At 42.7% G+C, this 57671-nt stretch carries 53 protein-coding genes (2 of these 53 cut by a window edge); 19 read left to right on the top strand and 34 right to left on the bottom strand.

Annotated features, from left to right (window positions below; all coding sequences use genetic code 11):
• Together K8O68_RS10915 and K8O68_RS10910 are read right to left on the bottom strand one after the other, a co-directional pair.
• Positions 1-1449 carry the 5' portion of a molybdopterin-dependent oxidoreductase gene (locus tag K8O68_RS10915; RefSeq protein ID WP_230896917.1) on the bottom strand. Its footprint begins 573 nt before the window's first position, so the window shows 1449 of its 2022 coding nt (coding positions 1-1449); the start codon lies at positions 1447-1449; its stop codon lies beyond the left edge, outside the window.
• Between the two features lie 6 nt (positions 1450-1455).
• On the bottom strand, positions 1456-2718 hold the full coding sequence (locus tag K8O68_RS10910; protein ID WP_230896916.1) for a PucR family transcriptional regulator: 1263 nt from the start codon (positions 2716-2718) through the stop codon (positions 1456-1458).
• 627 nt (positions 2719-3345) lie between these two features.
• Between K8O68_RS10910 and K8O68_RS10905 the strand changes: the two genes are divergently transcribed.
• From K8O68_RS10905 to K8O68_RS10870, 8 genes are all read left to right on the top strand, one after another.
• Positions 3346-4287 carry a sugar-binding transcriptional regulator gene (locus tag K8O68_RS10905; RefSeq protein ID WP_230896915.1) on the top strand — a complete coding sequence of 314 codons (942 nt, stop codon included), beginning with the start codon at positions 3346-3348 and terminating at the stop codon, positions 4285-4287.
• Between the two features lie 36 nt (positions 4288-4323).
• On the top strand, positions 4324-4767 hold the full coding sequence (locus K8O68_RS10900; RefSeq protein WP_230896914.1) for a transcriptional regulator GutM: 444 nt from the start codon (positions 4324-4326) through the stop codon (positions 4765-4767).
• 7 nt (positions 4768-4774) lie between these two features.
• Positions 4775-5320 (top strand): PTS glucitol/sorbitol transporter subunit IIC, encoded by a 546-nt coding sequence (srlA, locus tag K8O68_RS10895; RefSeq protein ID WP_304619264.1) that lies wholly within the window; start codon positions 4775-4777, stop codon positions 5318-5320.
• Between the two features lie 12 nt (positions 5321-5332).
• Entirely contained in the window at positions 5333-6346 is a 1014-nt protein-coding gene (gene srlE / locus K8O68_RS10890; RefSeq protein WP_230896912.1) for a PTS glucitol/sorbitol transporter subunit IIB, read from the top strand.
• Between the two features lie 24 nt (positions 6347-6370).
• Entirely contained in the window at positions 6371-6739 is a 369-nt protein-coding gene (locus K8O68_RS10885; RefSeq protein WP_230896911.1) for a PTS glucitol/sorbitol transporter subunit IIA, read from the top strand.
• 20 nt (positions 6740-6759) lie between these two features.
• Positions 6760-7536, top strand: coding sequence for a sorbitol-6-phosphate dehydrogenase (srlD, locus tag K8O68_RS10880; protein WP_230896910.1), 777 nt, complete (start codon positions 6760-6762; stop codon positions 7534-7536).
• A gap of 78 nt (positions 7537-7614) precedes the next feature.
• On the top strand, positions 7615-8286 hold the full coding sequence (locus K8O68_RS10875; protein ID WP_230896909.1) for a transaldolase family protein: 672 nt from the start codon (positions 7615-7617) through the stop codon (positions 8284-8286).
• 132 nt (positions 8287-8418) lie between these two features.
• On the top strand, positions 8419-9072 hold the full coding sequence (locus K8O68_RS10870; protein ID WP_230896908.1) for a hypothetical protein: 654 nt from the start codon (positions 8419-8421) through the stop codon (positions 9070-9072).
• Between the two features lie 59 nt (positions 9073-9131).
• On the opposite strand, the gene K8O68_RS10865 is transcribed toward K8O68_RS10870, so the two are convergent.
• The 6 genes from K8O68_RS10865 to K8O68_RS10840 form a co-directional block, all read right to left on the bottom strand.
• Positions 9132-9989: an alpha/beta hydrolase family protein gene (locus K8O68_RS10865; protein ID WP_230896907.1), complete on the bottom strand. Its 858-nt coding sequence runs from the start codon at positions 9987-9989 to the stop codon at positions 9132-9134.
• Between the two features lie 172 nt (positions 9990-10161).
• The gene (locus K8O68_RS10860) at positions 10162-10431 is read right to left on the bottom strand and encodes a DUF3006 domain-containing protein (RefSeq protein ID WP_230896906.1); all 270 of its coding nucleotides are present in this window, start codon (positions 10429-10431) and stop codon (positions 10162-10164) included.
• A gap of 5 nt (positions 10432-10436) precedes the next feature.
• Positions 10437-11927, bottom strand: a complete 1491-nt coding sequence (locus K8O68_RS10855) for an MBL fold metallo-hydrolase (RefSeq protein WP_230896905.1) — start codon at positions 11925-11927, stop codon at positions 10437-10439.
• A 392-nt stretch (positions 11928-12319) separates the two neighbouring features.
• Complete coding sequence (locus K8O68_RS10850) at positions 12320-12559, bottom strand: hypothetical protein (RefSeq protein WP_230896904.1); 240 nt, start codon at positions 12557-12559, stop codon at positions 12320-12322.
• 212 nt (positions 12560-12771) lie between these two features.
• On the bottom strand, positions 12772-13410 hold the full coding sequence (locus K8O68_RS10845) for a cell wall hydrolase (protein ID WP_230896903.1): 639 nt from the start codon (positions 13408-13410) through the stop codon (positions 12772-12774).
• 30 nt (positions 13411-13440) lie between these two features.
• Complete coding sequence (locus K8O68_RS10840; protein WP_230896902.1) at positions 13441-14085, bottom strand: CAP domain-containing protein; 645 nt, start codon at positions 14083-14085, stop codon at positions 13441-13443.
• A gap of 451 nt (positions 14086-14536) precedes the next feature.
• Here K8O68_RS10840 and K8O68_RS10835 point away from each other — a divergent pair, with 451 nt between their 5' ends.
• From K8O68_RS10835 to K8O68_RS10815, 5 genes are read left to right on the top strand one after another with little or no spacing between them, the layout of a single operon-like run.
• Positions 14537-15232, top strand: a complete 696-nt coding sequence (locus K8O68_RS10835; RefSeq protein WP_230896901.1) for a GntR family transcriptional regulator — start codon at positions 14537-14539, stop codon at positions 15230-15232.
• A gap of 2 nt (positions 15233-15234) precedes the next feature.
• The gene (locus K8O68_RS10830) at positions 15235-16281 is read left to right on the top strand and encodes a DctP family TRAP transporter solute-binding subunit (protein WP_230896900.1); all 1047 of its coding nucleotides are present in this window, start codon (positions 15235-15237) and stop codon (positions 16279-16281) included.
• Between the two features lie 27 nt (positions 16282-16308).
• A complete protein-coding gene (locus K8O68_RS10825; RefSeq protein WP_230896899.1) occupies positions 16309-16827 on the top strand; it encodes a TRAP transporter small permease in 519 nt (172 codons plus the stop codon).
• Entirely contained in the window at positions 16827-18107 is a 1281-nt protein-coding gene (locus K8O68_RS10820; protein ID WP_230896898.1) for a TRAP transporter large permease, read from the top strand. Before K8O68_RS10825 ends, K8O68_RS10820 begins: the two co-directional genes overlap by 1 nt.
• A gap of 30 nt (positions 18108-18137) precedes the next feature.
• On the top strand, positions 18138-19145 hold the full coding sequence (locus K8O68_RS10815; RefSeq protein WP_230896897.1) for a proline racemase family protein: 1008 nt from the start codon (positions 18138-18140) through the stop codon (positions 19143-19145).
• Positions 19146-19318: 173 nt separating this feature from the next.
• Here the strand turns inward: K8O68_RS10815 and K8O68_RS10810 are convergent, their stop codons facing one another.
• The 10 genes from K8O68_RS10810 to K8O68_RS10765 form a co-directional block, all read right to left on the bottom strand.
• A complete protein-coding gene (locus K8O68_RS10810) occupies positions 19319-20314 on the bottom strand; it encodes a LacI family DNA-binding transcriptional regulator (RefSeq protein WP_230896896.1) in 996 nt (331 codons plus the stop codon).
• A 153-nt stretch (positions 20315-20467) separates the two neighbouring features.
• Positions 20468-23806 (bottom strand): GH36-type glycosyl hydrolase domain-containing protein, encoded by a 3339-nt coding sequence (locus K8O68_RS10805; protein WP_230896895.1) that lies wholly within the window; start codon positions 23804-23806, stop codon positions 20468-20470.
• 47 nt (positions 23807-23853) lie between these two features.
• Positions 23854-26013: a beta-glucosidase BglX gene (bglX, locus tag K8O68_RS10800; RefSeq protein WP_230896894.1), complete on the bottom strand. Its 2160-nt coding sequence runs from the start codon at positions 26011-26013 to the stop codon at positions 23854-23856.
• Positions 26014-26049: 36 nt separating this feature from the next.
• Entirely contained in the window at positions 26050-26865 is an 816-nt protein-coding gene (locus K8O68_RS10795) for a carbohydrate ABC transporter permease (protein WP_230896893.1), read from the bottom strand.
• An 11-nt stretch (positions 26866-26876) separates the two neighbouring features.
• Positions 26877-27758, bottom strand: coding sequence for a carbohydrate ABC transporter permease (locus K8O68_RS10790; protein ID WP_230896892.1), 882 nt, complete (start codon positions 27756-27758; stop codon positions 26877-26879).
• Between the two features lie 89 nt (positions 27759-27847).
• Entirely contained in the window at positions 27848-29119 is a 1272-nt protein-coding gene (locus K8O68_RS10785; RefSeq protein WP_230896891.1) for a sugar ABC transporter substrate-binding protein, read from the bottom strand.
• Between the two features lie 447 nt (positions 29120-29566).
• The gene (locus K8O68_RS10780) at positions 29567-29947 is read right to left on the bottom strand and encodes a VOC family protein (RefSeq protein ID WP_230896890.1); all 381 of its coding nucleotides are present in this window, start codon (positions 29945-29947) and stop codon (positions 29567-29569) included.
• Positions 29948-30390: 443 nt separating this feature from the next.
• Positions 30391-31200 carry an ion transporter gene (locus tag K8O68_RS10775; RefSeq protein WP_230896889.1) on the bottom strand — a complete coding sequence of 270 codons (810 nt, stop codon included), beginning with the start codon at positions 31198-31200 and terminating at the stop codon, positions 30391-30393.
• A 382-nt stretch (positions 31201-31582) separates the two neighbouring features.
• Positions 31583-31939, bottom strand: coding sequence for a SpoIIAA family protein (locus K8O68_RS10770; protein WP_230896888.1), 357 nt, complete (start codon positions 31937-31939; stop codon positions 31583-31585).
• Positions 31940-32143: 204 nt separating this feature from the next.
• Complete coding sequence (locus K8O68_RS10765; RefSeq protein ID WP_230896887.1) at positions 32144-33142, bottom strand: ring-cleaving dioxygenase; 999 nt, start codon at positions 33140-33142, stop codon at positions 32144-32146.
• A gap of 432 nt (positions 33143-33574) precedes the next feature.
• Here K8O68_RS10765 and K8O68_RS10760 point away from each other — a divergent pair, with 432 nt between their 5' ends.
• Positions 33575-36628 carry an efflux RND transporter permease subunit gene (locus tag K8O68_RS10760; protein ID WP_230896886.1) on the top strand — a complete coding sequence of 1018 codons (3054 nt, stop codon included), beginning with the start codon at positions 33575-33577 and terminating at the stop codon, positions 36626-36628.
• Positions 36629-37041: 413 nt separating this feature from the next.
• On the opposite strand, the gene K8O68_RS10755 is transcribed toward K8O68_RS10760, so the two are convergent.
• Both K8O68_RS10755 and K8O68_RS10750 read right to left on the bottom strand, forming a co-directional pair.
• The gene (locus K8O68_RS10755) at positions 37042-37518 is read right to left on the bottom strand and encodes a CarD family transcriptional regulator (protein WP_230896885.1); all 477 of its coding nucleotides are present in this window, start codon (positions 37516-37518) and stop codon (positions 37042-37044) included.
• Between the two features lie 691 nt (positions 37519-38209).
• Positions 38210-39487 (bottom strand): flavin monoamine oxidase family protein, encoded by a 1278-nt coding sequence (locus tag K8O68_RS10750; RefSeq protein WP_230896884.1) that lies wholly within the window; start codon positions 39485-39487, stop codon positions 38210-38212.
• A 507-nt stretch (positions 39488-39994) separates the two neighbouring features.
• On the opposite strand from K8O68_RS10750, the gene K8O68_RS10745 reads away from it, so the two are divergent.
• The gene (locus K8O68_RS10745) at positions 39995-40717 is read left to right on the top strand and encodes an alpha/beta hydrolase (RefSeq protein WP_230896883.1); all 723 of its coding nucleotides are present in this window, start codon (positions 39995-39997) and stop codon (positions 40715-40717) included.
• Positions 40718-40840: 123 nt separating this feature from the next.
• Here K8O68_RS10745 and K8O68_RS10740 read toward each other — a convergent pair whose 3' ends face one another.
• Positions 40841-41044, bottom strand: coding sequence for a hypothetical protein (locus tag K8O68_RS10740; RefSeq protein ID WP_230896882.1), 204 nt, complete (start codon positions 41042-41044; stop codon positions 40841-40843).
• Positions 41045-41067: 23 nt separating this feature from the next.
• Positions 41068-41238, bottom strand: a complete 171-nt coding sequence (locus K8O68_RS10735) for a hypothetical protein (protein ID WP_230896881.1) — start codon at positions 41236-41238, stop codon at positions 41068-41070.
• A 110-nt stretch (positions 41239-41348) separates the two neighbouring features.
• On the opposite strand from K8O68_RS10735, the gene K8O68_RS10730 reads away from it, so the two are divergent.
• A complete protein-coding gene (locus K8O68_RS10730; protein ID WP_230896880.1) occupies positions 41349-41702 on the top strand; it encodes a hypothetical protein in 354 nt (117 codons plus the stop codon).
• Between the two features lie 169 nt (positions 41703-41871).
• On the opposite strand, the gene K8O68_RS10725 is transcribed toward K8O68_RS10730, so the two are convergent.
• The 5 genes from K8O68_RS10725 to K8O68_RS21700 all read right to left on the bottom strand — a co-directional run bounded on the left by K8O68_RS10725 (position 41872) and on the right by K8O68_RS21700 (position 46979).
• Entirely contained in the window at positions 41872-42468 is a 597-nt protein-coding gene (locus tag K8O68_RS10725; RefSeq protein WP_230896879.1) for a VanZ family protein, read from the bottom strand.
• A gap of 156 nt (positions 42469-42624) precedes the next feature.
• A complete protein-coding gene (rlmD, locus tag K8O68_RS10720; RefSeq protein WP_230896981.1) occupies positions 42625-43995 on the bottom strand; it encodes a 23S rRNA (uracil(1939)-C(5))-methyltransferase RlmD in 1371 nt (456 codons plus the stop codon).
• 409 nt (positions 43996-44404) lie between these two features.
• Positions 44405-44866, bottom strand: a complete 462-nt coding sequence (locus tag K8O68_RS10715; RefSeq protein WP_230896878.1) for a DIP1984 family protein — start codon at positions 44864-44866, stop codon at positions 44405-44407.
• A gap of 158 nt (positions 44867-45024) precedes the next feature.
• Complete coding sequence (locus tag K8O68_RS10710; RefSeq protein ID WP_370640517.1) at positions 45025-46542, bottom strand: alpha-amylase; 1518 nt, start codon at positions 46540-46542, stop codon at positions 45025-45027.
• Positions 46543-46838: 296 nt separating this feature from the next.
• Positions 46839-46979: a hypothetical protein gene (locus tag K8O68_RS21700; protein ID WP_483314040.1), complete on the bottom strand. Its 141-nt coding sequence runs from the start codon at positions 46977-46979 to the stop codon at positions 46839-46841.
• 467 nt (positions 46980-47446) lie between these two features.
• Between K8O68_RS21700 and K8O68_RS10700 the strand changes: the two genes are divergently transcribed.
• The gene (locus K8O68_RS10700) at positions 47447-48691 is read left to right on the top strand and encodes a YeeE/YedE family protein (protein WP_230896877.1); all 1245 of its coding nucleotides are present in this window, start codon (positions 47447-47449) and stop codon (positions 48689-48691) included.
• Between the two features lie 87 nt (positions 48692-48778).
• On the opposite strand, the gene K8O68_RS10695 is transcribed toward K8O68_RS10700, so the two are convergent.
• The 5 genes from K8O68_RS10695 to K8O68_RS10675 all read right to left on the bottom strand — a co-directional run bounded on the left by K8O68_RS10695 (position 48779) and on the right by K8O68_RS10675 (position 53204).
• Positions 48779-49501 (bottom strand): amino acid ABC transporter ATP-binding protein, encoded by a 723-nt coding sequence (locus K8O68_RS10695; RefSeq protein ID WP_230896876.1) that lies wholly within the window; start codon positions 49499-49501, stop codon positions 48779-48781.
• The gene (locus tag K8O68_RS10690) at positions 49498-50196 is read right to left on the bottom strand and encodes an amino acid ABC transporter permease (RefSeq protein WP_230896875.1); all 699 of its coding nucleotides are present in this window, start codon (positions 50194-50196) and stop codon (positions 49498-49500) included. Before K8O68_RS10690 ends, K8O68_RS10695 begins: the two co-directional genes overlap by 4 nt.
• Positions 50197-50268: 72 nt before the next feature.
• Positions 50269-51018: a transporter substrate-binding domain-containing protein gene (locus K8O68_RS10685; RefSeq protein WP_230896874.1), complete on the bottom strand. Its 750-nt coding sequence runs from the start codon at positions 51016-51018 to the stop codon at positions 50269-50271.
• Positions 51019-51414: 396 nt separating this feature from the next.
• The gene (locus K8O68_RS10680) at positions 51415-51885 is read right to left on the bottom strand and encodes a YflT domain-containing protein (protein ID WP_230896873.1); all 471 of its coding nucleotides are present in this window, start codon (positions 51883-51885) and stop codon (positions 51415-51417) included.
• A 305-nt stretch (positions 51886-52190) separates the two neighbouring features.
• The gene (locus K8O68_RS10675) at positions 52191-53204 is read right to left on the bottom strand and encodes a YsnF/AvaK domain-containing protein (RefSeq protein WP_230896872.1); all 1014 of its coding nucleotides are present in this window, start codon (positions 53202-53204) and stop codon (positions 52191-52193) included.
• Between the two features lie 475 nt (positions 53205-53679).
• Here K8O68_RS10675 and katG point away from each other — a divergent pair, with 475 nt between their 5' ends.
• Entirely contained in the window at positions 53680-55899 is a 2220-nt protein-coding gene (gene katG / locus K8O68_RS10670) for a catalase/peroxidase HPI (RefSeq protein ID WP_255717156.1), read from the top strand.
• Positions 55900-55995: 96 nt separating this feature from the next.
• On the opposite strand, the gene K8O68_RS10665 is transcribed toward katG, so the two are convergent.
• The gene (locus K8O68_RS10665) at positions 55996-56415 is read right to left on the bottom strand and encodes a DUF2500 domain-containing protein (RefSeq protein WP_230896871.1); all 420 of its coding nucleotides are present in this window, start codon (positions 56413-56415) and stop codon (positions 55996-55998) included.
• 246 nt (positions 56416-56661) lie between these two features.
• On the opposite strand from K8O68_RS10665, the gene K8O68_RS10660 reads away from it, so the two are divergent.
• Entirely contained in the window at positions 56662-57276 is a 615-nt protein-coding gene (locus K8O68_RS10660; RefSeq protein WP_230896870.1) for a LysM peptidoglycan-binding domain-containing protein, read from the top strand.
• Between the two features lie 213 nt (positions 57277-57489).
• Here the strand turns inward: K8O68_RS10660 and K8O68_RS10655 are convergent, their stop codons facing one another.
• Positions 57490-57671: the 3' portion of a hypothetical protein gene (locus K8O68_RS10655; RefSeq protein ID WP_230896869.1), read on the bottom strand. It continues 907 nt past the right edge of the window; the window shows 182 of its 1089 coding nt (coding positions 908-1089); the start codon falls outside the window, past its right edge; it ends in the stop codon at positions 57490-57492.

Here is a 57671-nt window from a genome sequence, read left to right as displayed (position 1 = left end):
GTCCCGGTCGGACAATTCGGTACGGAAAGATGACATACCGGGACGTTTGCTGTTAATGACCATTGCAAGTTCCCTCGCAATCTGTAAATCACTTTTTACATTCCCTGCCGGTTTAATAGCTGGTTCATTAAGAGACAGCCAGTGATTCCAGTAGCTTACGTGTAAGTCCCAATGCTCAAAGTGAGTTGTGACTGGAAGAACCAGGTCAGCAAGTTCCGCGGTTTTAGTTAAAAATAAATCACTTACCACTACCAGGTCCATTTCTTTCATTAAATGCATCCATTCTTTAACATTTTCATCCTGACTTAAAGGATTCCTGGAAAACAGCCAGAGAAACTCTACAGGCGGATCTTGCAGGGTGGGCAGCTGATTTGAGAAATTACGGAAATCTATATTTCGGCAGTTTTCTGCATCGGTAATATGATCATTTACGAGCCTGTTTGGCATTCGGAACAATTCAGGATGGAAATAATAAACGTCCCTTTTGCACTTAAACATATCTTCTGTAATTAGAGAGATAGCGTCTATCATCCTGACACTGGCCGAACTGCCATAATGGCGCTGAGCCCCATAACCAATCCAGGCAGCAGCGTTTTTACTGTACTCATAAATGTTTGCGAGCTCTTTAACAGCTTCATAAGATACTCCGCATTTATTAAGCAGAAAATCCATTTCACAATCGATCAGTTCTTTTTTTAGCATCTTCCAGCCTGGGATTTTAAAGGCCCCTGTGCTGTTCCGGCTGAGCAATAGTTTTAAAACAGCCGCGGCAAGCCAAAGATCCTGGCCAGGCCGTACTTGGATATAGATATCCGCCGTTTTAGCCGTTTCGGTAAAAAGAGGGTCTATAACTACTAGAGGCGCCCCCTGATCCCTTGCTGTATGAATAAATTTCATCTGGTGGATATTTGTGACTGCCGGATTGGAGCCCCAAATGATAATGGCATCGGCCATAGCCATATTTTCCGGGCGGGGCGAAAATTCCGTCCCTCTCTGAAAACGGAGGGACTGCCTCCCTGTGCCTAAACACGGATTACCTTCAGCTTTCGTATGAGCCCCAAGGCTGTGAAAGAAACCCTCCATCGCATTATGGAGCAGACCAAGGTTTCCTGAAAATTTATTGTAAGCAAGCGCCAGGTGAGTTTGGTGTTTATCATACAGCGTAATAATTTTGTCAGAGATGATGTTATATGCTTCTTCCCAGGAAATTTCATGCCAGTTCCCTGAACCGCGCTTTTTCTGGAAGAGAGGATTAAGTAACCGTTTTGAACTGTAAACGTATTCAGGATACGAATACCCTTTAGCACACAGCTTCCCCTTGGAAAAACCGTGTAAAGGGTCTCCTGCCACTTTAATCACCCTTCCGTTTACTACTTTGGTCACCATACTGCACGTAGAGAAGCAGTTTCGAGGGCACACATTCCGAACAAATTGTGTTTTTTCTTTCATTCGCCTCTACCTCCGCCCTGTCCGCAGACGATCTCTCATCTTCGCTAAGGATTCTATCTGGAATGCCATAGAGAATTTAATAATTACAGGTAAATCACTCAGGTCTATATCAAGCAGTTCTTCTATTTTCGTCAGCCGGTAACGAACAGAATTACGGTGCATATGCATCGCTTCTGATGTCTTTTTTAAATCAAGATCATTTTTAATATAAGCACGCAAAGCTTCAATCAAATCAGCTTCAGTCTTTTCATCATGCATAATCAATTCATCAAGCGTATCGTGATAATATTCATAAAGCTCCTGTGGATCATGGGAGTACAGCAGTTTCAGCAAACCAATGTCCTGGAAAAAAATAACCGGCTCCCCTATTTTGCTGATGCCAATTTCCCTTGCGACTCTTGCTTCCTGATACGACCGGAAGTAATCTTTTCCATAAGCGTATGGGCGGCCGATTCCAACATGAAATTCCCGGTCACCAAGAATTTTTTCAATGCTCTTTATTAGTAACGAAATAGAATCACGTATTTTCTTTTCGTTTTCTTTTATTTTGCTGATATGTCCAACTGGATAAAATAATATAATTTCGTTCCTTTTTTTTAGCATCATTGGGTTTATCAGCTGTTTTATTAAGGTGGTTTCCCACTTCCGCATGCATCGTTCCAAAAGAACCTCGTCACCCGTGAGAGAATCAAACTTTTGCAACTCAAAAGCAATAACTGTATGCGGTGCAGTTAAGCCCCAATTCCATGTTTCGGCCTGGGCGCGTATGTTTCCCTCTTCTTTTAAGTTTCCGTATAACAGATCATAAAGAAAAGCTTCTTTAAAGCGCAGCCCTTGCTGTAATACTTCTTTTCTTTTGCGGTTTTCAGCCTGAATAGCGCTCGAGAAAAATTCCAGCGTTTGTTTAAAACCTTCTATATTGAATGAAGAGCGCTCAAAGATTTCATCGTTAACATAAAGAAAGCCTGCTTTTTCCAGATTATCAGATATAAGCTGAAACCTGCGGGCAGTCCACTCTTTATTTCTTATGCGGTCAAAAACAATGGACGGGTCCCCATCCAGCACATCAATATATTCTAGCCCTTTGTAACACTTATTACCATCAGCAAAGGCGAGTGTCTGGAAAATATCATCGGTTAACACAGCCTGCATTCTGTACGACCTGCATATCGTTTGCAGCATCCCTGAATAACTTCTGCCAGCAGCCAAGTCATTCATAAGTTTAACTGGAAGTGTGCTGTTTAAATTAAATTTCTGAGTACGATCCATACTAATCACCCCCATACAGTCTAATACTATTTTCTCATAATTTATAACTTTCAAGTTCGGGCTAATTCGACAAATAAATGAAATTTCATAATTTACATCCCTCAGTGTGATTGATCCATCTCTTGAATGCTCACTTATTCGCAAAGTTTCCTGCCCCTTCGTAAGGCGTCAACGGCGGAATGGAATGAATGAGGAAAGTGCATGTAGCATGAGGAAGTGCTCAACTAAAGGAGTTATATGAAACTCCATTTTTAACCATCTACTATATTAAAATGATTAAATAATCCTATTTAGAATTCCACAACCTATATATGGACGTCTGAAATTAAGTTTTTAGTCATGAGAAAACCCTTCCAACTTTTTATTCAAACAGTCAATTAAAATTATTAAATTTAGCTATAAGATTAAACTGACAACTACTGGCATCTAAACCTTCTCTCTTTCTCCTCTCGGAGAATACTTCTAACCCGCAATAAAACTAGACTGTGCTAAATTTTTTATACAGCAGAAAATTAAACTTCTTGAATTACCTTGACAATATTCAACGTATTTTTTATACTAAAAACAACAACTTGCACAAATGATTATTTATATGCACATATGTGCAAAGATTAGAGGTGAATCAGAATGTCTAAATGGCAAGAGCACCGATTATTAGTTAAAATTTCCAAAATGTATTACGAACAGGAAATGACTCAAAATCAAATTTCAAAAGAGTTAGGTATTTACCGTACGACAATAAGCCGAATGCTGAAGAAAGCTAAAAAAGAAGGAATAGTTACTATTACCATCAACTCTGATTTTAAAGAAGTTTATGAATTAGAAGAAAACCTTGAATCAAAATATGGATTGAAAGAAGTGATTGTCGTCCCTTCACTTGATGAGGGTGAAAAAGCGATTAAGCAGAAGCTGGGGTTAGCAACAGCTGAATTTTTAAAACGTATTGTTAAAGACAGCCATACACTAGGATTTGCCTGGGGAACCACCTTAGCGAATGTCGCTAATGAATTAACAGAGTGTGATAAAAAAGACATTCACGTCGTTCCTTTAGTAGGTGGTCCAGGGGCCGTCGATGCTGATTATCACGTCAATTCAATAGTTTATAAAACAGCGCAGGCATTTCAAGGAAAAGCGCACTTTATAGATGCGTCAGCAATAGTCAAAAAAAAAGACACTAAGCTGGAAACAGAGAACTCTCCCCACTTTGAAAAAATATTAAACCATTGGAATAATTTAGATATAGCTGTGTTAGGTATTGGTGCGCAGTTAAAATCTTCTAACCTGATTTGGACAGGATTTTTTGGTAACGAGGAAATTGAAGAATTGGATAAAGAGAATGCTATAGGAGATATTTGTTCCCGTTTCTTTGACTCTAAGGGTCATGTTATTCATTCAGATTTAGCTGAAAGAACCATCGCTATCAAACTTGAACAGTTGAAAACTCTGCCCTATTCCATTGGTGTAGCCGAATCACCAGAAAAGGTCCCCTCAATAATAGGTGCGCTTAAAGGCCAATTTATTAACGTTCTAGTGACAGATGAAACAACTGCCAACCTGCTAATAGACTAGGGGATTTTTTGAAAACGCTTAAAGGAGCTGGGTGCTTTGCTAATTTATTTAATTATTTTAATAGGGCTGGCTTGGCTGGTTCAAAGTTTCTTCGGTTTTCTTCAAATTCGCCATTTTAACCGGCACTTCGTAGAGATGAGGCGGGAGGGCAAGGTTGCTGTCGGCAGAAGACGCGGTTTTCTCCGGGCCGGCACCGTTGTTATGTTAGGCGTTAACACGCGCAAAGAAATTATTGATGCAAGAAAAATGCAAGGGGTCACAGTCCTTTCAAAAGTGAGACCTATGAAAGGTATTGTGGGTAAAAATATTACGAAACTTAAAGAAACTGATATAAAACAATATGACGTATTGACAGCTGCTTCCATTCAAGATGCAGTTGCCCAATATAAAACTGTAGTATTACAAGGAGGTGAAGTACACGAAAAGCCTAGTTTATTCAAAAGGATTTCGAATAAACTATTTACTTTAAAAGAGGGGTGAAAAAATGTTGGATTATATTTCAGCTTTTGCTGATGGGTTTATCGGTCTGTTCGAGGCTGGCGGGGAGGTATTTGTAGATTTTGTAACAGGCATTATACCTTTACTAATCTGTTTATTAGTCGCTATGAACGCATTGGTCAAATTTATTGGAGAGGACAAAGTGGAAAGGTTTGCTGCCAGAGCAGGAAATAATATCTTCTCAAGATATTTTATCTTGCCTATATTAGGTGCCTTCTTCCTCGCAAATCCAATGACATTGTCACTTGGAAGGTTTTTACCAGAGAAACACAAACCAAGCTATTATGCGGCTGCATCCTATTCTGTACATTCCCATAACGGTTTGTTCCCGCACGTTAACCCTGCAGAATTGTTTGTATTTCTTGGAATTGCACAAGGAATTCAAACGTTAGGATTGCCTATAGGCGAACTCGCCGTTTTCTACTTTCTTGTAGGAATTGTGACAAACTTCTTCAGAGGGTGGATAACTGATTTTACTACGGCTTATGTTGAAAGACAGCAAGGCATAAAACTCAAAGAGAAAATTGACTTATAAAGGGGTGTAAACATGAGTCAGAATAACTATCGATCAATTGAAGTAAAAGCAGGTCCAGGTGGATTTGGAGGGCCACTTCATATCCACGTAGACGAAAAGAAAAACAAAATAGTATACGTCACTGGCGGAGACAGACCCGAAGTAGCAGTTCGGATTGCTGAACTCACCAATGGCGAATTAGTTGACGGTTTTAAAACAAGCGTTCCCGACGAAGAGACAGCTTGTGTCATCATTAATTGCGGCGGTACTTTAAGATGCGGCATCTACCCGCAAAAACGTATTCCTACTATTAATATAATGTCTACTGGTCAAAGTGGCCCTTTAGCTAAGTATATCACAGAGGATATTTATGTGTCAGGTGTACGGGATACAGATATTGAGTTAATTACAGATTCACAAAGTGCAGCAACAGCTGAAACCACCACTCAGGAAGCAGACGAACCTGAAAGAAAATATACAGCTGATAAGAAAATCAGTGAACAGCGAAAGCCTAAAGGCCTGATGACTAGAATCGGTATGTTTATGGGCGAGATCGTTAACAAGCTTTTCCAGGCTGGAAGAGAAACGATAGATACCGTCTTGAAAACCATCTTACCTTTCATGGCCTTTGTTGCAATGCTTATAGGAGTGATTCTGGAAAGTGGTATTGGTGATTTGTTCGCCCAGTTCTTATCACCTTACGCAGGGTCTTTACCGGGCCTCATTGTTATATCTTTAGTGGTATCTTTCCCTCTATTGTCTCCGTTCCTTGGGCCTGGTGCAGTAATTGCACAAGTTATAGGTGTTTTAATCGGGACAGAGATCGGAAGAGGCAATATACCTCCCCATCTCGCATTGCCTGCATTATTTGCTATTAACTCTCAGGCAGCAGCGGACTTCGTTCCAGTTGGTTTGGGGCTGGCAGAAGCAGAGCCTGAAACAGTTGAAGTCGGGGTACCATCTGTTTTATATTCACGATTTTTAACCGGGGCCCCCACCGTGTTTGTAGCTTGGCTGGCAAGCTTCGGTTTATATACGAATTACTAATATCAATTATTAAAGGGGTTGTACATGATGGCAGTCATCTATGAAACAAATGTCGTTGAACTTGGAAGTATGGTTGAAGGTTTTTATGAAGATCAAATGATTATTCTCTTCAAAACCGGAGCACCGGAAGAAATGAAAGATTATTGCGTATTACACGAGAAGAATAAACTTCATAAAGATGTACAGGTTGGCGACACCCTTTATATTGATGAAGTATCTTATGAAGTTACAGCGGTAGGAAGCGCTGTCAATGAAAACTTGAATCAGCTGGGTCATATTACTCTCAGCTTTTACGGAAAAACAGAACCGGACCTCCCAGGCTACCTTTGCTTGGAAAACAAAAAAATTAAGCCTGTGGAGGTTGGGTCTACTTTAAAAATCACACGCAATTAATATATTTGGAGGGGTTCCCCATGAGTACTAAAACAGCAATTGTAGTAGGAGGCGGCCAAAGTCTCGGTGAAGCACTGTGCCACCGTCTTGCTGAAGATTATTATAACATTGTAGTAGTTGATATAGATAAAGCGAAAGCAGACCAAGTGGCTGCTGAGGTAGCAGATAACTATGAAATAAAGACAACGGCCTTTAAATGTGATGCTACGAAAGAAGATGAGGTTGAAGATCTTATTACGCATACGAAAGAAAATTTTGCTTCAATTGACTTGCTTGTCTATAATGCGGGCATAGCAGTCAGTCAAAAAATAACAAATTTCGAACTTCCTGACTGGGACAAAACGGTAGGTGTTAATTTAAAGGGATATTTCCTATGCGCACGGGAAGTTTCAAAAGTTATGATTGAACAAGGTTATGGGAACATTATTCAAATAAACTCCAAGTCTGGGAAAGTAGGCAGCAAGCACAATTCTGCCTATTCGGCTTCAAAGTTTGGCGGCGTCGGCTTGACACAAAGTCTCGCATTAGATTTAGCTGAGCACAATATCCGTGTTAATTCTATTATGCCGGGTAATCTTTTAGACTCCCCAATGTTCCAAAGCTTAATCCCGCAATATGCTAAAAAACTGAATATTAATGAAGATGAAGTGATTGATGTCTATAAAGAGAAAGTCCCGTTGAAAAGGGGCTGCACTTACGACGACATCGCCAATGCCGTCATTTTTTACGCCTCAGATAAAGCCTCTTACATGACTGGCCAATCTATTAATGTCACTGGCGGCCAGGTTATGCATTAAACAGAATAAAAACGGGCACGCATTTCTAATGCATGCCCGTTTTTCATTATATAGTTTAGTAGATAAGGAGAGAAAAAAATGAACTTATTCATTGATTCTGCAAGTGTGACTGACATTAAAGAGATTATTAGCATTTTTCCAGTTGACGGAGTCACTACAAACCCCTCACTAATTAGTAAAGAAAACCCGGCAAGTTCCTTAAAATTACTAGGAGATATTCGGGAGATCCTTTCTGATCAACAGCTCCTTTTTGCGCAGGTCATTCATGATGATTATGACAAACTCATTGAGCAAGCTTATCAACTGGTTAATTCTTTGGGAGATAACACAGTGATTAAGATCCCCGTCACCCCTAATGGACTCAAAGCTATTCAACACCTTTATAATGAAAACTATAAAACATTAGCAACGGCTGTGTTCACCGCCCAGCAAACTCATTGGGCAGCTAAAGCAGGTGCAACATATGTGGCACCGTATGTAAACAGGATTGACCACCATGGCGGTGATGGGGTACAGGTTGTTAAGAATAGCCTCGCTATATTAGGGAATTACGGGTACAATTGTCAAGTGCTCGCAGCGAGCTTTAAAAATTCAAAACAAATATTCGACTGTACGTTGGCAGGAAGCCACGCCCTCACTGCAAGCCCTGATTTACTTAAACATTCCTATGCTCATTTAAGTTCCGGTACCAGTGCTGTTCAGTTTCAAAGAGACTGGGAAGATACTTTTGGGGATATGGAATTAAAATAAAGTTATGCCTAATAAAATGGCGCTCCTAAATAAATTACTTACGCTTATTTAGGCCTATAGTATATTTCTTCGAAACCACGCCTCTATTTTACCGTCTAAATAAGTAACTGCCGAAAACTTTAGGAGGGGCCTATGTTTAAAAAGCTTGCTGTTGCGGGAACCGTGCTGATTTTAACCATCTCTTCTCTCCCAACCGAAGCTGCTGCTGAGCAGGATAACTTGGATAAACAATTGCAGGAATGGGAAGACGATGGGATCGATCCGAACCATACAGAAGTGATGGAAGATGTGACAGCCTACATTAAAGAGAATGCCGATGAGCATTTTGCCGGTCGATTTATAGACCGCAAAGAACGTGAATTGGGTGTCCTTGTCTTTCTGTTTACAGAGCCGCTCGCTGAAGAGCATGAAGAGAACATTTATGACCTTGTGGAAGATCCTGCTGAAATTGAAATCCGCATAGTTGACTACACTGAAGAAGACTTGCTGGATAAGCAAGCCGAAATTGACGCTGGGGGCTTCAATTACAATGATTTCTCTATCGAGCATACTGCTGTAAGCGTCACAGATACCCACGTGGAAGTTGGCATTAATCCGTATACTGAAGAAAATGCTGCCGTCATTTATGAAGAGTTTGGAGAGGAACTTGTCCATGTCGTAGAAGGCGCTGCCGCCTATACTATGAATGACGTGAATGAGACTGGTATGAGTACAGCTTCTGAAGTTGAGAATGGAGAATTAAACTTTTTCCAGCGCATTGCCGCGTGGTTTAGGGGGCTGTTTTAGAGGTGCCCCTCGGTCCCCCGCGCTGCCGCGTTCTCTAGAGGGAATTTTCCCTCTAAAGCTTATTTATACTTATAAAACCACTCATCAATTTCCATGGTGTACTCATCGAAATAGTCAGAAAGGCCATGGTCGCCTTCCTCATAGGTAACGAGCTCTGTCTCAAAACCAAGCTCATGTAGAGCTTCGTATAACCTGACCGATTGGTCTAAGGGCACTTGTTCATCTGCTTCACCGTGTAGAAGCATGAGCGGCACTGTAATGTCTTCCGGCCACTCGAGAGCTGAGCGTTTGGCGTAGGCTTCAGGAACTTCTGCAGGATGGCCTACCAGATCGACGAGCACCCTTTTCATCCTTGGCCCCCGAAACTCATAAGTATCCATCATGTCCGAGACTCCACCAACCGCCGCAGCTGCTGTAACATCCATTCCTTCAGCTATGGCTCGGTACGCCATTATTCCTCCTCGGGAGTATCCGAGCATAAAGATGGTTTCCTCATCCGCAAAGGTGAGTTCTTTGGCCACTTGTTCCAGCTGCATCACATCCGTCACGTCTTCTCCGCCGAACTCATCCTCACCTTCACTGTCGCCGCCTTCCCTGTACTGGCTTGCGATCACGGTATAGCCTTTATCAGCCCAGTACGCATGCAATCCGGCAAGCTGCTGTTCGGTAATCTCCCCGAAATCACGGTTTCCTCCTCTATTAATAATAAGCGTGGGATACTCGTCTTCCGGTCCGTTAGGACGAACGACATACCCATCGATCAGATAGTCGTCACTTTTATAAACAATTTCCCAAGCAGATACATCGAAATCACTCGTAAAATGACTAAGCTCGTTTTTTTCCACGAGCGCGTCCTCTTCTCCAGAGCACGCCCCCAGGAGTAAAACGAGCCCTGCCACACTGCCTCTTTTGAGCATAGTATCATCCTTCCTTCTAAAATACTGTACGAGTGATCTTTGGAAAAAGTTTCAATTACTATTTAGTATACCGAACTATTCGCCGCAGGAATGATTAAACAGCAACGGTTCTAAAATTAAAACAGCTGTCCCCAAATATTGGGACAGCTGTTCTCTTAAAGATGATATTTATCTATTTCCTCTTAAACTTACTTCCTTTTTTCTTCTTCCGAATCCGCTCCATCTGAGAGTCAATTTTCTGCTGCAAGCCGACCGTTTTCGTGCGGTTAATCTCTATACTTTTAACTTCTTCCTCTTGTATGTTCACGGTTAGCCACATGCCTTCCCTGGCGCCGTCAGGAAGGTTATTCTTAGGGACAATATATTCTTTTCCAATATCCTCAACGAGGATAACGCCGAATTTCCCGTCTTCTATTCGATCCAGAAAGCCGTCAACTCTCAATTTTATCACCTCGCGCAAGCTTTGCCTTCATCTTTGATATCTGTCAGTCTGCCCTCAGCAATTCCGCTGACCCTGGTCAGATCGTCTAATGACCCGAACGGACGCAGGTCAATTAATTCTTCGGCCCGCGCAGGCCCGATATGGATGATCTCCTCAAGTTCTGACTGGCTCGCGCTGTTAATATCAATACAGGCCCCGTCAGTTGGTTCAGAGCTTTCTTCTTCCGTTTCAGTGGTCTCGTTTTCAGCATTGGTTTCTGAGTCGTTAGCAGAATCAGAAGGAGCCGTTTGACCGGTAGACGGCGGCGTCACCGTGCCGTCTTCTTTTGTCAGGACGTTAAGAGACTCGCCATCTGATTCGACGATAATGGTTCCGTGAACATAGGTCCCATACAGGTCTACGTCAGCTGTCAATATCCGCTCGACCACTTCATCATGCGGATGGCCGTACTGGTTATTTTCCCCCGCTGAAATGATAGCAATATCGGGAGCAACCGCGTCAAGAAACGGCTGAATGGTGGACGTGGATGACCCGTGGTGCCCGACTTGCAGCACATCCGAATCCAAATCGAAGCCACGGTCGACCATGGCCTGTTCGGTTTGTTCCTCCGCATCACCTGTTAATATGAACGAAGTCTCTCCATACTTGAATACTGCTGAAATAGACCCTTCATGAACGTCACCTGTCAGACTGTCAGGATTAATGATCGTAATTTCCAAAGGCCCTACGTCAAAAATATCGCCTGTCCGTGGTTCATAATAGTCCGCATCACTCTCTTCAATCGCATCCATGACACGCTGGAATGTTTGTGAAGTTGTCGTATCCCCTGACATCCAAACTTCAGAGACATCAAACTCATTAATAATCGTATCCATCTGTCCTATATGATCCGCGTGGGGATGCGATCCAATCATAATATCAATACTGGAAATCCCCTGGTCATTAAGATAGTTTGCGACGTCATTTCTGTTCCAGTTTCCGGTATCAAACAGAACTTTATACCGTTCCCCTTCGTAGGAATACTTAAATAAAGTCGCGTCAGCTTGTCCCACATCTATAAAATGAACGGCTAACTCCTCAAGTTCTGTGAATTCTTCTGATTCTTCGGTATTGTTGTTGTCATTTTCAGAAGGATTGTTGTTTCCACTTTCACTGTCGTTCTCTGCTGAATTCGTCTCGTTCGTCTCTTCGTTAGTTTCTTCGTTCTCATCAGCTGCCTCGTTAGTTTCAGATGCGGATTCTTCCGCCTCCTCTTCATTCTCTTCCGCTTCATTTACCGCATTATTTTCAGCTTCGTTGTTATTTGCAGCCTCATTTCCGGTGGTGTTTTCTTCGTTAAGTGCCTCCTCCGGCTCATTATTATTTTCTGCCTCAAAGTTACTTTCATTCTGCTCGTCAGGCACGTCCTGGTTTGCCTGTTCCTCATTCTCCGCGCAGGCTGTGAAGGTTACCAGAGTGATCACACTCAGCACCATCATCATTAGTCTGTTTCTCATTTAAAAAACCCCTTTTTATCTCTCATCATCTTAGTAAACTGCCGCTACCTCATGACCTCACAGCCTATTTAATTGCTTAAAAAAAGTATATCAAATGGTGGAATAGAGTTATACTTCGAGGTTCCTATTACAGAGTCCTTTCAGGATTTTATAATAAGGATGGTTTTTTTGTGTTATCGGGGGGGATGGAGTTTTGCAGGCCGAGCGATGAAGTTTTTGTCGAAATTTGTTATATGGTAGAGTGTCGTTTTTATACGGTAGAGTTAAGCAGTTATACGGTAGAGTCACACGATTATACGGTAGAGTTAAGCGGTTATACGGTAGAGCCACACCGTTATACGGCAAAGTTTCGTTTTTAACCTATCAAAAAAGCTTGCTGTGCAAGCAAGCTTTCAGTTTCTCATCTTCAGTATGAACATAAAAAGGGCTGTTAGGTTTATCACTCCAAAGATGATGACCAGCAACGCGAAAGAATTGACTATTAGGTTAGCCGCTCCCCCTACGGCTAAAGCAATTCCACTGTACAGCAGGATCGTGGCTAATTTAGGTTCTTTCTTTTGAATGGTTTTATTAAGACCTGCAGCTATCCATACGACTGCGACGACGATATAGAGTACATTCATCCAACTCACTGACTTCGGCCTCCCTGTAGCTTTAAAATGTATTTGTAAATTATCAGCTACTCTATCTTACACTAGATCGGCATACTTGAAAAAACTTTCGCTTTCTTAACGAGGCCCTCCCCTAAATAAACACATTCATTAAATGAATTCACTCGATGAAACCGTTATCTTGCAACTAAAAAAGCAAGGGACGGTTCATCCCTTGCTTCCCATAACTCTATTTATTTCAAAAATTCATGATCATCAATCGTTCTTACGACTGTCATGCTTTCCAGCCAACGGGAAGTCGCAATGTCCGGGTTCCAGAAGAACAACGCATCGTCTACGAGATTTGTTCCTTCCACAGCATCCTGCACGGCTTCCTTCGTTTTTGAACTAGGATTGTTGTTAATGGCTCCATTAGCCACTGGTGAAAACTGACGATTCTGCATAATGACGTCACGGACAGTGTCCGGGAAGTCGTCGCTGTCAACACGGTTAAAGACTACTTCCGCAACAGCTACCTTGCCTTCGTAATCCTGGCCGCGTGTTTCAGCGTGGACAAGACGTTCCAGCAAGTCACGTTCACTGGCGCTTAATTCTATTCTGTCCGCGCTCCCATTATCGGTGTTATCGGGGTTTCCGACAAGGTTAATAGATTCACCAGTCACAATTAAATCCCCTTCGATATCCGGGTTAAAGCTGTAAAGGTCGTCCAATTCCACCCCGTAACGTTTGCCAATATAGCTTAATGTATCCCCTTCGCTGACTTTGTAAGTGTCAAACGGAGGTGAATCAAAGTACTCGTAATTTGCCTGTGCGGCGTTTCCCGCTGTAAAAACAAAGATTCCTGCTAATAATCCACTTGCTAACTTTTTCAAAATCATTCAAACCTTTCTTTCTTTAAAATATTAATCTGTGAATAACTGTGTCCACGTATTTTCATAGTGTCCAACGCCAATTTTTGAGAAATTGGCATTAAGGATATTCTCACGGTGTCCCTGGGAATTCATCCAAGCATTTACGACCGCTTCTGGGGAACGCTGTCCTCGGGCAATATTCTCCCCTGCAGTCCGGTACTGAACACCGTATGTATTCAGCATGTCGAACGGTGAACCGTAAGTCGGGCTCGTATGGCTAAAGTAGTTGTTGTCCACCATATCTTTTGACTTAGCCTGTGCAACGTTCCGAACTTCGGGACTGTGCTCCAATGGATCCAATCCGCGGCTCGTACGCTCCTCATTCACAAGCCGGACCACTTCTGCCTCATAACTGTCTTCAGCCGGCTCCGCCGGTTCAGTCTGGTTGCTGTCGCTTTCTATCAGTTGGATTCTTGACCCCACTTGCATGTTATACGGGTCAACATCCGAATTAATTCGTTGAAGCTCACGGAAGTCCAAGCCGTAACGCTGGGCAATATAGAAAAAGCTGTCACCCTGGCTGACCTTGTAAGTTTCAAACGGCGGCTCATCAAAATACTCGTAGGCACCTGCCGGCCCTGCAAAAATACCAAGCGCTACCGTAACGGATAAAAGCGCTCCAAGAAATTTTTTCATAAAAAAAGACCTTCCTTTCTTCCATAAGAATAAAATCTTTTTACAGTTACATACGGTAACGCAGGCAAAAACGGAAATAAACCTGTAATTTATTCCAATGAAGCGGGCGGGATGGGTGAAAACACAATAAGTATGCTCTCTGTCTCAGTTCCATATCAAATATGTAATAATCTATTAATTACTCCCCTTAACCAAAAAATGTTATTCGGCTTCACTACTCCCTTTAGTCTTTCCATAACTTACCTGTGTCGAATGCTGGAGGTCGTGTTTTCCTGACTAAAGCCTGTGGCTATTGGCTTTCCTGTCGACTTTAATTTTTATAATAATCTTAATATTCTAAAAAAATGTTGAATTGGGATACAATGTTTCATAAAATGAGACCTACATTCACTCAACTGGGATACAATGTGTCTCTGTTGCTAAAAGACAAATCCTTGAAAGGAGGACACAAATGAAAAAAGTTGAGACTTTGTCCATTCGTGAAACTGTATTTAAACAATTGCGAGCTATGATTCTAAATAATGAACTAAACCCAGGTGATAAACTTAGCGAAGCTGAATTAGCCGAACAGCTTGGGGTGAGCCGTACTCCTGTGCGGGAAGCATTGCACAAATTAGAGTTGGAAGATCTGATTGTCATTAAACCGAGGAAATACTGCCTTGTTAAAGGGATCACGTCCGAATCAATTAATGAGATTAATTTAATTCGCTCGCAATTAGAACCCGTCGCAGCGAGGTGCTCTGTCGATTATTTAACTGATGAGGATCTCAAATATATTGGTGAGTTGCTTGATGAGGCAATTAATCATTTTGAGTCAAATGATGTCGACAGTTTAAGTAAAGCCCATGATGAGTTTCATTCGTTGATTATTAAGGCTTCAAATTTAAAACGTACAATAAAAATATTAGAAAATCTCCACGATTATATTTATTCTTTCAGATATTCTTTTATGGCTCGTCCGGATTTAGTTCAAAGGTCGATTTACGAGCACCACGATATTTATGAAGCACTTAAAGAACGCGATAAGGACAAAGTGGAAAGGTTATTCAGAAATCACCTTGAAGGCGTCTTAGAATATGAAAATGTTGTGCTGGAAGATATGAAGGCTACTCGTTTCAGTTCCAAGAATAGAAAGGAGTTATCATAATCATGACATTCCACAAAAAATTAGTAATGTCTATTTTCCTCCCGTCACTTGCTGTGTTAGCTATTGGGTGTAATTCTGAGCAGGAAGGTTCCGCAAATAATCCAGACGAGAACAATTCAGGCAATCAACCTGATCCGGTATCATTAAGTTTTGCTTATGAGCTGCCCACTGACCACCCATGGGGCATCGGAGCGGAAGAATTTAAAGTAATCGTTGAGGAACAAACAAACGGTGAGGTGGAAATAGAAATTCATGGCGGAGGTGCCCTAGGCGGTTCTGGCGGTGAAATTCAGGAAGGCGTGGAAGTAGGGACGATTGATATCGGAATTTCCTCTACCCCGTTAGCTCAAATCAATCCTTATGTTGAGATTTTTTCACTGCCGTATATTTTTACTGACAGAGAAAATGCCTGGGAAGTTTTAGACGGAGAAATAGGCGAAAACGTTGGAGAACATTTACTCGATAATAATCTCATGCATCTCGCATATTGGGAAGACGGGTTCAGACAGGTTACAAATAATAGTCACCAGATTACGTCACCTGAAGATTTCGAAGGATTAAGTATCCGAGTCCCTGAAAGTACAGTTAGAATCCAGACATTTGAGGCATTAGGGGCGAACCCTTTACCTATGTCCTTCTCAGAAGTATTTACAGCATTGCAGCAAGGAGCGATTGACGGCCAGGAAAACCCGCTTTCAGTAGTAGAAAGTTCTTCTTTCTATGATGTACAGGATTACCTGACGATCACTAATCACGTTTACTCCCCTGCCTCTTTATTTATTAATAATGACAAATGGGAGGGTTTAACAGAGGAACAACAAACCATTATTCTGGAAGCGGCAGAAGCGGGTCGTGATATAAACAGGGAGCTCAACGCGGAACAAGATAATGCTCTTATTTCAGAATTCGAAGAAAAAGGTATGGATGTGTTTGAAATTGAAGATATCGTTCCATTCCAGGAAGCTACAAAATCTGTATGGGAGACCGTTACAGAAGAGCTAGGTGAAGAAGGCCAGCAAATTATTGATGATATCCTTGCTACCCAGTAACTCAGCCATTTTATAAGGGTGATTTGAATGAAAATGATTCACCGCTCACTATTTCTAATTATTAAATATTCCAATAATGCCGTTCTATTCAGTATGTTCACCATTCTTTTAATACAGGTCATTTTCAGGAGGGTTCTCAGCAACCCTCTTCCCTGGCCTGAAGAGATGGCTATCTTAAGTATGATTTGGATTACTTTTCTGGGCGCTTACCAATGTACTGCTGAAAACAGCCATTTAAAAATGTCTTTTTTAGAAGATAAAATACCTTCTATGTGGAAGCCTTTGTTGCTAATATTCTCTAAAAGTATTGTGATATGGTTCCTTTTCATGACCAATATATGGGCATATCCTTTCATTCAATCGGCCGGCAAAACGACGATGCCAATTACCGGCTTGCCCATGTGGGTTCCATACGGCATGATATGGCTTGCCTTTATTCTCATGTTTGTTGAAGTAATTTTGCAACTTATCACAGAGATTAACAAGGCTATTCAGAATTTTAAAGAAAGAAAAGCAGGACATAAGTTCGGGAAGGAGGGAGAATAATGACTGCAGCGTTGATGCTGGCTGTTATTTTACTGATGCTTGCCTTGGGTGTTCCTATTGCGTTCGCTCTTGGTGTCACAGCATTAGCCTTCTTATTAATCCTGACTGATTTACCGATGAGCCTCCTTGTCCAGCAGCTTTATCAGGGGACCAACAGCTTTCCTTTGTTGGCCATACCTCTTTTTATATTAGCTGGCTCTTTAATGAACTGTAGCGGTATGTCCCACCGTTTAATTAATTTTGCTTTATCTATTGTTGGGATGTTTAAAGGGGGATTAGCCTTTGTAAACGTTCTTGCTTCTGTCTTTTTTGGAGCAATAACGGGTACCGCAGCAGCTGCCAGTGCGGCAGTTGGCCAAATTATGATACCGGCTATGAATAAAAAAGGTTATGCGCCCGGATTTTCAGCAGCTACGACGTCCGCAGGGTCTTCTCTAGGTATTTTAATTCCCCCAAGTGTTCCTATGATCCTGTATGGTTCAATTTCAGGCATTTCAGTAGCCAGTCTTTTTTTAACAGGTATTCCTATAGGGTTAATGATTGCATTTGGGTATCTGATGGTCGCCTATCTCGTTTCATTAAAAAATGATTATGGATTTGAGGAGAAGGCGTTCAGCTGGCATTATCTTTACAAGACTTTTATTGATGCCATACCCGCTCTTCTCGTTCCCGGAGTGATCCTGGGAGGAATTATGACAGGGGTGGTGACGCCTACAGAATCAGCTGCTTTAGCGGTATTATGCGGTTTATTTGCCGGAGCCATTTACAAAGAACTGTCATGGAAAAACTTAATTAAGGCTCTTGAAGACAGTGTACGTAATACGGCGCTCGTCATGTTTATTGTAGCTACCGCGACCATCTTAGGATTTTCTTTTTCTTCCTTAGGAATTGGCCGGCAAATGATGGAGCCGTTCATGGCTTATTCGGACAATCCTATTATGATCATGCTTATGGCCAGTCTGATTTTGTTTATTGGTGGATTAATTTTTGATGGTACAGTCATGGTTGTTGTATTAGTACCATTATTTCTTCCTTTAGTCCAGATGACCAATATAGATCCATTACAGTTCGCTATGGTCGTTATTATAGTCTGGGGAATTGGCCAGCAGACTCCTCCGGTAGCGAGTGGCTTATACATTACTACAGCTATTGCGAAAGTAAGCATGTTTGAAGCAAGCAAATATAACATCTGGTATATCACTGTATTAATTATTGCACTTTTTGGGATGATTTTTTATCCGGATATTATGCTTTACTTCCCTCGACTCTTAATCCAATAACTGTGTTTAAAAACAAAAGGAGAGATTTTTATGATTTTTAATCAAATGATCCAGACAATTGAAACGCACACTTACGGTGAACCTACCCGAATTATTAATGGCGGGTTGTTAAAACTCAAGGGCGAGACTGTCGCTGAACAACGCGACTATATGGCAGAGAATTACGATTGGCTGCGAAGGTCTTTAATACAGGAACCAAGAGGTCACCGGGACATGTTTGGTGCGCTGTTACTGCCTCCCACACGAGAAGGAATCGACTTTGGTGTCATATTTATGGATAATACTAACTTTCTTAATATGTGCGGGCATGCCACGATCGGAGTCGCAACAGCCATTGTAGAAATGGGGTTTGTAGAGGCAGTCGAACCGGAAACAAAGCTGGTTCTTGAAACACCTGCGGGCCTTGTTTATCCGGTTTGTAAGATTGAAAATAACCGTGTCAGTTCAGTCAGGTTTGAAAATGTGCCAGGTTTTCTTGAGCAAAGAGACGTAAAGCTTAATGTGGACGGTATTGGAGAAATCACTACAGATATCAGCTTTGGAGGAAACTATTTTGCCTGGGTGGATGTGGAACAATTAGATGTAGAAATTGATGTTGCAAATGGAACGAAGCTCAAAAAATATGCCGCCCTTATTAAAGAGGAAGTTAATAAGCAGCTGACTGTCCAGCACCCGACGAAACCGTATATTAACAAAGTGGATATTGTCACCTTCTACGGGAAACCCACTCTTCTTGAAGCGACTTATAAAAACGTCCACGTTTTCAGTGACAGACAGGCAGACCGATCCCCTGGCGGCACCGGTACGACAGCTATGGTTTCCAGAATGGTCGGAAGAGGAGAGTTAGATATAGGAGAAGAAGTCGTTTGTGAAGGCTTCGTAGGAGGCACATTTACCGGAAAAGCGCTTAACAGAGTAAAACTTGGAGACGTCGATGCTGTGGCAACCGAGGTGACGGGAACAGCATTCGTTACCGGCTTCCAAAATATTTTAATTGATCCAAACGATCCATTCAAGCATGGATTTAAGGTTGATTAATTAAAGTTTTAAAGTCCTTTTAGGGACAAGGTAAGTTTTCCAGAAACATCCTTTAACTACAGGGATGTTTCTGTTTTTGTTCGATTAAGAAAAAGATGTCAAAATCCTTTCCAAACCATCAAAAGAAGCGGAAATATGACTCTCCGCTTCCTTCGATTACTGTATACCCTCTTTTACTGGTCTATCCTCACTGATTCCCGCTTGATCAGTTCCGTATCAAAGGTGTAATGCTCATTGACCTGGTCGCCTTCAAGCACTCGGAATATAACATGTGCGGCGAGCTTTCCTATTTCATATTTCGGCTGCCGCATTGTTGTGAGAGGCGGCGTCAAATACGGTGTGAGCTGGATATCGTCAAACCCTATAATAGATATATCCTCAGGCACACGGATATTGTGTTCTTTTAAAGCTTCAAGGCCGCCGATCGCCATTTCATCATTAGCATAGAACACGGCTTCCGGAATGTCGCCCTGGTGAACCAGCATTTTTGTCGCCTGGTAACCGCCCTCCTGGGTAAACTTCCCGTTAATAATCCATTTCGATAGAGGGGTTATTCCATGGGCCTCAAGGGCTTCCTTATAGCCTGCCACCCGATCCTGGCTGTCCGCAGAATTTGATGGTCCGCTAATCAGTCCAACCGACTTTTTGCCGCTCTGGATCAGATAATCAGTGGCATGATAACCGCCTTTACGGTTATTTACGTTAATACTGATAATATTCGGATCACCGGACAAATGCCGGTCAAGTACGATGATCGGGAAACCTTCGCGAGCTGATTCACGTATAAACTCGCTATTAATATTGTGCGCAAGTAAAATTACGCCGTCTGTCCGTGTTTCCCTTAAGAATTTAGCAGCAGTGGAACTTTCATCTCCGTGAGAACCGCATACGATCAAGTCATACTCTTTCTCAAGCGCCAGCTCCTGCACACCCCGGATTAACTCTGAATAGAAAGGACCTGACAGGTCGCTTAAAATCAAGGCGATCGTTTTTGTTTTACTCTTTTTTAAATCCATCGCCAGTCCGTTTTTCCGGTAATTCAGCTCTTTAGCTGCTAGTAATACTTTTTCCCTAGTTGTGCCTTTAATTTTACTGCTTCCGCTTAAAGCGTAAGAGGCGGTGGATACCGCTACCCCGGCTCTTTTAGCAACATCTTTAATAGTAGGCATGGATTCACCCCCTCTTTTTCAAGCTGTGTATTTTAGTATTTCCCAAATGATTGTTATTAGAAAAAAAGTAAATGAAAATCTGCGGACCGGTGGGGATTTAAATTCTGACCCGCCAACTGATAACTTCCGCATTCTGCTCTTACTCCTAATTTACTACATATAAAGATCGATTTCATTTATTTCAGTTGAATCAATCCATCTTTTATTAATCTTCAATCCAGCTGGCCGGTAGCGGTTAAATGTGTGTTCGGAAGGAACGTCTGTCCCATTCACTTTCACACGCGGCGCTGGTTCACCTGAAAAGTGATAAATGACTGTTACAGGATGTCCGTCAACCGAAAAGTTGAAATTCAGTCCATCCAAGTGTTCAGGCAGTGATGGATCAAGAATCAGTTTATCCCCTTCATCTCGGATACCAAGCACATGTGAGATAAGCTGGTTCATATAAATTCCCGGGCCGCTTGAATAAATGCGCCAGCCGCCTTTCACCTTAACTTTGCCTTCTTTCAGCAAATGAAAATTCTCTGCTGCATCATACCGCGTATTGAACTTCCCGTCTGAACTGCTGAAATAGGCATTGCTCTGGCGTAAGTCAGCGTTCGGCACCGATTCGTAAATCCCTACCGGGTTGATAGCTTTCAGACCGGCCCAGGCATCGTTGGCTTTCCCTATTTTAGCCATGGCTTCGATAAAGCGGATATGGGCGTGGACGTACTGAAGGCCTATCTCCCGGCCAAAATTTGCTGCTTGCTCAGCCCGTTTGAAGTGTTTGCTGACCCCGCCTTCATATTGGGCAGGCTGATTCATAAGACGCACACCATCCGGGAAAAACAGGTAATCTTTAATCAGCTTATAATGGTCTTTTACTTCCCCTTCATTAAACAACTCGCTGATCATGCTGCGGATCATTGGAAGAAGACGGTAATCAATCCCCGTTTTGCTGTCCGTTGGATGAAGCATTTTCTCAGGCTGGGCCTTATCTTCCAAGTATAAAAATCCCGGGATGACCTGATGATCCCTTATATAGGCCTGATAATCTTTTTCTATTCCCGCGGCAAGTTCAGCCAATTCGTCCGCTTTCTCAGGTGCGGGCGCCTTAATATTCCCTGCAAGCTGGGTCAGCACCTGGAACGTTAACGCAACCGTCCAGCTGCTCACCATGTACTGCTTCAGTTCCTGATTTGCCGGCTGCAGCGTATCATCCCAGTCTCCGTCACCGTAAGAAGACAAAAAGGTATCATGCAGAAAATGCCCTTTAATATAGTCAATCTGTTTGGTCATATGGCCTAGAAGAGTGTCCTTCCCATCGGTAAACTCCTTGCTTTCCCTGTTCGTGTAGGGCAATTCTTCATTTAAAAATTCCTTGTCTCCCGTTTTTTCCAAGTAATCAGCAAGCAGTTTAAGAGGCCAGACAACAATATCCCCGTGGCTTTCTTCCTGCTGGATGCGGGAATACTCGTCGAACATAAACCATTGGGGCCAGTTGCCTGTATCTTTATACTGATGAGAGTAAACGACCCTTAAGATATCTTTCACCTGGTCATATTTCTGCATGGCGAGGAAATATTCGGCAGGTCCCTGGCACACATCCCGTGTTCCCCAGGCTGCTGCGCCGTACTGCTCGAGTCCGTGCGGAACGGAATAATGGACGAGCATGTTATGCGTATACCACCAGGCAAGTGTATTCAGCCTTTCAAGTTCATGGGATGTAGAGCCGTTCATTTCAAGCTTAAATCCATTCATCAGATTTTTGATAAACTGCCGGTAGGCCTCTTTTTCATGAGAGAAATCCTTAAATGTATCAGGTGGAAACTCACCGCTCAAACTGCCGCTTATCACCATTTTCCAGGACGCTGTTTTGTCCGTTTCATGCACAATTAATGAAGCTGTTTCATGATCCGAATTTTCAGTTAATGCCGTTTCATCTTTCATCTGCGTGTCCGTACCGTCAAAGGTGAGTTTGAAAGCAAGTTCCGGGAAGACGCTGCTGCTCACAGCATTTTCATCTGCTGAGAAAATGTATGAGCCTTCTTTTTCTTGCACGAAGAAAGGTTGTTCGTATTCATGGTTTTCCATTGACACCTGATTTGTTACAAGAAAACGGTAAGCCTGCTTATTCTCTGATTCCACTTCCAGTTGGATAACCGGGTCGTCTGTCACCGTATAATTTGTCACGATGATCAGGTCATCTTCTGTTTTGTAATACCAGCGGACATAATTAAAGCCCATTTCAAATAACGACGGGACGGCAAGAAGCTGATACTTCCCCTCTTTTTCAATATAAATCCGCTGCCCGGAAGTTTTGGGGATATTTAACGGGTTCCGGGCGTTCGTTGTCATCTTGTTAAAGGACGTATTGTCCAGTGCCACCTGGGAATTGAAGATGCCATACATATAAGAGGTGGTAGTCATGACCTGCTGGTCCAGCCGGTCATTGTTCCCGGTCATTAAAATATGGCCGTGCGGACGTTCCATTCTCAGCTCTTTTTCGGGCAGCACTACGTGTTCGTAAGTGTCTGTGAAAAATGAGGCCAGTTTCCCGTCAGCTTTTTCCTCAAATATTTTTTGTGGAAAAAGGCTGTCCAGATCTTCTTCAGTGAGAGGAACCGTCTCTAACAGCCCTCCAGTAAATGATTTAAAAGGTCCTTTCTCGTTAGTGACAGGGGAAAGAGCTTGGTTTTTCACACGGTTCCATGCCTCTTCTGCCTCATCCTGGAATTCCAGCTCCTTAACAGGCCCAGGGTGGTTTTCTTTAAAAAGCCCGTAAAAAACGATTTCCTTGCTGCCGTTAAGTTGGAAAGAATAGGACTGGAGCGCAGTATAGGCAAATTCATACTGATAATTCATATTCGGGAAGGACGACCGGTTTAACAACTCCGGCTTATTGGTCTGCTTATATGAGAGCCCGAAGAATTGAAAACCGTCCGTACTATAACCCTTGGCACCTCCAAGGCATCCCTGCTGTATATAAGGGTTGCTGCCTGACTGTGGAAGATTCTGCCTACTTGTTACTACAAAGCCTTTTTCCTCACTTAGAAAAGGTTTGTGATCGATGTACTGGGAAGCGTAGGCTTCATTATTTCGGACCATTCCAGGCTCTCCAAGCCCAAGATCTTGGCCGTACACAATATCCACTTCAGTTCTTTCACCCTCTAATTCCACTTTCCAGAACCAGATGCCGGAAGGATCGGGGGAAAATGTCACGCGATAGGCGACATTTTCAAAGGTCCCTTTCCACTGCACAGAATCAGCAGCAAAATGGACAGTGCCGGCGGATTTCACTCCTACCAAAGGGCACCACTTAATTGTGCCTTCATTGTGAATACGCAAGAAAATATTATTTAAGGAACCGTCAATAACATTGCCATTCCATTGATTGATCATGCATCTCTGCGAACGGATCTCAAAAATATCACCGGTATTTAAAAAGGTAAATGTCAAATCCCCAGAAAGGATATCATGTTTATAAATAGGATGTGTCTCTTTTTTCACCTGTATCTCTCCTCGCCGTTTGTTTCAGACAGATCTAATAATTTCATCTATTCGTAAGTAAACCGGAGTTGTTCCGTATTGCGGCTATCAGGTCCGACACTTACTGTAAAATCGCCGGGATCGGCCCGGTAAGACAAGTCGCTGTGATGGTACTTTAAATCCTCCTCATTAATCTTAAAGACCACTTTCCGGGTTTCTCCAGGCTCAAGGTAAATTTTCCTGAAATCTTTCAATTCTTTCACGGGACGAATCACTTCGCCCACAAGATCCCGAAGGTACAGCTGAACTGTTTCTTCACCGGCTGTTGCTCCGCTGTTAGTCACTTCTACTGATACGTCAATAGACTCCCCGGCCGGTAATCTGTCTGATGACTGATGAAGCTCTGAATAGTCAAATGACGTGTAGCTCAGTCCAAACCCGAACGGGAACATGGCCTCGTTTGGAGCATCCAGATATTTTGATGCGTAACGGTCTGATGGGTCGAGCTCATCTTTCGGCCTGCCTGTGTTAAATGAATTATAGTAAACAGGCACCTGTCCTACGTTATGAGGAAAGGACATCGTTAGTTTTCCTGACGGGTTTTTATCACCGAACAGCAGGTCAGCAACCGCATTGCCTCCTTCAGAGCCCGGATACCACACTTCCAGCAAAGCATCGGATTCCTCGATGACACCGTGCAGGTCAAGCGGCCGTCCGTTAAATAAGAGGGTCACTACCGGTTTACCTGTCTTCCGTAATTCCTTCACCAGTTTCAACTGCGCGTGAGGCAATTGAATATTCGTCCGGCTGCCTGCTTCCCCGCTCATATCTGAATGCTCCCCAAGCGCCAATACGATCACATCGGATTGTTCAACTGCCTTAACAGCTTTCTCAATTTGCTTCGTTGTCACCGATTCAATGTGGCTGCCTGTTTCAACGGTAAGCCTCACACCCTTTTTCGATGCGATGCCTGTTTTCACTGACACGACGTCATTTTCAGGCCCAAAAATTGACCACGGTCCCATTAGGTCTCTGCTTTCGGCAAAAGGACCGATTAAAGCCACCTTCTGTTCGGTACTGAGAGGAAGAACATCTTCATTTTTCAGCAGGACGCATGACTTTGCCGCAGTCTCGCGGGCTGCCACCCGGTGCTCCTCTGACAAGATCACTTTTTGTTCGAGCTCTCTATTTGCGCCCCGATAAGGATTTTCAAAGAGTCCTAATTTATTTTTCAACTTAAGGATTCGCAAAACAGCTTCATCCAACAATTTCTCAGACACTTTATTTTCTTCAACCAGGTTTTTCAGATGCTGAATATAACAAGGGGTCATCATCTCAATGTCGACACCTGCTTTCAGAGATTTCAAAGCTGCTTCCCGGTTATCAGCCGCCACCCCATGGGGGATCGCTTCCATAACAGCCCCCCAGTCAGAAATTAGTACACCATCAAATCCCAGCTCACCTCTTAGCAGGTCTCTCATAAGCCGCCTATTGCTTGTGGCCGGAATCCCGTCTACCGTATTAAACGCCGTCATCACCATTTCGACCCCTTCATCTAAAGCTGCTTCATAAGCCGGCAAATAGTATTCTCTAAGCTGACGTTCCGACATATCAACGGTGTTATAATCCCTGCCTCCTTCAGGTGCGCCATAGGCCGCAAAATGCTTCACACATGCTGCGATTTTTGACGTGTTACCCGCCAGATCCTCTCCCTGGTAGCCACGGACAAATGCCCGGGCAAACTTCCCGTTTAAATATGGATCTTCGCCAGTTGTTTCAACCACTCTTCCCCAGCGAGGATCGCGGACAAGATCAACCATCGGTGAAAAAGTGACATGAAGCCCCGCTGCTGCAGCCTCTTTTGCCGCTATGTGAGCACTTTCCTCTGCAGCCTCAAGATCCCATGAGCAGCCCAACGCAAGAGGGACCGGGAAGACTGTTTTATAGCCGTGAATCACATCGGCCATAAATAAAAGCGGGATGCCCAGGCGGTTCCGTTCCAGGTAGTCTTTCTGGATTGAGCGGAGATCGTCCGCTCCTGCTGCCCCAAGAACGGACCCGCTGCCGCTCATATCTTCATCAGCCACTTCAAAGCTGGAAAATGGTCCGGTGATTTTATCCTGTCCGCTGTCTTTATGAATAAAAGAAGAAACGACCTGAGACATCTGGTCAGCTTTCTCTTCGATTGTCATTTTCTGGACTAATTCTTTTAACTCTGTATCGTACATACATTTTGCCTCCTGATTATGCGAACTGACATTTCCTTACTTAATTCCGGTCGTATTAAACCCTTCTACAATATATCTCTGTACGAATATGAAAAGGATTAGTACAGGAATAACCATCACTGTAGCCCCGGCCATTTGAAGGGCGAAGCTGCTTGAATGCTGCCCCTGTAATAGAGCAAGTCCTACGGATAGTGTATACAAGGCCTGGTCATTGGCCACAATTAACGGCCAAAGGAAACTGTTCCAGGCACCTACAAATGTAAGAATCGCCTGTACCGCCAGGACAGGTTTGGACAGTGGAATGATAATCTGGAAAAAAATACGAAACTCCTTCGCCCCGTCAATCCGGGCTGATTCAATTAAATCGTTAGGAATAGTAGTCATAAACTGACGGATCAGAAAAATGTTAAAAGCGGCAATTAAGCCCGGCAAAATAATACCTGACATTGTGTTCGTAAGACCCATCTGATTCAGAAGCAGATAAACAGGAATCATTGAGACCTGGGCCGGAATCATCATGGTCGCGAGCACAGCGATGAACACCGCTTCTTTCCCTTTAAACTGGAACTTAGCGAATCCATAACCTGCCATCGTATTAAAGAGAAGACCGAGCATCGCAAACAGAACAATTATGAGTGTGTTTGTAAAATAGGTGCCGAAGTTCAAATTCTGAAAGAGATTGATATAGTGCTCAAAAGTGAACTCCTGCGGCCAAAATGTCGGAGGCATGGTCCGTGCTTCCCTCTCTGATTTAAAAGAACTCAAGATCATCCAGATAAACGGGATAGACACAATAAATCCGCCTATTAGTAAAGCTGATGTTATTAACAGTTTTTCAAATCTGTTTTTCACAAGTGTTCACCTCAATTCTCTTTCGATTTGTTAAATGTAAACTGAATTAGTGTAGCTACGATAATAAATATAAATAATATGAGCGAAGCTGCGGCTGCATAGCCAAACTCGTTGTACTGGAAACCTCTTTCATAGATAAAGAGGGCCATAGACATAGTCCCATCGAGTGGTCCCCCTCCTGTCATGACAAACGGCTCCTCGAAGAATTGCAGCCAGCCGATCAACGTGGTCACAGTGACGAAAAAAGTGGCGTAACTTAAAGACGGAATGGTGATATACCTTAGTTTCTGTAATTTATTGGCCCCGTCTATATCAGCTGCTTCATAGAAAGACCGCGGAATGGACTGCAGGGCAGCAAGGTAGATCAGCATATTAATTCCGATTCCTTTCCAGACTGCAAGAATAATAAGCGAGATTTTTGCCATGAACGGGTGTTCGAGCCACGGGACATTCTGTAAACCGAGTGAATTTAAAATGAAATTAAACAGTCCTACATCCATGTTGTACAAAAATCCCCATACGACAGCAATTGCGACAATGTTTGTAATGGAAGGCACGTAAAACAGGACTCTGAAAAATGAGAAAAGTTTGTTTGACATATAATTTAGCATGAGAGCAACGCTAAGCGAGCAGACAATGACTAAAGGAACGCCTATAGAAACGTAAACGAGTGTATTAAAGATTGACCGGTGAAACAGCGGGTCCTGGAAAAGAGCGATAAAATTCTCGAAAGCGACGAATTCGATCATATCCCAGTTGCCAAGGCCTATGAGGTCAATATCAGTAAAACTGATCAAAAGGCTTACCAGAATAGGAAGCAATGAAAACATGATCAGCAGCAAGACTGCAGGACCGATAAACAGCCACGGTGTGAGGGCGTTTTTATGATTCACGTACCTTTCCTCCTTACATAAAGAGATCTGAGATAAGAGAGAGAGAAAGGCTGCTTATGAACCTTTCTCTCTAAACTTAACGTTATTTATTAGTCGAGGCGGTTGGCAGCCTGCTGCTGGAAGTTATCCAGTTCTTCATCTAGGTCCGCTCCGCCGCGGTTAATACGTTCAAGGGAAGACAGCAGATCCTGAGCGATATTTTCCCACTGGCTCAGTACCGGCGGTGCTACCGCTTCTTCAAGCTGGTCACCGAATACTGCAAGTTTTTCATCCTCCTGCAGTTCTTCATCGTCCCAAGCGGATTGTCGCGCAGGGAGCGTATTCGTCTCCTTGAACCATTCAATTTGGGTCTCCGGCTCTGACATATATGAAATAAATTCCAGCGCTTCTTCTGGATTTTCTGTTTCAGCAAATACGCTGAGGTGAGATCCGCCAATGGCTGACGCATTTTTTTCACTGCCAGGGAACATAGCTACATCCCAGTCGCCGTCAATGTCAGGAGCCTCGTTTCGGATAATGTTGATCATCCAAGGACCGCTCGTAAACATCGGCTTGGAGCCTTCTTCAAATCCCTGTTCAATCGGCACCCCTTCTGTTTCCTGGACCAATCCTTCAGCAAAATATGTGTGGTAATAATCCATCGCTTCCCTGAATGCCGGATCAGCGAAGTTTTCTTCAGCTTCCTCTTCATTAAACTCCCAGCCGTTTTGCCATGCAAAAATAGGAGGCACAAGCTGATCGTTCTGGTCAATATCAAAACCGTACATCCCATCGCCGCGGTCAGCTAACTCGCGGGATACTTCAAGCATCTCTTCCCAATTTTGGGGCGGCTCTTCGTAACCGTGTTCTTCAAGAATATCGGTGCGGTAAAATAAGACACGCGTATCAACATACCAAGGCACACCGTATATGGCATCATTATAGTAGGTAGTATCTAAAGCACCTTCAAAGAAATCGTCATTATTAATCATGTCATAGTCATCTTTATAGTCGGATAAGTCAAGAAACGCTCCTGCTCCTGCAAATTCAGCAACCCACGTCGTTCCAAGCTGGAGAACATCCGGCCCGTCACCTGATGCAACCGCTGTAAGCAAACTGTCATGCGCATTATCCCATGGGATCGCCTGGACATTTACTTCAATATTCTCATGTTCATTCTCGAAGCTTTCTACAAATGAACCGAGCGCATTACCTTCTTCACCCATCGCCCACACACTTAATGTGGTGGTCTCTCCGTTATTCCCGCCGTTGCTTTCTTCCCCATTGCCTCCATCAGCAGCATTGTTGTCATTTCCGCAGCCTGCGGCAACAATAAGCGATACACCGGCAGCCATCGACAAACCTTTTTTAAATTTCATCATTATCCTCCTCATTGGTGAAACGTTTCAATTTGATGCTAAAAATTTTTAATTAAAATTATAAATCCATTGAGTGAAACGTTTCTATTTCTGTCTACTATGATAAGTGAATACGCTTTCAAAAGTCAATGGCATTTTTAATAGTTTTTAAATAGTTCACTTTTTTATGGGAGATACTCCTTATCTTCGAACTGCACCTTACTTTTTAAAATGACTATTTGTTGTCATTTACTGCTCCCTTCCCTTATGTCCTGTCGTTCAGGTTATCATAATCCATCAGGAGGGTAGAATGATGAATATGATGGTTCTGGGATGAGAGAGGAACGACAAAGAAACACCTACGACATTTTGCTGAAAGTACCCAGTCGCAGGTGTTATTTGTTAGAAAAACACCCCCATTATTTTAAGAAAAAGTTCTCTTAATCACACGGTGATTCGTCATTTTAAAAGTTATTTTTTCTCCATGACAGCAAAATAGTTGTCTTCATTATCAGCAAAGTTAAAAACTCTGCCTGAAGGCATATTTACCATCTCTCCGACTTTGATATTTCTATTCAAAAAGTCGCTGCGTAGCTCGTCGAGGTTTTCAGAAAAAAACATTAAAGAAGGGGTATCAAGATTTAAGTCAGGTGACATTTTTGCAACTAACTCCTTATTATGCAAAATAATACGTGTTTCGGCGTCCTTTGTTGGAGCAATTTCAATCCATCTCATGCCTTGGCCGTTATTGTCTTCAGCAATCACACTAAATCCTGCTTTGTCTGTCCAAAAATTCAATGCCTCATCCTGGTTATTCACATACAGCATAATTTGACCAACTTTACTAATCATAGGTTTAGCCACTCCCTTAATTAAGTAACTATCAAATCCAATGCTCCTGCCTTCCCATCGCCAAGATCTTTCATATCCAAATGCCAACTTAACCGATTGGCAGCCGGTCAGTCACTCGCTCCTTAATTGTAGCATGGTAGGTTAAGTATAGTTTATTAAAATTTCGAATTTTACAAAATTAATTTAACTACCGCGTTTTAAGCGGAGGTTGAAGATAACTTATCAGGACTTCTTCTTTCACCTTTTTTAACAGGCTGCGAAGCAACCGTAAGCAGTTTTTATATTTATAACTCTGCTACTGTTTAATCACTATTGATTGTAAGTCCAAGACACAAAAAAAGACAAAGCTTTTATACTTTGTCCTTCCTCTTCCCGACCGGGGCTGCCAAGCCGCCTGACGGCTCTCCCATTCATCATTATAAAAGTTTTTCTTCATTAACTACTCACTTCACACGTTCTTGTAACAAAATTTGCTTAATTTCCTGAACGTCTTTTCTAAGCTCCTCGTTTTCCTTGTACAGCCGTTCCATCTGTTCCTGATGAGCTATTTCATCGTCGTGCCCAAGGTAATCCAAAATAACTGCAACGACCAGATTAAGGATGACCAACGCTGCGATGACGATAAAAGATACAAAGTATACCCATGCCCAAGGTATTTCTGCAATGACCGGTCTGGCCACCTGGCTCGCCCACGACTCAAACGTAACGACCTGCATAAGTGTAAAAAGAGAGGTGTGGAAGCTGCCGAAAAACTCATAAGGCAGGACATCTCTGAAAAAAGTGGTTCCTATAATGGCATAAATAGAAAAGATTAAGATCGATAATCCTAAAATTCCTGCCAGCGCCGGTACGGATCTCATGAGTGAATCAATAATTTTCCGCAGTGCCGGAATAGCCGGAATCATTCGTATGAGACGCAGCACCCTGATTAGTCTCAGTACGCTCACTAACGGCGTATTGTAAAAGATTAAACTGAGGGCCACAATAGAAAAATCAAAGATATTCCATTTTTCCGAGAAGTACCCTCTGGCTCCAAGGCCAATAATTTTCAATCCCAATTCAACGACAAAAATCCAGACGATAATCGTATCCAAAACTAGTAAAAAATCATTGCCCGGCAAATACGATTCCGCCACAATGACGACACCGTTTAAAAGAATAATCGCAATGATGAGTGGCTGAAAAAGCTTATGCTCGACGAGTTGTCTTATTTTTTCCCTAAAAGGACTGTTAGTATTTTTCTTCTGTTCCATATGTACCCGCATATCCCTTCCATTGTTGGTCTTCAACTTTTCTATTATATCATTTTCATTGGAGAGATAAATAAATTTAAACGTAAAATAGTTTAATATATATTAGAAAAGGACATTTTTTAATAGAGAATTTATACTGCACTGGCCTAAGTAAGATAAAAACGACAGAGGCATCAAGTGTACGGACTTGAGCCGAATCATAACTTAAAGGCTGAACGGGGCTTTGTTTCTCCAGTTTCGTGTTCCTGTCTCCTTTAATCAGACTCACTCACAAAAAAACGCCCCCTAATTATTCAGGAGGCGATTATCTTTTTATTTTAGTCTTCAATCCATCACGAGGTTTATTAAGCCTGGGAAAAAATCTTTAGGCAACCGTTCATCTTCACCGCTCCAGCCAGTTCAACGCTTCTTCCCTTTCCCCGTGTTCAAACTGTTTAATATTAAGACTTGGCACAAATCTGCTGAGTCTTCTTATCTGTGCGACCCATTTTTCGTTCGTAAATAAGGCAATCTTGTCTACATCCTTCGTATACTTGGCCATAGCTCTCAGGTCCATCGCCATCCCTCTCATACTGTATCCTTCAATGTCTTTTATATCTACCAGCAGGTTCACTTTATCGTTTTTATCTTTAAGCTGTAAAAATTTGCTTTCTACTTCCTTCACCTTATCTTTAGTCACCTTTTCATCTACTACTATTTCTAACACATGATCTATATGAGCTGTCTCTTTTATAAGCATTGTCGGCACACTCCTTAACTAGTAATTATTGGTTTTTTATACCCGTTTAATACGAATATCACACATGAGCATACTCAGAAGAAAATAAGGAGCGTCCGCTGCTAGTTAGATGAGAAAGCTCAGAAAAATCAAATAGCCGGTCTCCCCGTTCAGCACTTTCGTCTAATCAAAGGTTTGTCTTCTGCCATAATCACTAAGTTTTTTTTAAGGCCGGGAATCCCCTTCATATTCCTTTTCTATTTGCTTCGTGCTTCTGACAGTATCAATCGGTCTGACAGATTGTTCAATCTGCTCCCGTTTTGATTCAAGGAATGGCGGCAGAGATAACTTTTCACCGAGCGTTTCGTAAGGCTCGTCGCCCATGAAACCAGGACCGTCAGTGGCAAATTCGAATAAAATCTGCGGAGCGACCCGGGCATACAGCGATTTAAAGAAGAACCGGTCTACATAGCCGGAAGTCCGGAAGCCGAATTGTCGCAAATGGTCGTCCCACTCGTGCAGCGTTTTCTTATCCTCAATCCGGAATGCTGCATGATGGACAGTCCCGAACCCTTGGCGCGCCTCGGGAAGTACCGTGTTATGTTCCACGACGAGCTGCGCACCGTTGCCTCCTTCCCCGACTTCAAATAAATGAGTGGAGCCATCGTGGTCGATTTCCTTAAACTTTAATACTTTTTCCATCATCTCTTTAAAATACTTCATATCAGACACGCGGACAAATAACGGGCCAAGTCCTGTAATGGCGTATTCCACAGGGACAGGCCCCTTCTGCCAAGGGATCCCGCCGGCCACGCCCTCATTCGTTTCATCAGATATTAGCTGGTACTGCTGGTCGTCAAAGTCCACGAATGATATCGTCTTTTTCCCAAACTGTTCTTTAATGCCTGTATGCTTAACATCAAGTCGGTCAAACCGTTTCACCCAGTAGTCGAGAGCAGCGTCATTCGGAACCCGGAAAGATGTTTTAAATATTTCGTTTGTTCCGTGACGCCCTTTTGGAATCCCCGGAAAATCGAAGAACGTCATATCTGTCCCCGGACTGCCTTCATCATCTGCAAAAAATAAATGGTACGTCTGAATATCATCCTGGTTCACTGTTTTTTTCACTAAACGCATGCCTAACACATACGTGAAAAATTCATAATTCTTTTCAGCACTGCTTGTAATAGCCGTCACATGGTGAAGCCCTTTTAATTCATTCATAAGATAACCTCCAATTTGGCTTACTGCTGGACGCAGCGAGCTATAGTGTCTTATAAATATAAAGTTACTTTATTTTTTATAGTATTTCAACATATATGCTTTATGTACATTGAAAAAGGCGTTACGTCTTTTTAGTTTACCAGTGGTAAGGTAATTTTATGATGAAGGTGTAGAGGCACTTTGAGTTTTAGTGAGGAGCAGAATTGTGGGAGCTGGGAGTTATATGAGCCGCTCACTCGGCGGTCTCACTTCTGAGCGAACCTTTCCTTAATTTAAACCACTTAAATTCCCTTTTTCAGGCTTAATATAACTACGCCTCAGGTCTTAGTTTAAAAGTAGCCCCCGGTCTGTAGTGCTGCCTGGCAGCTAGCCATATACTTAATTTAGAAAGAATCAGTTGAGTTTCTAATAAGGTTGAGAGAGGGATGCGGGATGATGATAGTGAGGAAGTTGTTAGAAAGAAAGATTTTCATTGGATTAATGGTCGTACTTATTCTTGTTTCAGGCGGGCTGGCAATTAACAAGCTGGATAAAGAGCTGATGCCATCAGTCGACTTTAATATGGCGATGGTCACGATTCAGGCGGGTGATCTGCCGGTAACGGATGTGGAGACTCAGATTACCATCCCTGTGGAACAGGCGCTCTCTAATACGGATGGTGTTGAATCATATCAGTCATCCTCTACAACAGGAAGCAGTTCGTTATTTTTAGAAATCGAAGAAGGGAAAATGGATCAGGTAATAAGAGACCTGGAGACAGATCTCAGCCGAATCGAAAACGAGTTGTCTGCAGTAGAATTTACAGAAGTCTTCCCCATGAGTACTGATCAGAATTATGAATTTTATATGGAAATTTCAGGCGCGGACCTCGACAAGCTTACCGCGTTTGGACGGGATGTCGAAGAAAGACTCGAAAAGCTCGATGAAGTGCGTGACGTCCGGTTAAACGGATTACAGCAGTCTGAATATGTCATTGAGTTTGACAGCGAAAAGCTGATCGAACACGGACTTGATATCACCCAGGCCGCAGGTATGCTGCAGCAGGCGGACATGAATGTCTCTATTGGTGAGCTGAAGGAAGAAGAAAACGAGCCGTCATTGAGATGGAATTCAGCTGTGACATCTAAGGAAGACATCGAAGCAGTTCCTCTTCAGACTGTTAACGGCCCTGTGCCTGTTGACGATATTGCCGAAGTTAAATTGGAGCAGTCCCAGCAATCATCGATGGCGTGGAAAGATGGCAGCCGTGACTTTATTTTCGTTGAGATTGGAAGAGCAAACAACTTCACCCAGATCGAACTGGCAGAAGCCGTAAGAGCAGAAGTGACGGCCATTAAAGAGTCCGGAGCTGATGCAGGCCTGTCATTTACAGAGGTTGTTGCTCAGGCTGATTACGTCTCCTCCTCTATTGAGGGTGTGGCTCTGAATATTCTTATCGGCGGGCTTCTTGCATTAGTGATACTTCTCTCATTTCTAAAAAACTTTCGGGCGACGCTGATCGTAGGAATTACCATTCCTGTCTCTATCCTGCTCACATTTACAGTGATGTGGACGGCAGGCTACAGTATCAATATGCTCACGCTAATTGGCCTCGGCCTTGGAATTGGGATGATGGTCGATGCCTCCATCGTTATTCTTGAGTCCATTTACAGGAAAAAGGAACAAGGATATGAAGGTACAGAAGCAGTGATGCAAGGCCTTAAGGAAGTAACTTCTGCGGTCATAGCATCCATGCTGACGACACTGGTCGTTTTTCTTCCAGTAGGATTATTCGGTGGGGACTTTGCTGTTTTTATCCTCATTTTAAGCGTGGTTGTTGTCATCACGCTAGTCAGTTCAGTTGTGATTGCTTTTACCCTGATCCCAGCTCTCGCGGAGAACTTTTTAAAACTGCGGGAAAAGGACAGACATAAACTGAACCAGCGCAAACCTGTCACTGAGGGATACGGCAGGATGATTCACTGGCTAAGCGGCAAAAAACGCAGACGTTACAGTTTGATTATTCTATTTTTTATTGTGTTCGTCTCATCTATGGCACTGACGACGAAAGTGCCGTTCACACTGATGCCGGATGTGTTAAACCGTTATGCCGAAGTCGGTGTGGAACTTGAAAGCGGCTTGACACAATCCGAAAGAGAAGAAGTTGTCCAAGCAGCCCAGTTTAAGTTAACAGGTGTGCCTGACGTCGAATCTGTTATTTTTATGGATTCTGTTGATTACTTATTTGCGTTAATCAATATGACTAAAGGAGATAGAATTACGACTGATCAACAGGAAGTCAATGAGGCGATTAATGACGCTTTAAGGGAGCTGGAGCCCGATTATCCGGTTAAAAGCGTCGGGATGTTTGCCGGCCCAGGGAACGGAGAACCGGTGCAGTTATATGTTAAAGGAGAGGAATTGACGGAAACGGCTTTAATCAGCGGAAACCTTCAGGAAGAGCTGGCTCAGGTAGACGGTCTGGTAAATTTGAAAACATCCGCAGACAGTCAAGTTGAAGAAAGGCAGTTTATGTTTAAGGAAGAAGCCTTAGAAGAGGACGGTCTTACAAAAACCGACCTGTACCAGCAGCTTCAAGGCGTTTTTTCAAAAATTCCTGTAGGTGAAGTGCTGGAAGACGGTATGTCTGTCCCTATCCTTGCAGCTTCAAACACAGTAATCGAAAGTGAAGAAGCGTTAGAAACCTTTGAGATCACAAGCGCTTCTGGGGTAAACCCGCTCAGTGACTATATGGAGCTTGAAACAGTTTCATCGCCTCTGCAAATACAAAGGGACAATGGAGACAGGTACGTCACTGTCACAGCAGAAATTGAAGGCCGTGATTTAGGAGCGGTCACACGGGATGTCCAGTCCATCGTTGATGAGTTTCAGACCCCGTCAGGCTATTCAGTTGCCGTAGCGGGAGATATGGAAGCTCAGCAGGAAATGATTATGGATTTGCTTATCGTCCTAAGTCTCTCCCTTCTACTCGTTTACATGGTAATGGCCGTTCAGTTTAACAGCCTCGTCCATCCATTGATTATTATGTCAGTTATTCCAATGACAGCTGCAGGGTCTGTGTTAGCTTTGCTGATCACCCAGCGGGAACTGAGCGTGCTGTCTGCTCTCGGGATATTGCTGCTGATCGGAATCGTTTTAAATAACGCCATTTTGTTAATTGACCGAATTAAGCAACTGCGGTTAGCCGGCATGCCTGTGAATGAAGCAGTAGCCGAAGCGGGTAAAAACAGGATTCGCCCGATCTTCATGACCACGTTAACGACAGTTGGCGGCATGCTCCCTCTCGCTGTGGCTGGAGGAACAGCGAGCGGCTATCAGGCTCCTCTGGCAACGGTGATTATCGGGGGACTGTTATTCGCAACCTTAATTACATTAGGGTTAATCCCGTCCGTCTATTTAATGGTGGAGGATCTTAAAAGAGGAATACGAAAACTGTTTTCAAAAAAGAAACACACGACACCTGAGTTAAACGAAAAAGCTTCTTAAAATTACATTGAAAAAGGGACGAAGACATGTGCTTCGCCCCTTTTTGGTATTCTCTTTTTTCACTAACGCTCTTCTATTTCTTAACTGAAAGTCAAAATTCTTAAGGACCGAATAAAATAGTCAACCCCGAGTGCCATTAACATAAATAATTGATTGTGTACCTAAAACAATGAAAGCCCTGCCTCGCTTCCACCTTAACGGCTTTTTGTCCATGCCAGTGTAAAACAGGATGGCAAAATCAAGTGACTATTTCATTGAGCAATTTGGTGATTACAAATGTCTGTAGAAGAAACCTAAATAACAAAATGGATGAGATTGCAGTTAAATAACAGAAGAGGTTAATGCTCTTAAGGTGAGGTGAAAAAGTTGAATGTCTTTGGAACGGTTAATTTTTAAATTATCTTAAATTAACTTTAATAGAAACTTTTTATTTGTTTTTCAGTAATCCCTTTAATTAATTCCAGTTCACTAGTCAGAAAGTTTTGTGCGTTATCCAACATTTTTTTTTCGCTTGTATTAAGTATTTTTTCTTTCTTCATACGCATTAAATCACGCACCACTTCAGCACAATCTTGCATGTTACCCGTTTTTATTTTGTCCGTGTTCACTTTATACCTTTGTTTCCACGCCTGTAAACTATCTGATTCTCCATGCTGAAAAATGTGTATTATGTGTTTTAATGCAACTATGTCAGTAACAGGTCGTATACATGAACTCAGCATTTTACCTGTAGGAATCATGACTTCCATATTACCAATTAACATCTTTATAACATAATACTGTTGTGTATCCCCTGAGATTTCCTTTTCTTCTATAGCTTTAATGACGCCTGCTCCGTGCATTGGATAAACAATGTTATCGCCAATTTGAAACAAATAATCCACCTCCATATATTCTAACCTTCTTAACCTTAACACACATACTATTTTTAATCAAAATATTTAATAATATCATAAATTTATTTTAGGTGTCAACTACTTTTTTCAATCAACAGAAGACGCGAAAACAGTAGGATTCGAATCGGATTTCCCTTAAAGTAAAGGTTAATTTTCCCGCCCTTTAACTTAACATCATTTTCCAGTTAACCGGCAATAAAAAAAGCTGCCTATGCAGCTTTTTGGTTCCTGAGCTAATCTCGCTATTGAGTAAAAATCCACATAATTTATTAAATTAATTATAACTGTTCCGTTTGCTCAGGATGAAATAAAAGGTGTGGACTGTAAGTGAGATTAAGAAAGACACTACTATTGAAAAAGTGATTGCAGCAGCTAAGTTTAAGAAACTAAAATAGGAAAACAACAAAAGAAAAACAAGGGGAATACCGAACCACCTTGACTTTACTATCCCTTTCCAACCGATAAATTCAGGCCTTTTCTTTTGTATCTTAGAAAATATAAAAGGCGAGAAAATAATCCCTAGTAGCACCATAGAAAAAAATAACTCAAACCAATCAAACTGAATCATCTAATAACTCCTTTAAGTAAGCCGTGTAATACCTGTAATTATATTTTGAAGGATGTTCCACTTTAGGACAAGTGTATACCTTTACTACTTAAGAAGTTATGGAAAAGACTCAGCAAACTACTCCCCTAAAGTCCTGCTGACAGCAGCTTGCCCTGCTCGAATCGCCCCTTCCATAAAATAAGGGAATTGCTCAGAAAGTTCGCTGCTTGCAAACGCGAATCGGCCGCTTGGTGTGCGCAGTACTTCCGCTGCGTTGGGAAGCTCGCCATACTTAATACCAGCGCCATAACCGCCGCCACAGTATTCATCCTTTACCCAGACACTTTGCTCGGCGTCTTTAAATGTTAAAGCTTCCTTTCCAAATACATCTTCAAGCCAGCTTAGAGCCGTTTCCATTTGTTGATCTCTTCTTTCATTAGCCAGTTCTTCAGCAGTGTTAGCACCAATGAACATAGTCAGTCGATGTTCCCCTCCCTCTTTAGAGGAGTCTGATACCGTCACACCTTGAGGATCCGTATATACGACATCCATTATTCCTCTGTTCTGGCCTTCTACTTCATAGTCGTGCCAGAATGGGTGGTCATAAACCCATGTGGTCTTGATGATAGCTCCATTTTTATAGCTGTTCAGGGCGCGGCGGTAACATTTTTCAAGTGACGAACTATAAGTTATCCTGCTGGCCACGGCGGGAGGAACAGCCATGATGACAGCATTCGCATTATAGCTGTTCTCGCCTGATACTAATTTATAGCCTGACTGTGTTTCTTGAATTTCAACAATTGGCTCCTGGTACATAATATGATCAGCAAGCTCTTTTTCCATGAAATGGACAAGATCCGCTAACGGGTTCCATACTTGATGGGTTAAATCATCTTGCTCAGACGGGAAGCGATAGGTAAGGTCCAGTACCGCTCTTGCACTTACTTCTTGAGGATCTATATTGATAAGCTCTTTATAAATACTCGTTACAACCTGTTTTTCATCATGACTAAGCGACAGCCTGTCATACAAATCACTCAGCCGTTCATCTTGCTTATCTATTTGAACTTTGATCTCCTCAAATTGTTCCTCATGCTGATCAATGGCCTCTGAGATCTCTTTTTTACCCGGATAAATCATTTCAGCCGGACGTGGAGGTATTTTTGTCTCACATAACTCAAGCCCTGCGCGTTTGATCCACTTAACCATTTCTTCCATATCCGTATTTATAAATTGGGCGCCGAGTTCAAACGACCGCTCACTGTCGTCACGCTTAACCGACTTTACTTTCCCGCCTGGTCTGGAAGAAGCTTCAATGACTTTAAAATGTAACCCTTTTTCGTGAAGCAAATTGGCAGCCGATAAACCTGCCAGACCCGCCCCCACTACAATCACCTCATAGTTTGTATTGCTCATATGTCTTCACTCCTGTATTTAGTATTTTTATCTGGTAGTCTGAAATTTTCAGGCTTAGTAAAAAAGATATGACCCGAACTCACTAGACTTATATACCTCATTAACAGGCGTATTAATCGCTATAACCCCTTGGGATTCTGCGAAAAAGGTGACGATTTAATGACTACTGTCTTGACCGGCCGTTTTCTTAATAAAGCAGCGACACTCAAATGAGCATATTCTCCTTAGACGCCACTTTGTTACTTATTTATAAAAAAGGCTTTCAGAAATGTTTCTAAACTTGAATCTGTTAGGCATGTTTGCTCGTTTTTTATAAAAGGGAAATTCATTTCATTTTTTGCTTTGTACTCACAGTTATCTGATATTATGGATAAAGATGTGTGTCTGAAAGCTGTTATCATTCCTTGTTACTGCTTTTTTTATAAAACGAATCAATTGTTACCTTGATGGAGGTCCCTCTCAATCGGCCTCCCTTTTGTAAACACACAAAAAAGAAAGGATCCTTTTATGAAACTACTTAAAATCAGTGCACTTATTATTGGGATACTTATCGTTCTTCTTTTTGGCGGGTTTTGGATCTGGTCAGAAATGACTTATGAAGCATCCGAAGAATTGTCCGGCCTCGTCAGCGAGGAAGACATTATACGGGAGAATGGAGTTCGCTTTTTGCCGGACAATCCGAATGGAACCGGCGTCATTATTTATCCGGGTGCGAGGGTTGAGCCTGAGGCGTACAGCTATATCGGAGCCTCTCTCGCAGATGAAGGCTATACCGTGCTTATTCCTGAGGTGCGTTTTAACCTTGCTTTTTTCAATATTGGTAAAGCTGATTCACTTGTCGGGGAATTTGATGAGATGGATACTTGGGTGATCGGAGGACACTCGCTGGGAGGAGTTGCAGCCGCTGCCTATGCCTATGATTCGGAAGTTGACGGTGTGTTTTTCTTAGCCTCTTATCCGCAAGGAAGCAATGACTTTTCCGGTCGCAGTCTCCCGATGTTATCCATTTATGGCGATCGGGACGGACTGACAACGTTAGAGGATATAGACGACACTTCCACTCTTTTATCAGCGGAAACGGTCTTTCATAAAATTGAGGGAGGAAACCACGCCCAGTTTGGCGTTTACGGGGAGCAGAGCGGGGATATGGAGGCAACAATAAGCATATCGGAACAGCAAAACGACATCGTTGCAGCGATGCTTAAGTGGCTGGAGGAAGAAGTGAAATAGACATGTGTAAAACCTGCTATGTAAGGTTTCACACATGTCTAACTGGTTTTAGAAAGAACACTGTTTGAAACGAGGCTGCTCCGGGAAGAAGATTATTAACAAAAAATACCAACCTGGTTTTTTCTAAAATAAAGAAGCAATTATCCAGGATACGGCGCCGATCATGACGAGAATCCCGGCGGAAATGCCGGCATTTTTTCGTGCTTTTGCTGTTTCGGCCCTCCCCTGGCCTGACGCTTTAACAGAATCCAGTATTTTTAATTGGGCAATAAGGACACCCATCGTAATGAGCGCTGCTGCCACAAGGGCAGGTACAATAACTGACATGGGAACCTCCATCAGCTCAGTTTTTACATAACTTTTTTCACGCCCATGATAACACCTATTACTGCCAGGGCGATACCGGTATAAAAGAGACTTTGCAGCGGAGACATCTCCCCGCCGGTAAAAAGATGGCCGACTACAGCTGCGCAAGTAATAAGCATGGCAACAGCCACTATTCTAAAAATAATTTTATTCATTGTAAGCCCCCTTTGACTTTTATCCTTTTCCACGGGAATAGGGAGGTTAAGAGTTTTACAAAATAATCAATCAGCCAGTTGCTAATTTAGACTTAAAGAGGAGTGATAAGATGAAAAACATTCTAACAGGACTCGCAGGAGGATTAGTGGTGGCAGGGGCCGTTGCGCTTGTATCCTACTTTACAATAAGCATGAATACGTTTCTTTTAATCTTGGTGGCCCTTGGCGTCCTTGCATTTCTGCCTCTTATCTTAAAAGCATTCACAAGCGAGAAAGTACCGACGCCGACAGTCTATGGCACATCAGCTCCGAAAAAATGGACGACAGTAGGCACTCAAGAGTCAGGACAATCCAAAGAATCAGAATCAGACGGACCCAAATTTAAACATGCAGCCATCGCAGCAGGAGCAGGCGCCGGCCTGCTAGCCGTGTTCTTTGTCCTAGCTTTAGTTGTCCTGGGGTAAGTCAGATGGCCTTTAAAACATGAGAGAAGACACGGATAACCCACCGTAAAGGTTTTAAATATAATTGCTCAGCGCAATATCTCAAAGCAAGGCTTACCGCTAGACACATTGTAAGCCTTGTTTTTATGCATTAACAAAAATTTAACTTAAAAATTCAGGACACCTATTATTAGCTTACTTCCTTATAACTCTCTTTTCTCTTTTTTTCCGTCAATAAATCATACCATCTCTTCAGCCGGCCCATCACTAAATAGCCTAAGGCCCCACCAGCAGTGTTCAGTATAAGGTCATCCACATTAAAGGTTCTTCCCCAAATCAGTCCCGTCACTCCGAGAATTAATTGTACCGTTTCAATAGCCAGGCTTGTGAGAAAAATAAGCAGCATCGCTTTTTTAAACTTATTAACTTTAAATAGTATGGCTAAATAGACGCCCAGAGGAAAAAGCAGAAGAACATTATAAAAATACAGCTTGGAGGCATTAAAGAAAAACCAGTCGGTTCCATTTGCCGTGTAAATTTGAGTTAAATCATAGACAAAATAGAAAGGAATAAATTGAATAAGAGAGTTCAAATCCAGGGTATAGTCAGGGTCCCTGGGTATCATAATTCCGCCGACAGTTTCTTGAGCGACGTTTATTAAATAAAAGAGGAAACTGTAAAAAAGAATTCTTTTCAGTATGTTAGTCTTCTTATTTTTAACCAGATCAACTAGTATGTAAATCACCAACAGCAGCAAACCAACGTAAAAACTGTCTATAATGATCATTCGACAAATAATCCTCCAAGTATGATTTTCTTTTAGTCTAGCACTGTTTACCATTAAATTCCTTAAAAATACAAGAAACGATGTCTCTTCTCTCCCACGCCAAAAAAGTCAGCCCGGAAAATTTCCAGGCTGACATATAAGCGTTCTTTTGTTTTTCTAGCCGTTTTCTCTTTCGATTACCGCGACCAGCTCCACATGATACGTATGCGGGAATAAATCGACCGGCTGGACCTCTTTTAACGTATAGCCAAATGGCTCCAGCTCCTTAAGATCCGTCGCAAAGGAATCCGGATTACAGGAAACGTAAACAATCCGTTCGGACTTGGCACGTCCGATCCGGCGCATCACTTTCCCGCCGGCACCTGAGCGCGGCGGGTCAAGTAGAAGCAGTTCGGGTATGCCGAACTCTTCAAGCATCTGATCAATTCCATTACGGGCATCTTTAGCCAGGAACCGTGTATTGGAGAACCCATTATCTTCAGCGTTCCGCTTGGCTGATTCAATTGAACTTTCTACAATTTCAATACCGGCCAGCTCCTTCACTCTGCTGGCAAATGGCAGCGAGAATGTGCCTACACCGCAGAATAAATCAATCATCTTTTCGGTCTCTTTCGGCTGGCCCATTTCCAGTGCCAGATCAACCAGCTTTTTGGCCTGCGACGGGTTCGTCTGGAAGAAAGTATCAAACCAGAGACGGAACCGGTAGCCGGCCATTTCGTCGTAAATAAAATCCCGCCCGGCTAACAGATGATCTTTTTCCGATTGAGCCCGGTCTGCCCAGTCTGTATTTTCAAGCCATAGCAGGCTTTTAACATCCGGACACTTCACACTGATCCTTGACACGAGGTCTTCTGCTGCCGCTTTAAGCTGGCCTTCCGGGTCTTCCGTGGCAAAAAGAGCGAGCATGATTTCACCTGTAGCAAACGACTGTCTGACCATCAGGTGCCTTAATAACCCTTCATGCTTATCCTTATCGTAGCCGGAAAGCTGGTGGTCTTTTACCCATTCGGCAACTTCCATCGCTGCATCAACCATCTCTTTTCCGGCAATCAGACACGTTTCAAGCGGAATAATCTTACGGAAATTCCCCTGTTCATGGAGTCCCATGTCTCCTTCAGGCGAAAAAGTGAATTCCATCTTATTGCGATAGTGCCAGGGCTCTTCCATCCCGATTGTCTCGTGCACAAGTGCAGGATTAAAACCTTCCCATTCAATCGCCTTTTTCACGTGTTCTGTCTTGTGCCTGAGCTGCCCTGAGTATGTCCAGTGCTGCCAGACACAGCCTCCGCATTTTTCAAAATGAGGGCATGGCGGTTCGGTTCGTTCCGGGCTCGCTTCCAGGATCTCTTCCGCTGCCGCCCTTCTTCGTTTCCGGTCCGGCCGGTCCACCGTCACTTGAACTTTCTCTCCCGGAATAGTCTGCGGAATCGTCAATCGCAGCTTCTTCTCATTTCCGTGCTCATTCTCACGCCAGGCCACCGCACGGCCCGACCCTTTCCTATCCAAATGCTTTATATCAACAACCATTGTTTCTGGTGCAATTTCTTTTTTCACGTCTGTTCCTCCTTCTTGCATCCAATCCTTGATAAATACTGCTCTTATAAATTATCCTATCCTAGTATAAAGGACGGCGGGCAATTAAGAAACCTTTCTTATAGGACAGGCAGAATAAAAATAAAAAAGCTCAATTCGCGTTACTTTGAACTGAGCTTCATTTAACTAAATCCCCTATCCACCCTCACGACATGAAAATCAATACCTGGTTCTTAGCTGTTTTAAAGTAAGTTGTACTATTGTGACAGTACTGGGTATGAGTTGTGAAAGAGGACTCGAACCTCTTTGGATTACCCCTAAATCCTTACCATTATACAACTTTTACCGGTTGTTCGGTTTGGTATTCGCCTTTTCATATTCGCTACCAACTATACTTTTTGGATTATTTCTCGATTAAATCCGTTTTCCAATTTAACTCCTGGATTTTAACATCAAGTAACCTGTACTTTTGTGCTAACTGATCAATATGCTTTTGTGTTTCTTTTGCATTAATTGTTGTAACAAACTTTATTTCTGACCGGGAATAACGGTCCTGCCGCATCGTTGCATGTTCCAGAATATCACTGTAAATCTGTCTTTCTTGTCCGATTAAGTCCCGGCTGGTCAATACGTCCGCAAGGGATTGGGTGTTATCAAATTCAGTATGTAAGTTCGTTCTATTTATATTTTGGATCAGATGTTTGAGTTTTTTTAACAGGTCTGCCAATTCATCCGCCAACTCTTCCGGTTCCTCAACAGGATCATCCCCTTCTTGGACTCTTGCATTTTGAATTAAACGATTTCTTAACTGCTCAATTCTTTTCTGATAATCAGAACGCAGTATTAACGCCTCTGCCAGTTTCATCGATTTCCCTCCTAATTAAGCTTCATTGTTTGCCCGTTTCTTCACATTTCCGAAAAACTAATATGATTCCATCTATAGAATTATTTGACAATCATAGACTGAATTCCTTTATAGATAATGAGTTTGCGAGGTGAAGAAATCTGTTAATTTAAAGGTATTTATTGATTAACATAAATGGATACGGATCCACCATCCGTATGGAACTCTCCCCAGCCCTCCTCGTTAATCGTCACACCGGCACTGGAATTACCCATCAGATCTGTCCATATTTCACCGCTGTGCTGACGCCCAACGTACATCCACTTGGAGCCGCCAGGACCATTAGACATAATTGCAGCGAGGCCTGAGTTTGGAACAGAGGTTCTTCCTTCTCTTGTCCAACCCACAATATCCCTATGATCAAAATAATTATGCTGCGGTCCATATGCAAAGTTTTGCCTCGCGTTGAGCATCTTATCAATCATATCTTTTTTAGGGCTTATGTTGTCATTTGAAATGCCATAATAATCCCCATAAAAAACTGACGGATACCCTCCTTCCCGGGTTAGAATAGTAGCATAGGCATGAGGTTTAAACCAGTCATCCACCCACGATTCCAGCGACTCTCCCGGCTGTGTATCATGGTTATCCACAAACGTCACCGCATGCATTGGATGGCTTTCCACAAGAGTTCCGCTCAGCAGGTTTCTCATATCATAGCTTTGGCCTTCGTTTGAGGCCTGATAAAAGTTATAATTGAGCGGCACATCAAAAAGTGACATTTCCCAATCCATCTCGTTAAGATAATGCTCTAAAGACCCTAAGTCATTTTTCCAGTATTCGCCTGCTACAAACAACTCGTCATCCGATTCGCTCCTTTGAAAATCGACCCATTCTGAAATATACCAGAACGGGATATGCTTTACCGCATCCAATCGGTAACCATCCAGTTCCAGTTCTTCTGTAAACCACTGTCCCCAAGTTTTCAGTTCTTCTTGAACCTCGGGATGACTAAAATCAATATTTGACCCAAGGAGGTAATCATAATTGCCTTTCTCCCCATCTACTTCCCAATTCCAGTTTGTATGTGTAAACCTGAAAATATGAGTCTCTTCATTCCGAGCATCCCAGTCGGTGCCGTTAAAGTGGAACCAGCGCCATTTAAAGTCTGAATACACCTTGTGTCTTCCAGAAAAATCAAATCCCGTCCACGCATCAATTTCATATGTGCCGGAAATATCCTGCCAACGATTATCAGGATCGACCTGAACAGCGCTTACCGTTTCTTTAAAATCAGCTCCCATTTTATGGTTCATGACTACATCTCCGTATACTTGAATTCCCTCACTTTTCAATTCGGAAATGGCTGAATGAAGCTCCTGCTTAGTTCCATATTTCGTTCGGGTAGTTCCTTTTTGATTAAATTCTCCTAAATCATACAGATCGTAAGCCCCATAACCCACATCACTCTGGCTGTTTCCTTTATAGGCCGGAGGAATCCAGACCGCTGTTATGCCTGACTCGGACAAAGAATCAGCTTCTTCTCCTAGCCTGTTCCAATGATCCCCGTCATTTTCCAGGTGCCATTCAAAGAACTGCATCATCGTTCCATTGAGCTCTTCAATCCCCGCACTCTTGCATGCCGGAAACAAAATTAAAATAAGCAATAATCCGACTAAACAATTCTTCTTTCCCACCTTTATCCCTTCACCCCGCTTTATTCCTTTTATGGAATATCCTACTATGAAGCGTTCAGTTTAACAATAAGTTATCTGATAATTTAGAAAAAGCAAATTATATTAAATTTCGCAAACAAAAAAACCTTTAATCCAGCTAGGATTAAAGGTCTTTGAGATTTACTCTGAATTGCCACTTACATAAAAACGATATTATATTTCAAGTTTCCTTCATCCTTACCCAGATGTAATACAACATACCATTCGCCTGTAGAAGGTACAGAGATTTTATACGGCGAAGATTTGGCTAATCCCCCTTAATTTTGGTAGTGTCTTCCCTTTTTAAATCTCTCGTAATTTGTAGCATCTAAAAGTAAGATATACGCCTGCCGGTTCAGTTCCACCGAAACCATGTCTCCATATCCAAGGTATTTCTGCAGGACTTTATATTTCATCATTAGCCTCCTAAAATTTGTTTTTTAAAAACTAATCAAGAGGATTAAAGAATTTCACTGCCGGGAAACTGATAATCCGGGTCTCATGACAGCTAGTGATCTCTTATGTCTCAGCTCTTATTATTTAATCAGTTTCCTTTAAATACTGCTTTTCCCTTTACTTAATTTCTTAATACAACATTTTTATTTCAGTATGTATGATTTATACCACTTATAAAATGGAAGGCAGCTCATAATTGTGAGAGTTAATAAAGGTTGCTCTGACTGGACAGATTTTTACACCCCGCATTATAAAAACGTATGGTTAACACTCAGCCTGTTATATTGTAAAAACAGGAAGTTTAAAATTCCTTATTTTAGTAAATGTAAAGAGAAATAGTTTCGAAGGATTAAGTGTAAAACCAGCAACATATTCACCAGTATAAACTCATTAGAGGGCTGTGATCTTTCAAACAGAAAGGAACGTAGTTATGTCTGAACAACAAACCTCCCGTCAAGGATATCCATTCAAGTCTGAAGGCCACTCTGCCCGGCCCTTCTACTCCCCTCCGCAGAAACTAATGGCATGGGTGATCCTTGGAATAGGCGGGGCACTGCTCGCAGCTTCATACGTCTACTCCGGCTGGCAGTATGTCATCCTTTTTCTTCTTGGTTTTCTTATTGGATTTACTTTATTTCATACGAACTACGGTTTTTCTACCGTATATAAGCAGCTTTTTGAGGACGGTAATACCGAGATGCTGCGCGGACACATGCAGAAGCTGTTGATTGCGACCACTTTGTTTGCCCTTATTTTAGGGACGCAGACAGCCTTCTTTGAAGAGAGTCCTGATGGAGCCATTGCCCCTGTCAGTACTGGACTGGTAGTTGGGGCCTTTTTATTCGGTTTCGGAATGAATATAGGAAGCAACCTGGCGCCACAGGCAATGAAAACGATAAAGGGAGGGCGTACTGCGCTCCTTTTTACCGCTTCCGGCTTTTTAACCGGTTCGACTATCGGAGTCGCACATTTTACTTTTTGGAACGATACGATGCCCAATGCGGCTGCTGTGTCAATCGCTGAAGATACGCCGCTCGGTTTCACTGGTGCATGGCTCCTTCAGTCCACTGTTTTCGCCGCTGTCATTATCGGCACCTATGTGCACCAGAAACGAAAACTTCCGCCTCCTCTGCCGAAAATGCCTCGAGGCGTAAACCGGACGGAGCTGCTGTTTCGTTCCTGGCCAATCTGGGTCGGTGCCACAGCCGTTGCACTGTTGAACGCCGCAGTGCTTATGGTACAGGGCAGCCCTTGGAAAGTAACCTCTGCATTCAGCCTGTGGGGCTCAAAGATTGCCTATCATCTGGGCCTGAACCCTGCTGATTGGGATTACTGGGGTGATCAGGCCGATGTTAACGAACTAACCAATTCAGTTTTCACGAGCAGTATGAGTGTATTGAATTTTGGAATTATCATAGGTGCACTCCTTACAATGGCGCTGGCAGGTCTTTTTCGTTTACGGAAGATCCCCTTCCACCTGGCGGGGATCACTCTCATTGGGGGTACACTGATGGGTTACGGGGCTGCCATATCATCCGGCGCAAATATTGGAGCATATTTCAGTGGACTCGCTTCCATGAGTTTACATGCCTGGATTTGGACAATGATGGCAGTAAGCGGGGTTTATACGGCCTATTTTATCAGCCGGAAACTTCCGTTTCTAGCTTCCAAATAAGCCGTTCCTATTTCTATTTATAAATCTAAGAATAAATTTAAAGACCGCCTCTCTTTTTTTACTAGAGAAGCGGTCTGTTTCTTCCTATTATAATACTTTCGAGAGAAAATCCTGTGTTCTTTTTTCCTGAGGATTATCAAAAAGGTCTTGAGGATTCCCTTCTTCGACGATATAGCCGCCGTCCATGAATATAACCCTGTCAGCGACTTCCCTTGCAAAGCCCATTTCATGCGTCACAATGATCATCGTCATGCCTTCTTTAGCCAGACTCTTCATTACTTCAAGAACATCTCCGACCATTTCCGGATCCAGGGCGGACGTGGGTTCGTCAAAAAGCATAATCGACGGTTCCATTGCTAATGCCCGGGCGATAGCGGCACGCTGTTTCTGGCCTCCTGATAAATTATCAGGATACACATCAGCCTTATCAGCGAGGCCAACTTTATCAAGAAGCTGTTTGCCCAGCTTGTCAGCCTCAGTCTGAGACTTGCCATTCAGCCGCTTCGGTGCTGTTGTAATATTTTGAAGCACCGTCATATGCGGAAAGAGATTAAACTGCTGAAAAACCATCCCCAGATTTTTTCTCATTTCGTTAATATTGTTGCCGGGATCTGTGATGTCGTTTCCTTCTATATATATCGATCCTCCAGTAGGTTCCTCAAGTCTGTTTATACACCGGAGAAAGGTACTTTTTCCGGAACCTGATGGACCTATCACACAAACCACTTCCTGCGGTTTAACTTCAACGTTCATATCTTTCAATACTTCAAGTTCGCCAAAAGATTTTTTCAAATTTTCTATTTTAATCATGCGACGTCAAGTCTCCTTTCAAGCCAGCGGGCAAACAATGTCAGACTGTAGACAATGATGAAATACAGCACCCCGACCATGAATAGAATCTCAAAAGCTCTGAAATTGTTAGCGTAAATTGATTGTCCTGACATGGTAAGCTCGGCTATTCCGATTACTGATAAGATTGACGTGTCTTTAATACTGACAATAAACTGGTTTACTATGGCAGGAATCATGCGTTTGACAGCCTGAGGCAAAATAATTAACCTCATTGTTTCACTATAGGAAAAGCCAAGGGTCCTTCCGGCTTCCATCTGTCCCTTATCAATTGAATTAATACCGGCGCGGAAGATTTCCACGAGATACGCCCCGGCATTAATACTGATCGCAATAATACCAGCTGTAAAAGCGTTCAGAGATAAGTCAGTTGCAGCGGGAAGGCCGAAATAAATAAACAGGATTTGCACGAGAATCGGTGTCCCTCGAATGGCGTCGACATACAGGGTCGAGATTCCCCGTAAAATTTTATTTTGTGTAATACTGAAAATTCCAAGTACCAGTCCTATTACGAGAGCAATGGCAAGCGAGATCACGGTTATTAGAACAGTGAGCCACATCCCTTGTAAAAGGACAGGTAACGCATCAATCATAATTTGAAGCGATTCGATGACGGTCTCCTCCTTTATATGGTTAGTTGCGGTATTTGTAATCATAAAGACGGCCGTAATCCCGGTTTTGAATTACGGCCAGTCCCGCTTCATTCAGTTCTAGTTAAGGTGCATTTATTACTCAGCAAAGTAAGAGTCATAGATCTCGTCATATTTGCCGCTTTCAAACAAGTATTCAAGGCCTTCGTTCATTTGCTCAAGTACACCTTCTGCATCTTTAGAAACGGCGATTCCGTAATCTTCACCAGTCAGACGGTCTCCAACAATGCGAAGCTGTGCATCATCCCCATCCTGGGCAATCTTATAAGCCGCACTTGGATAATCATTGATAACGGCGTCTGCATTCCCGGACTCCACTTCCATATACATTACGGCATCTTCCTGAAGAATGGTGACTTCTCCGTTATACTCATCTGCAAATTCACGGGCGAGTTCAAGACCTGAGGTTCCCTGCTTTCCGACGATTGTTGCTCCTTCAAGATCCTCAACATCGTTAATATCACTTTCTGCAGGCACGACGAGAGAAAGCCCTGATTCAAAGTATGGATCACTGAAATCCACTACTTCAAGACGGTCTTCCCGAATACCGATTGCTGACACAGCTGCGTCAACCTGGTTTCCCTGCAGGGCCGGAATAATCCCATCAAAGCGCATGATCTGCCAGTCCACTTCAAACCCCTGGTGGTCAGCGATCGCTTCAATGATATCCACATCGAATCCAGTTAACTCCTCATCTTCTATGTATTCGAATGGCGGGTAATCCTGGACAACGGCAACAGAAACTTCTGATTGAGCGTCTGTCGAACCACATGCTGTAAGTGCGGTGACGGCACCTGCTGATAATAAAACGGCAGTTAATTTTTTCACGATAAAATCCCCCTGTAGTTTGTTTTGTTAAATTTTTCTGTTTATTTAATCATGTGTAATAGCATATCGCTAATAGATTTCATACTCAAACTGCATAATTACAGGTTTATTACAGGATAATTGTGAAAAAATCTCTAAGAGTATATAAGACTCTCAATAGTAAGTATTACTTTGAAATAGTAATAAATCCTTTGTTAAGCTCAAAAATGAGCTAATTTACTGAATTTTTCTATATATTTTAATTATTAATGTTTTCTGAAAATAATTTAAGGACTGATTGACTTAGACTTGCATGCAAAAATAAAAAAGGCAGGTGCGTGGCCCTGCCTTTTTTATCTGTTATATTTTAGTTATAGGAACAACCTTTGCTCCTCTTTTTTCCTGAAGAATGAGTGTCTATTGATTGTCTCTTGCTCTGCGTGCCGTATCAGCTTCAGATAGGTTATTTCCGTAATCTGTCAGTTCTGAAGTTCCGCCTTCTCTAATACTGTTCCCCTTTTCAGGTACTAACACGACTATTTTTCCGTCCCGTACATGGGAGTCATAGTCATGTGCTTCCTTTTCGGAAAATCCTAAGGCTTTAAACTTCTCAACATATCCCTTTTCGTGGTTATACGTTTTATCCTCACTGCTAAAAGCAGACTTTACTTTTTCCCAAAAAGAGTCATCTCCATCTTGACCCCCGTCAGCTTTTCCGACGCTTGTTTCTTCACTGACATTGGTTTCCTTTCTTATCCAGGAGGTTTCTTCACTATCGTTTGCAACCATTGTAATTTCTTCAGGTTCATAGCCTTTCGCTTTAAGAGTTTCTACTCCAGCAACTACCTCTCGCTCTGATTCATATACACCAATCACAGTTTTATCCATATTATATAACCTCCTATTTTTTGCTTATTAATTCTTGATGTTACATGGGTTATATTCCCATCAGACGTCACAGTAAAACAGGTATGGTGGAACTATTAAGCATGACTTCGCTTACTTTTCAGCTTTTTCATTGCCCTTTAAGTGAGAGAATTCAAATCAGCCAGCTAAGACGTGGTTTGCATTCATTGATCATTAAAAGATATCCTAAATTCACTGTAAGAAAATAAAAAAGAAACCCATCTTTTTTGAAAAGGGGGTTTCTGACAAAATGAAAGCCAGGGAAATACCCTGGCTTTTTTATCTTATTACAGTGGCTTGTCATTATCCTTGTCTCTATCTTCAAAGAGACCGCCTCTGTTATCTTTATTACGCTGAGTGCTGTCCTTTTCACCTTCACGGTCAACATGAAGTTCTTCTTTTTTCACATTATCCTGAACCTGTTCAGTCTCCTCGACTTTTCGTTTTCCTATTTCAACTTCATCGGTTACTACTGGCTTTTTCTTCACTTCAACCTTTTCTTCCTTTAATGGAACCCGAATAGTTTCATCTTCAATTTCACCTTCGGCTGATGCATCAGCAGATTTACCGGTAACCGGCTTTTTATCTACATAAACTTCTTCTTTAGTGACAGGCACATCCACTCTTTTCGTTTCTTCACGAACTTCCTTACGCACCTCTACTTCACCGGATTTTAAGTTTTGTTTATCAATTTCCAGCTCTTCTTCACGAAGGCGCATCTTGCGTTCTTCATCAGTTTCCTCTCTATTGTCGGCTATACCGTTTCCAGGAGAGGTGACGTTTGAATTAGTCACAGACCCGCCAGCGGGGCTTGTCCCATTTACTGCCGAATCATGTTTGTTTTCTGGTCTGCGGGCTGAATCCGCTTCAGACAAATTATTTCCGTAATCTGTTGTTTCGGAAGTACCGCCTGCATTAAGACCGTTCCCGTTTTCAGGTGCCAGTACAACTACTTTTCCAGTTTGTACTTCGGAATCATATTTGTGTGCTTCTTCTTCTGAAAGCCCTAAGTCTTTTAGGCGGTTAAAATAGCCGTTGTCATTATTATGAGTGTCTTCTTCACCTAGAAAAGCAGACTTTGCTTTTTCCCAGAAAGAGTCATTTTCATTATGACTGCTGTCTGTCTGTCCACCGTTTGTTTCGGCACTAACGTCGGTTTGATTCCTTATCCAGGATGTTTCTTCACTCTCGTTTGCAACAAGTGAAATATCTTCCGGTTTATAACCTTCTGTTTTTAAACTTTCTACTGCATCTACAACTTCCTGCTCCGAATCATATACACCAATAACAGTTTTAGCCATTTTGAAAACCTCCTCAGTATTTGTATGATGAATCTTGGTGTTACACGGGTTATATTCCCATGAGATTTTATAGTAAACGGGGACAAATGGACCTGCAAATCAGGCTTCATCCCTTTCTCAGCACTATTACCTAATAGGGACTCACTTTTATTATTCATTTTTTATAAACTGTTCGCCTTTTATATAAATGTCCAAAAATCCCTTTATATGGTAGAGAACCTTCAAATAAACAGGTCCGCATGTTATTAACAGTGTATAAATATAAATACTCCTCCAGTTCTAATTACTGGAAAATGCGTTGAGACCGGCCTTTAAGCCTATTAAAGTTTCTTATAAATATGAGTCTTTGTACTTCCATTTTAGCTTCTGCTTTCTTATAATTAGAATTGTGAGAATAATTATTGCCTCAAGTTTATAAGTTTCATAGGAGGCATAATTATTGCTACTAAATTGATATAGAAGGGGAGAGAATTCTATGGATGCTAAAGACTCTGCCAACACAGGAAAGTGCCCGGTCATGCACGGGGCTCTCACAAGTCATGGCTCAAGCGGTACAACTAACCGAACCTGGTGGCCAAACCAGCTTAACCTGCACATTCTTCATCAGCATGACAAAAAGACGAACCCGCTGGGAGAAGACTTTGATTATGCAGAAGAGTTTCAAAAGCTGGATTACCAGGCTCTTAAGCAGGATCTCTACAATCTGATGACAGACAGTCAGGATTGGTGGCCTGCTGATTACGGTCATTACGGACCATTCTTTATCCGTATGTCCTGGCACGCAGCCGGTACTTACCGCACAGGGGACGGCCGTGGTGGGGCCGGAACTGGTGCCCAGCGTTTCGCTCCGGTAAACAGCTGGCCTGACAATGGCAATCTGGATAAGGCACGGCGCTTATTATGGCCAATTAAGCAAAAGTATGGCAATAAGATCTCCTGGGCCGACCTGCTGGTCCTTGCCGGTAATGTGGCAATTGAATCAATGGGTGGAAAGACGTTTGGTTTTGGAGCTGGACGCGCAGATATTTGGCATCCAGAAGAAGATATCTATTGGGGCGCTGAGACAGAGTGGCTCGGTGACAACCGTTACTCTGGTGAACGCGAGCTTGAAGATCCGCTTGCTGCCGTTCAGATGGGTCTTATTTATGTAAACCCGGAAGGTCCAAACGGCAAACCAGATCCCGTGGCAAGCGGCCGGGACATCCGCGAAACCTTTGCACGTATGGGAATGAACGATGAAGAGACGGTGGCTCTAACGGCCGGCGGTCATACATTTGGTAAGGCACACGGTGCGGGAGATGCGGCTCATGTTGGTCCTGAACCGGAAGCAGCCCCTCTTGAAGCTCAAGGTTTCGGCTGGGAAAGCACACATGGTTCCGGTAAAGGCAGCGATACAATTACGAGCGGGATCGAAGGGGCTTGGACGCCTACGCCAACTAAGTGGGATAATACTTACTTTGACCTTCTGTTCGGCTATGAGTGGGAACTGACGAAGAGTCCGGCCGGCGCCTATCAATGGGCTCCAAAAGACGTAGATGAGAAAGACTTAGCACCGGATGCGGAAGATCCGTCTGTTCGCGTGCCGACTATGATGACCACAGCGGATATGGCCATGCGTATGGATCCGGAATACGAAAAGATTTCACGACGTTTCCATAAAAATCCGGACGAGTTTGCAGACGCTTTTGCCCGCGCATGGTTCAAGTTACTTCATCGTGACATGGGTCCTAAAGAAAGATATCTTGGTCCGGAAGTGCCGGCAGAAGATCTGATCTGGCAAGACCCTGTTCCATCAGTTGATTATGAGTTAACAGAAGCTGAAATAGCAGATCTTAAGGCAAAAATCCTTGAATCAGATCTCACTATCAGTGAGCTTGTCACGACAGCTTGGGCTTCAGCGAGCACGTTCCGCGGCTCCGATATGCGCGGCGGAGCAAATGGCGCCCGCATCCGGCTTACTCCACAGAAAGACTGGGAAGTTAATGAGCCTGAGCATCTTGCAAAAGTGCTAGCTGTTTATGAAGATATCCAAAGCGAGCTTGATAAGAAAGTCAGCCTGGCTGACCTGATTGTACTAGGCGGCAGTGCCGCAGTCGAAAAAGCGGCGCAAGATGCAGGCTTTGACGTGACTGTGCCTTTTGCTCCGGGACGCGGCGATGCTAATGAAGAGCAGACTGATGCAGACAGCTTTGATGTGCTGGAGCCAATTGCTGACGGTTTCCGTAACTATCAGAAGAAGCAGTACAGTGTCAGCTCTGAAGAGCTCCTCGTGGATAAAGCCCAGCTGCTGAACCTTTCCGCACCGGAAATGACGGCTTTAATCGGCGGTATGCGTGTCCTTGGGACAAACTACGGGGCAACAAAGCACGGTGTATTCACTGATCGCGCAGGCATACTGACAAATGATTTCTTTGTTAACCTGCTTGATATGGGAGTGGAATGGAAGCCTGCAGGCTCTAACCTTTATGAAGGCCGTGACCGCCAAACAGGTGACCTCGTGCGAACAGCAACAAGAGTGGACCTCGTGTTCGGTTCCAACTCCATTTTGCGTGCCCTTGCAGAAGTGTACGCTCAAGAGGACAATAAAGAAAAATTTGTTAATGACTTTGTAGCTGCCTGGGTCAAGGTTATGAATGCCGACCGTTTCGACCTTAAACAGCATGACGCTAAGAAAGATGAGTTAATAGGAAGTTAAGTGCCGCAATCGCTCATTTTGAATCACATGGAAACAGGGCATGGAGTTTAGTCTCCATGCCCTGATTTGCTTTTGAAGTAAAACTATTCATTATACTTATGCCACACGCTCAAATTCATGGTATCTTGTTCCTTGATAAGTGAGGTGGCCCACATCTCCTTCTGCAAGCTTGGCATACTGGTTGCCCCGCATCTTAAACTCTCTTCTATCTCCGCTCTCCAATTCAAATGTCACATAATATGCTGTTTGATATCTGGAAGGTCCGACGCTGAAACCACCTCCCCTGCTGCGATTACCTGACGCTCGTCTGCGAACATGTTCTCTTTTAGTAACAACCTTTGCTTTTTCAGTTTCAACAGGCTTTTTATTGTTTGACAGCCATTCTGAAACATTTTTCACAGCAGAAAAAATAAACGCACCAACTACAAGGGCAAATATCAGCGGAACGAGCCATGTTGCTGCATCAGCTAATTGAAAGGCAGTACCTGCGGCAGCACCTTGACCATAAACATCCAAATAAGACCCTCCTATAAATATAGTTACTATGAAGGACGATACAAACTAAGAAAAGTTTCAAAATTCAATTAATCATTTATGGATAGAACCAATTTTTAACATGGAAGGGTTGAAGACCGATCGCCTTTAGCCAGTAAACAGTTGAGAATTAATTAACATAAATATTACAAAACTATTAAAATTATACGTTTAGTTGTAAAACAAATGATGGAATAGGTTAATACATTCTTTTATAGGAGGCTAAACGTGAAAAAAATCTCATTACTGGCAACTCCCCTGGTAACAACAGGTCTCGTATTTGGTTTTACCGGTTTAACACCAACAGCCGCTTCAGGACAGGATACGGAGACTGTAGATGCGGGCGATACGCTCTGGAGTATTTCCCAGGAACATGATAGTATAACTGCCGGAGAATTAAAAGAGATTAATCACGGACTGGACCCTTACAACCTTCAAATCGGTACGGATATTATGCTTGGGTACTCAGATGATGGCGAGGACTCTTCCGAGGTGGATGCTGAAACTCATACAGTGCAAGAAGGCGAGACCTTCTACAGCATTGCACAGCAGTATGACGACGTGACCGCAGATGAATTAAATAATATTAATCATAGCTTAGACCCTTACAATATACCTGTTGAAACTGAAATTCTTTTAGAACGCATAGGCGACATTGATGATTCTTCAGACGTCAACTCAGACACTCACACGGTTCAGGAAGGCGAAACATTCTACAGCATTGCACAGCAATATGACAGCGTCACTGCAGATGAATTAAATAATATTAATCATGGAATTGACCCATATAATATTCAAGTCGATACAGAAATCCTGCTGGAGCGAGTGGAAGATTCACACTAACCGAGACAGGAAACCCGCATTTTAAATGAGCTGCCCCTGTTAAGCAGACAACAGAAATAAATGAAATGGATTTAATCGGCTTTACCCCTGTATAACATAGGGCTAAAGCCATTTTTTATATCTACCATAAATTTAAAAAATAATAGTTCCTCAAAGGTGTTGTTATACATAATACCATTCGCAATTTAGGATTCCCTAAAAAGAAATAAAGCGCTACTGTTTCACCCTTTCCCACCTTGAAGACGTCTCAAGCGTGGTTAAATCGATTGTCTGCATGTACCGGTATGTCTTCGGCCATGTGCAGAAAAGTGATTTTTTGCTGAACATCATCTTTGTAAAGCGTGAGTTTGGCACGGCCTCCCATCCCTTTTCAGGAACGAGTTCGAGGTTCACCT

This window comes from Salipaludibacillus sp. CUR1 (assembly GCF_021028955.1).
Classification (GTDB): Bacteria; Bacillota; Bacilli; order Bacillales; family Salisediminibacteriaceae; genus Salipaludibacillus.
Note: the sequence above shows the minus strand (reverse complement) of the source record. Positions and strands in the feature narration are given on the sequence as shown.

Excerpts from the sequence above, each read along its gene's own strand:
- K8O68_RS10730 (WP_230896880.1), top strand. The coding sequence starts at position 41,349 with ATGAAAAACATTCTAACAGGACTCGCAGGAGGATTAGTGGTGGCAGGG.
- K8O68_RS10760 (WP_230896886.1), top strand. The coding sequence starts at position 33,575 with ATGATGATAGTGAGGAAGTTGTTAGAAAGAAAGATTTTCATTGGATTA.
- K8O68_RS10680 (WP_230896873.1), bottom strand. The coding sequence starts at position 51,885 with ATGGATAAAACTGTGATTGGTGTATATGAATCAGAGCGAGAGGTAGTT.
- katG (WP_255717156.1), top strand. The coding sequence starts at position 53,680 with ATGGATGCTAAAGACTCTGCCAACACAGGAAAGTGCCCGGTCATGCAC.
- K8O68_RS10675 (WP_230896872.1), bottom strand. The coding sequence starts at position 53,204 with ATGGCTAAAACTGTTATTGGTGTATATGATTCGGAGCAGGAAGTTGTA.
- K8O68_RS10870 (WP_230896908.1), top strand. The coding sequence starts at position 8,419 with ATGTTTAAAAAGCTTGCTGTTGCGGGAACCGTGCTGATTTTAACCATC.
- K8O68_RS10765 (WP_230896887.1), bottom strand. The coding sequence starts at position 33,142 with ATGAATGAATTAAAAGGGCTTCACCATGTGACGGCTATTACAAGCAGT.
- K8O68_RS10755 (WP_230896885.1), bottom strand. The coding sequence starts at position 37,518 with ATGGAGGTGGATTATTTGTTTCAAATTGGCGATAACATTGTTTATCCA.
- rlmD (WP_230896981.1), bottom strand. The coding sequence starts at position 43,995 with ATGGTTGTTGATATAAAGCATTTGGATAGGAAAGGGTCGGGCCGTGCG.
- K8O68_RS10820 (WP_230896898.1), top strand. The coding sequence starts at position 16,827 with ATGACTGCAGCGTTGATGCTGGCTGTTATTTTACTGATGCTTGCCTTG.
- K8O68_RS10715 (WP_230896878.1), bottom strand. The coding sequence starts at position 44,866 with ATGAAACTGGCAGAGGCGTTAATACTGCGTTCTGATTATCAGAAAAGA.
- K8O68_RS10750 (WP_230896884.1), bottom strand. The coding sequence starts at position 39,487 with ATGAGCAATACAAACTATGAGGTGATTGTAGTGGGGGCGGGTCTGGCA.
- K8O68_RS10745 (WP_230896883.1), top strand. The coding sequence starts at position 39,995 with ATGAAACTACTTAAAATCAGTGCACTTATTATTGGGATACTTATCGTT.
- K8O68_RS10700 (WP_230896877.1), top strand. The coding sequence starts at position 47,447 with ATGTCTGAACAACAAACCTCCCGTCAAGGATATCCATTCAAGTCTGAA.
- K8O68_RS10830 (WP_230896900.1), top strand. The coding sequence starts at position 15,235 with ATGACATTCCACAAAAAATTAGTAATGTCTATTTTCCTCCCGTCACTT.
- srlD (WP_230896910.1), top strand. The coding sequence starts at position 6,760 with ATGAGTACTAAAACAGCAATTGTAGTAGGAGGCGGCCAAAGTCTCGGT.
- K8O68_RS10770 (WP_230896888.1), bottom strand. The coding sequence starts at position 31,939 with ATGCTTATAAAAGAGACAGCTCATATAGATCATGTGTTAGAAATAGTA.
- K8O68_RS10875 (WP_230896909.1), top strand. The coding sequence starts at position 7,615 with ATGAACTTATTCATTGATTCTGCAAGTGTGACTGACATTAAAGAGATT.
- K8O68_RS21700 (WP_483314040.1), bottom strand. The coding sequence starts at position 46,979 with ATGATGAAATATAAAGTCCTGCAGAAATACCTTGGATATGGAGACATG.
- K8O68_RS10780 (WP_230896890.1), bottom strand. The coding sequence starts at position 29,947 with ATGATTAGTAAAGTTGGTCAAATTATGCTGTATGTGAATAACCAGGAT.
- K8O68_RS10740 (WP_230896882.1), bottom strand. The coding sequence starts at position 41,044 with ATGTCAGTTATTGTACCTGCCCTTGTGGCAGCAGCGCTCATTACGATG.
- K8O68_RS10690 (WP_230896875.1), bottom strand. The coding sequence starts at position 50,196 with ATGATTACAAATACCGCAACTAACCATATAAAGGAGGAGACCGTCATC.
- K8O68_RS10835 (WP_230896901.1), top strand. The coding sequence starts at position 14,537 with ATGAAAAAAGTTGAGACTTTGTCCATTCGTGAAACTGTATTTAAACAA.
- K8O68_RS10825 (WP_230896899.1), top strand. The coding sequence starts at position 16,309 with ATGAAAATGATTCACCGCTCACTATTTCTAATTATTAAATATTCCAAT.
- K8O68_RS10815 (WP_230896897.1), top strand. The coding sequence starts at position 18,138 with ATGATTTTTAATCAAATGATCCAGACAATTGAAACGCACACTTACGGT.
- K8O68_RS10810 (WP_230896896.1), bottom strand. The coding sequence starts at position 20,314 with ATGCCTACTATTAAAGATGTTGCTAAAAGAGCCGGGGTAGCGGTATCC.
- K8O68_RS10735 (WP_230896881.1), bottom strand. The coding sequence starts at position 41,238 with ATGAATAAAATTATTTTTAGAATAGTGGCTGTTGCCATGCTTATTACT.
- K8O68_RS10695 (WP_230896876.1), bottom strand. The coding sequence starts at position 49,501 with ATGATTAAAATAGAAAATTTGAAAAAATCTTTTGGCGAACTTGAAGTA.
- K8O68_RS10865 (WP_230896907.1), bottom strand. The coding sequence starts at position 9,989 with ATGCTCAAAAGAGGCAGTGTGGCAGGGCTCGTTTTACTCCTGGGGGCG.
- K8O68_RS10910 (WP_230896916.1), bottom strand. The coding sequence starts at position 2,718 with ATGGATCGTACTCAGAAATTTAATTTAAACAGCACACTTCCAGTTAAA.
- K8O68_RS10785 (WP_230896891.1), bottom strand. The coding sequence starts at position 29,119 with ATGATGAAATTTAAAAAAGGTTTGTCGATGGCTGCCGGTGTATCGCTT.
- K8O68_RS10775 (WP_230896889.1), bottom strand. The coding sequence starts at position 31,200 with ATGGAACAGAAGAAAAATACTAACAGTCCTTTTAGGGAAAAAATAAGA.
- K8O68_RS10905 (WP_230896915.1), top strand. The coding sequence starts at position 3,346 with ATGTCTAAATGGCAAGAGCACCGATTATTAGTTAAAATTTCCAAAATG.
- K8O68_RS10840 (WP_230896902.1), bottom strand. The coding sequence starts at position 14,085 with ATGAAAAAATTTCTTGGAGCGCTTTTATCCGTTACGGTAGCGCTTGGT.
- K8O68_RS10885 (WP_230896911.1), top strand. The coding sequence starts at position 6,371 with ATGATGGCAGTCATCTATGAAACAAATGTCGTTGAACTTGGAAGTATG.
- K8O68_RS10855 (WP_230896905.1), bottom strand. The coding sequence starts at position 11,927 with ATGAGAAACAGACTAATGATGATGGTGCTGAGTGTGATCACTCTGGTA.
- bglX (WP_230896894.1), bottom strand. The coding sequence starts at position 26,013 with ATGTACGATACAGAGTTAAAAGAATTAGTCCAGAAAATGACAATCGAA.
- K8O68_RS10725 (WP_230896879.1), bottom strand. The coding sequence starts at position 42,468 with ATGATCATTATAGACAGTTTTTACGTTGGTTTGCTGCTGTTGGTGATT.
- srlE (WP_230896912.1), top strand. The coding sequence starts at position 5,333 with ATGAGTCAGAATAACTATCGATCAATTGAAGTAAAAGCAGGTCCAGGT.